52 protein-coding genes, 1 pseudogene and 1 riboswitch (2 of these 54 only partly in view) are annotated in these 56,562 nt (G+C 67.3%); of the genes and pseudogenes, 18 read left to right on the forward strand and 35 right to left on the reverse strand.

The annotated features are described in order from the left end of the window. Positions 1-871, reverse strand: the beginning of a protein-coding gene (locus BM070_RS06700) for a serine/threonine protein kinase (RefSeq protein ID WP_092938783.1). Its footprint begins 1,022 nt before the window's first position; only the first 871 of its 1,893 coding nucleotides appear in the window; the start codon lies at positions 869-871; the stop codon falls past the left edge of the window. A 154-nt stretch (positions 872-1,025) separates the two neighbouring features. Between BM070_RS06700 and BM070_RS06705 the strand changes: the two genes are divergently transcribed. Further along, positions 1,026-1,910: a 23S rRNA (adenine(2030)-N(6))-methyltransferase RlmJ gene (locus BM070_RS06705; protein ID WP_092938785.1), complete on the forward strand. Its 885-nt coding sequence runs from the start codon at positions 1,026-1,028 to the stop codon at positions 1,908-1,910. A gap of 45 nt (positions 1,911-1,955) precedes the next feature. Here BM070_RS06705 and BM070_RS25100 read toward each other — a convergent pair whose 3' ends face one another. The 7 genes from BM070_RS25100 to BM070_RS06745 form a co-directional block, all read right to left on the reverse strand. Next, positions 1,956-2,669: a septal ring lytic transglycosylase RlpA family protein gene (locus BM070_RS25100; RefSeq protein WP_245785122.1), complete on the reverse strand. Its 714-nt coding sequence runs from the start codon at positions 2,667-2,669 to the stop codon at positions 1,956-1,958. A 499-nt stretch (positions 2,670-3,168) separates the two neighbouring features. Next, positions 3,169-4,041, reverse strand: a complete 873-nt coding sequence (metF, locus tag BM070_RS06720; protein ID WP_092938789.1) for a methylenetetrahydrofolate reductase [NAD(P)H] — start codon at positions 4,039-4,041, stop codon at positions 3,169-3,171. Next, a complete protein-coding gene (locus BM070_RS06725) occupies positions 4,038-5,039 on the reverse strand; it encodes a TlyA family RNA methyltransferase (RefSeq protein WP_092938791.1) in 1,002 nt (333 codons plus the stop codon). Before BM070_RS06725 ends, metF begins: the two co-directional genes overlap by 4 nt. 135 nt (positions 5,040-5,174) lie before the next feature. Then, positions 5,175-6,602: an adenosylhomocysteinase gene (ahcY, locus tag BM070_RS06730; protein WP_092938793.1), complete on the reverse strand. Its 1,428-nt coding sequence runs from the start codon at positions 6,600-6,602 to the stop codon at positions 5,175-5,177. An 82-nt stretch (positions 6,603-6,684) separates the two neighbouring features. Beyond that, positions 6,685-6,757, reverse strand: a riboswitch (S-adenosyl-L-homocysteine riboswitch). 40 nt (positions 6,758-6,797) lie between these two features. Next, positions 6,798-7,427 (reverse strand): response regulator, encoded by a 630-nt coding sequence (locus BM070_RS06735; protein WP_092938795.1) that lies wholly within the window; start codon positions 7,425-7,427, stop codon positions 6,798-6,800. Further along, the gene (locus tag BM070_RS06740) at positions 7,424-8,797 is read right to left on the reverse strand and encodes a sensor histidine kinase (protein WP_092938797.1); all 1,374 of its coding nucleotides are present in this window, start codon (positions 8,795-8,797) and stop codon (positions 7,424-7,426) included. Before BM070_RS06740 ends, BM070_RS06735 begins: the two co-directional genes overlap by 4 nt. Continuing rightward, positions 8,794-9,807, reverse strand: coding sequence for an alpha/beta fold hydrolase (locus BM070_RS06745; RefSeq protein WP_092938799.1), 1,014 nt, complete (start codon positions 9,805-9,807; stop codon positions 8,794-8,796). The genes BM070_RS06740 and BM070_RS06745 overlap by 4 nt, the downstream gene beginning before the upstream one ends. Before the next feature lie 187 nt (positions 9,808-9,994). Here BM070_RS06745 and pqqA point away from each other — a divergent pair, with 187 nt between their 5' ends. From pqqA to BM070_RS06800, 11 genes are all read left to right on the forward strand, one after another. Next, positions 9,995-10,069 (forward strand): pyrroloquinoline quinone precursor peptide PqqA, encoded by a 75-nt coding sequence (pqqA, locus tag BM070_RS25325; protein WP_092938944.1) that lies wholly within the window; start codon positions 9,995-9,997, stop codon positions 10,067-10,069. Between the two features lie 84 nt (positions 10,070-10,153). Further along, positions 10,154-11,074 carry a pyrroloquinoline quinone biosynthesis protein PqqB gene (pqqB, locus tag BM070_RS06755; protein ID WP_092938801.1) on the forward strand — a complete coding sequence of 307 codons (921 nt, stop codon included), beginning with the start codon at positions 10,154-10,156 and terminating at the stop codon, positions 11,072-11,074. A gap of 29 nt (positions 11,075-11,103) precedes the next feature. Next, complete coding sequence (pqqC, locus tag BM070_RS06760; protein ID WP_092938803.1) at positions 11,104-11,844, forward strand: pyrroloquinoline-quinone synthase PqqC; 741 nt, start codon at positions 11,104-11,106, stop codon at positions 11,842-11,844. Continuing rightward, on the forward strand, positions 11,841-12,134 hold the full coding sequence (gene pqqD, locus BM070_RS06765) for a pyrroloquinoline quinone biosynthesis peptide chaperone PqqD (protein WP_092938805.1): 294 nt from the start codon (positions 11,841-11,843) through the stop codon (positions 12,132-12,134). The genes pqqC and pqqD overlap by 4 nt, the downstream gene beginning before the upstream one ends. After that, on the forward strand, positions 12,131-13,315 hold the full coding sequence (pqqE, locus tag BM070_RS06770; protein WP_245785123.1) for a pyrroloquinoline quinone biosynthesis protein PqqE: 1,185 nt from the start codon (positions 12,131-12,133) through the stop codon (positions 13,313-13,315). The genes pqqD and pqqE overlap by 4 nt, the downstream gene beginning before the upstream one ends. A gap of 73 nt (positions 13,316-13,388) precedes the next feature. After that, a complete protein-coding gene (locus tag BM070_RS06775) occupies positions 13,389-15,017 on the forward strand; it encodes a peptide chain release factor 3 (protein WP_092938807.1) in 1,629 nt (542 codons plus the stop codon). Between the two features lie 9 nt (positions 15,018-15,026). Beyond that, positions 15,027-16,850: a glycosyltransferase family protein gene (locus BM070_RS06780; RefSeq protein ID WP_092938809.1), complete on the forward strand. Its 1,824-nt coding sequence runs from the start codon at positions 15,027-15,029 to the stop codon at positions 16,848-16,850. Then, on the forward strand, positions 16,847-17,809 hold the full coding sequence (locus BM070_RS06785; RefSeq protein ID WP_092938810.1) for a glycosyltransferase family 2 protein: 963 nt from the start codon (positions 16,847-16,849) through the stop codon (positions 17,807-17,809). Before BM070_RS06780 ends, BM070_RS06785 begins: the two co-directional genes overlap by 4 nt. Next, a complete protein-coding gene (locus tag BM070_RS06790; protein ID WP_245785124.1) occupies positions 17,806-18,219 on the forward strand; it encodes a GtrA family protein in 414 nt (137 codons plus the stop codon). Before BM070_RS06785 ends, BM070_RS06790 begins: the two co-directional genes overlap by 4 nt. Before the next feature lie 25 nt (positions 18,220-18,244). After that, positions 18,245-19,060: an HAD-IIB family hydrolase gene (locus BM070_RS06795; RefSeq protein ID WP_175518438.1), complete on the forward strand. Its 816-nt coding sequence runs from the start codon at positions 18,245-18,247 to the stop codon at positions 19,058-19,060. A 46-nt stretch (positions 19,061-19,106) separates the two neighbouring features. Then, positions 19,107-19,388, forward strand: coding sequence for a hypothetical protein (locus tag BM070_RS06800; RefSeq protein WP_092938812.1), 282 nt, complete (start codon positions 19,107-19,109; stop codon positions 19,386-19,388). A 128-nt stretch (positions 19,389-19,516) separates the two neighbouring features. Here BM070_RS06800 and BM070_RS06805 read toward each other — a convergent pair whose 3' ends face one another. Continuing rightward, positions 19,517-20,485 carry a tripartite tricarboxylate transporter substrate binding protein gene (locus BM070_RS06805; protein ID WP_092938814.1) on the reverse strand — a complete coding sequence of 323 codons (969 nt, stop codon included), beginning with the start codon at positions 20,483-20,485 and terminating at the stop codon, positions 19,517-19,519. Between the two features lie 426 nt (positions 20,486-20,911). Between BM070_RS06805 and BM070_RS06810 the strand changes: the two genes are divergently transcribed. Next, positions 20,912-22,105 (forward strand): hypothetical protein, encoded by a 1,194-nt coding sequence (locus BM070_RS06810; protein ID WP_092938816.1) that lies wholly within the window; start codon positions 20,912-20,914, stop codon positions 22,103-22,105. Between the two features lie 101 nt (positions 22,106-22,206). Here the strand turns inward: BM070_RS06810 and BM070_RS06815 are convergent, their stop codons facing one another. From BM070_RS06815 to BM070_RS06840, 6 genes are all read right to left on the reverse strand, one after another. Then, positions 22,207-22,602 carry a hypothetical protein gene (locus tag BM070_RS06815; RefSeq protein ID WP_245785125.1) on the reverse strand — a complete coding sequence of 132 codons (396 nt, stop codon included), beginning with the start codon at positions 22,600-22,602 and terminating at the stop codon, positions 22,207-22,209. A 157-nt stretch (positions 22,603-22,759) separates the two neighbouring features. Further along, positions 22,760-23,497: an amino acid ABC transporter ATP-binding protein gene (locus BM070_RS06820; RefSeq protein ID WP_092938818.1), complete on the reverse strand. Its 738-nt coding sequence runs from the start codon at positions 23,495-23,497 to the stop codon at positions 22,760-22,762. A 93-nt stretch (positions 23,498-23,590) separates the two neighbouring features. After that, positions 23,591-24,259, reverse strand: a complete 669-nt coding sequence (locus BM070_RS06825; protein ID WP_175518440.1) for an amino acid ABC transporter permease — start codon at positions 24,257-24,259, stop codon at positions 23,591-23,593. Position 24,260: 1 nt separating this feature from the next. Then, positions 24,261-24,992 carry an amino acid ABC transporter permease gene (locus tag BM070_RS06830; RefSeq protein ID WP_092938820.1) on the reverse strand — a complete coding sequence of 244 codons (732 nt, stop codon included), beginning with the start codon at positions 24,990-24,992 and terminating at the stop codon, positions 24,261-24,263. 132 nt (positions 24,993-25,124) lie between these two features. After that, positions 25,125-26,027, reverse strand: coding sequence for an amino acid ABC transporter substrate-binding protein (locus BM070_RS06835; RefSeq protein WP_092938822.1), 903 nt, complete (start codon positions 26,025-26,027; stop codon positions 25,125-25,127). Between the two features lie 424 nt (positions 26,028-26,451). Next, positions 26,452-27,399, reverse strand: a complete 948-nt coding sequence (locus BM070_RS06840; protein ID WP_175518442.1) for a LysR family transcriptional regulator — start codon at positions 27,397-27,399, stop codon at positions 26,452-26,454. A gap of 289 nt (positions 27,400-27,688) precedes the next feature. On the opposite strand from BM070_RS06840, the gene BM070_RS06845 reads away from it, so the two are divergent. Genes BM070_RS06845 through BM070_RS06855 form a run of 3 tightly spaced genes read left to right on the forward strand, consistent with a single transcriptional unit; the run spans position 27,689 to position 30,657 of the window. After that, on the forward strand, positions 27,689-28,285 hold the full coding sequence (locus tag BM070_RS06845) for a TRAP transporter small permease (protein WP_092938826.1): 597 nt from the start codon (positions 27,689-27,691) through the stop codon (positions 28,283-28,285). Further along, complete coding sequence (locus tag BM070_RS06850) at positions 28,282-29,580, forward strand: TRAP transporter large permease (RefSeq protein WP_092938828.1); 1,299 nt, start codon at positions 28,282-28,284, stop codon at positions 29,578-29,580. Before BM070_RS06845 ends, BM070_RS06850 begins: the two co-directional genes overlap by 4 nt. Before the next feature lie 36 nt (positions 29,581-29,616). Continuing rightward, complete coding sequence (locus tag BM070_RS06855; protein ID WP_092938830.1) at positions 29,617-30,657, forward strand: DctP family TRAP transporter solute-binding subunit; 1,041 nt, start codon at positions 29,617-29,619, stop codon at positions 30,655-30,657. 59 nt (positions 30,658-30,716) lie between these two features. Here BM070_RS06855 and BM070_RS06860 read toward each other — a convergent pair whose 3' ends face one another. Both BM070_RS06860 and BM070_RS06865 read right to left on the reverse strand, forming a co-directional pair. After that, complete coding sequence (locus tag BM070_RS06860; RefSeq protein ID WP_092938832.1) at positions 30,717-31,037, reverse strand: nucleotide pyrophosphohydrolase; 321 nt, start codon at positions 31,035-31,037, stop codon at positions 30,717-30,719. Positions 31,038-31,129: 92 nt separating this feature from the next. Beyond that, positions 31,130-32,971, reverse strand: coding sequence for an ABCB family ABC transporter ATP-binding protein/permease (locus BM070_RS06865; RefSeq protein ID WP_092938834.1), 1,842 nt, complete (start codon positions 32,969-32,971; stop codon positions 31,130-31,132). A 41-nt stretch (positions 32,972-33,012) separates the two neighbouring features. On the opposite strand from BM070_RS06865, the gene BM070_RS06870 reads away from it, so the two are divergent. Beyond that, entirely contained in the window at positions 33,013-33,489 is a 477-nt protein-coding gene (locus BM070_RS06870) for an acyl-CoA thioesterase (protein WP_245785126.1), read from the forward strand. Between the two features lie 145 nt (positions 33,490-33,634). Here BM070_RS06870 and BM070_RS06875 read toward each other — a convergent pair whose 3' ends face one another. From BM070_RS06875 to BM070_RS06940, 14 genes are all read right to left on the reverse strand, one after another. Next, on the reverse strand, positions 33,635-34,219 hold the full coding sequence (locus BM070_RS06875; protein WP_092938836.1) for a bactofilin family protein: 585 nt from the start codon (positions 34,217-34,219) through the stop codon (positions 33,635-33,637). Between the two features lie 456 nt (positions 34,220-34,675). Next, positions 34,676-35,485 carry an enoyl-CoA hydratase gene (locus BM070_RS06880; protein ID WP_092938838.1) on the reverse strand — a complete coding sequence of 270 codons (810 nt, stop codon included), beginning with the start codon at positions 35,483-35,485 and terminating at the stop codon, positions 34,676-34,678. A gap of 46 nt (positions 35,486-35,531) precedes the next feature. Continuing rightward, a complete protein-coding gene (locus BM070_RS06885; RefSeq protein ID WP_092938840.1) occupies positions 35,532-36,362 on the reverse strand; it encodes an acyl-CoA thioesterase in 831 nt (276 codons plus the stop codon). A gap of 192 nt (positions 36,363-36,554) precedes the next feature. After that, a complete protein-coding gene (locus BM070_RS06890) occupies positions 36,555-37,754 on the reverse strand; it encodes an acetyl-CoA C-acyltransferase (protein ID WP_092938842.1) in 1,200 nt (399 codons plus the stop codon). A 77-nt stretch (positions 37,755-37,831) separates the two neighbouring features. Further along, the gene (locus BM070_RS06895) at positions 37,832-38,347 is read right to left on the reverse strand and encodes a DUF4442 domain-containing protein (RefSeq protein WP_092938844.1); all 516 of its coding nucleotides are present in this window, start codon (positions 38,345-38,347) and stop codon (positions 37,832-37,834) included. Between the two features lie 19 nt (positions 38,348-38,366). Then, positions 38,367-40,769, reverse strand: a complete 2,403-nt coding sequence (locus BM070_RS06900) for a 3-hydroxyacyl-CoA dehydrogenase/enoyl-CoA hydratase family protein (RefSeq protein WP_092938846.1) — start codon at positions 40,767-40,769, stop codon at positions 38,367-38,369. 21 nt (positions 40,770-40,790) lie between these two features. After that, on the reverse strand, positions 40,791-41,225 hold the full coding sequence (locus tag BM070_RS06905; RefSeq protein WP_092938848.1) for a DUF2147 domain-containing protein: 435 nt from the start codon (positions 41,223-41,225) through the stop codon (positions 40,791-40,793). Positions 41,226-41,274: 49 nt separating this feature from the next. After that, entirely contained in the window at positions 41,275-43,095 is a 1,821-nt protein-coding gene (locus BM070_RS06910) for an acyl-CoA dehydrogenase C-terminal domain-containing protein (RefSeq protein ID WP_092938850.1), read from the reverse strand. An 84-nt stretch (positions 43,096-43,179) separates the two neighbouring features. Continuing rightward, positions 43,180-43,854: a TetR/AcrR family transcriptional regulator gene (locus BM070_RS06915; RefSeq protein WP_092938852.1), complete on the reverse strand. Its 675-nt coding sequence runs from the start codon at positions 43,852-43,854 to the stop codon at positions 43,180-43,182. 105 nt (positions 43,855-43,959) lie between these two features. Then, on the reverse strand, positions 43,960-44,724 hold the full coding sequence (slmA, locus tag BM070_RS06920; RefSeq protein WP_092938854.1) for a nucleoid occlusion factor SlmA: 765 nt from the start codon (positions 44,722-44,724) through the stop codon (positions 43,960-43,962). A gap of 73 nt (positions 44,725-44,797) precedes the next feature. Next, on the reverse strand, positions 44,798-46,240 hold the full coding sequence (locus BM070_RS06925; protein WP_092938856.1) for a sensor histidine kinase: 1,443 nt from the start codon (positions 46,238-46,240) through the stop codon (positions 44,798-44,800). A 48-nt stretch (positions 46,241-46,288) separates the two neighbouring features. Further along, positions 46,289-47,056 carry a response regulator gene (locus BM070_RS06930; RefSeq protein WP_092938858.1) on the reverse strand — a complete coding sequence of 256 codons (768 nt, stop codon included), beginning with the start codon at positions 47,054-47,056 and terminating at the stop codon, positions 46,289-46,291. A 77-nt stretch (positions 47,057-47,133) separates the two neighbouring features. Next, positions 47,134-48,039 (reverse strand): acetylglutamate kinase, encoded by a 906-nt coding sequence (gene argB, locus BM070_RS06935; RefSeq protein WP_092938861.1) that lies wholly within the window; start codon positions 48,037-48,039, stop codon positions 47,134-47,136. A 51-nt stretch (positions 48,040-48,090) separates the two neighbouring features. Continuing rightward, positions 48,091-49,188 (reverse strand): glycosyltransferase family 4 protein, encoded by a 1,098-nt coding sequence (locus BM070_RS06940; protein ID WP_092938956.1) that lies wholly within the window; start codon positions 49,186-49,188, stop codon positions 48,091-48,093. Between the two features lie 113 nt (positions 49,189-49,301). On the opposite strand from BM070_RS06940, the gene BM070_RS06945 reads away from it, so the two are divergent. Next, positions 49,302-50,081, forward strand: a complete 780-nt coding sequence (locus tag BM070_RS06945) for a glycosyltransferase (protein WP_092938863.1) — start codon at positions 49,302-49,304, stop codon at positions 50,079-50,081. Positions 50,082-50,237: 156 nt separating this feature from the next. Here the strand turns inward: BM070_RS06945 and BM070_RS06950 are convergent. From BM070_RS06950 to BM070_RS06965, 4 genes and pseudogenes are all read right to left on the reverse strand, one after another. After that, positions 50,238-50,633 (reverse strand): annotated as a pseudogene (locus BM070_RS06950) (transposase); the annotation flags it as partial. A gap of 391 nt (positions 50,634-51,024) precedes the next feature. Further along, a complete protein-coding gene (locus BM070_RS06955) occupies positions 51,025-55,053 on the reverse strand; it encodes a glycosyltransferase (protein ID WP_092938865.1) in 4,029 nt (1,342 codons plus the stop codon). Continuing rightward, positions 55,046-56,431, reverse strand: coding sequence for an ABC transporter ATP-binding protein (locus BM070_RS06960; protein WP_092938867.1), 1,386 nt, complete (start codon positions 56,429-56,431; stop codon positions 55,046-55,048). The genes BM070_RS06955 and BM070_RS06960 overlap by 8 nt, the downstream gene beginning before the upstream one ends. After that, a protein-coding gene (locus tag BM070_RS06965) for an ABC transporter permease (protein WP_092938869.1) crosses the window boundary here: on the reverse strand, positions 56,421-56,562 show its end. The gene runs 677 nt beyond the window's last position; the window shows 142 of its 819 coding nt (coding positions 678-819); the start codon falls outside the window, past its right edge; its stop codon occupies positions 56,421-56,423. Before BM070_RS06965 ends, BM070_RS06960 begins: the two co-directional genes overlap by 11 nt.

Raw genomic sequence — 56,562 nt, forward strand, 5'->3', positions numbered from 1 at the left:
GCAAGGCCTGCGAGATGCCGCGTACGAAAGGCTCGGAGTACGCCAGCCCCCACTGCTGCTGCACCGTCTGCGCCACGCGCTCGAACGGCACCATGCGGTCGCGGATGGCCCGCAGCGTGGCCGGCATGGGCGTGTCGTTGCACAGGCACCCGTGGACCACCGCCGCGAGGGAATAGAGATCGCTCCAGGCGCCCTGCCGCAGGTCGCTGCCGGCCTCGGCGTATTGCTCGATGGGCGCGTAGTTCACCTTGAGCACGGCCGTGTGCTGGTGGTCGCCATCGCCGCCACCGCCGATGGCGTGGCGCGCGGCGCCCAGGTCCAGCAGCACCGGCGGGCCCACGTGCTGCAGGAAGATGTTGTCCGGAGAGATGTCGCGGTGCAGCATCTGCGCGCCGTGCAGCACCCGCAGCGCGCCCAGCACCGACCAGAGCACCTGCCGCAGCCAGGCCTCGGGCGGCGGCGTGCGCATGCGGGCGCGCGCCTGCTTGAGCGTCATGCCGGAATAGAGCGGCATCACCATGTAGGCGGTGCCGTGGGCTTCCCAGAAGCGGAACACCTTGACCAGCGAGGGATGGTCGAACTGCGCCAGGAGCCGCGCCTCGTTCACGAACGAGGCCAGCCCCGCCTGGTACGAAGCCTCGTCGCCGGAGGAGCGCGCCCGCAGCGACTGGCCCTCCGTGCGCCCCGCGAGCGCCACCGGCATGTATTCCTTGATGGCGACGAAGCGCTGCAGCGAATGGTCGTAAGCGCGATAGACCATGCCGAAGCCGCCCACGCCCAGCAGCGAAAGCACCTCGAACTCCCCCAGCCGCGCGCCCGGAGCCAGGGCATCGACATGGTGGACAGTGCCGGCGGCAGTGTGACTGGGCATGGTGGAGCGCGGAACGGTAGCGGGTGCGGTGCGGGTGGGGCGGGGCCTTGGAGGCGTGCGGCAGGCGCCGCAGCCCGCGCATCGTAGCGTGCGCGCAAGGCTCCGGCACGGGTGCCGCCCGGGCACGGCCCGCTGCGCTGGTTACCATTGGACGATGTTCAGTTATCGCCACGCCTTCCATGCAGGCAACCACGCCGATGTGCTCAAGCACACCGTGCTGATTGCCGCCCTGCAGCATTTGACCCAGAAAGACGCGGCGCTGACCGTGCTCGACACCCATGCGGGGGCCGGGCTCTACCGCCTGGATGGCGACTACGCCAGCACCAGCGGCGAGGCGGCCGACGGCATCCTGCGGCTGCTCGCGTCGCCGCAGCCGCTCACGCCCGCCCTGCAGGCCTATGTGGATGTGGTGCGCGCCTTCAACCAGGGCGCCGCCACGCGCACCTACCCCGGCTCGCCCTTCATCACCCAGCACCTGCTGCGCAGCCACGACAAGCTCAAGCTGTTCGAGCTGCACCCGACCGACCTGCGCTCGCTGGCCGGCAACGTGGCCCAGCTGGAAGCCGGCCGCCAGGTGGCCGTGCTGCATGAGGACGGCTTCGAGGGCGTCAAGAAATTCCTGCCCCCGCCGGCCCGCCGCGCGCTGCTGCTCTGCGATCCCAGCTATGAAATCAAGAGCGACTACGGCCGCGTGCTGGACATGGTGGCCGACTCGCTCAAGCGCTTCGCCACCGGCACCTACGCCGTCTGGTACCCGATCATTCCCCGCCCCGAGGCGCACGACCTGCCGCGCCGCCTCAAGACCATGGCGACCAAGGCCGGCAAGCCCTGGCTGCACGCCACGCTGACGGTGAAGAACAGCAAGCTGGTGGAAGCGGCCGACGGCGAGAAGCGCCGCCCGGGCCTGCCGGCCAGCGGCATGTTCCTCATCAACCCGCCGTTCACGCTCAAAGCCGCGCTGAAGGACGCCCTGCCGCAGATGGCCGAGCTGCTGCAGCAGGACAAGCACGCCGCGCACAGCCTGGAATCGGGCGGCTGACGCACCACCCTGCCGGGCCCTGCGGCCCGGCGGCCATCGGCGGGGCTATTGGCCGTCGTCCGAATCCTGCTGCTCGGGGCAGCCGTTCTGGTCATCGTCCGCCAGCGGCGTGATGGCCACCTGCTTGGTGCCCAGGCCCAGCATGCCCAGGCGCTTGGCGGCGGCCTGGCTCAGATCGATGATCCGCCCGGGGGTATGCGGCCCCCGGTCGTTGATGCGCACCTGCACCGTCTTGCCCGTGATCAGGCTGCGCACGCACACGCGGGTGCCGAACGGCAGCGTGGGATGGGCCGCCGTGAGGGCGTACATGTCGAAGCGCTCGCCGCTGGCCGTGCGCCGGCGATGGAAGCGCGAGCCGTACCAGGAGGCCATGCCCTGCTGGTCGGACTCCGCCTCGCTATCGGAAGGCTTGCGCAGGCCTTCCGATGTCTTGTCTTCATCCAGCGAATACAGGCCGCCCGGCCCCGGCACGCCGGTGGGCGCGACGGACGGCACCACGGTGGAGACCGGGGGCAGCTCGGCGGCCCGCTGCGCCCGGCCCGTCGTGCCTGGGGCCGATGCCGTGGGCGCCGGGGCGGCGGCAGGCGATGCGGCCTTGGGCGCAGCCGCAGGAGCGGCCGGTGCTGGCTTGGGCCGCTGCGTGGGAACGGGCGGAGATCCGGACGGCAGCGGAGGCGCTGGCGGAGCCGCGCAGGCGGCCATCAGGCCCACGCCGGCAGCCAGGGCCAGCCAGCGCGCAGCACGCCAGGCTGCCGGCACGAACCGCGAATCAGGGACTGACGCGTTGCCTGCCGCGCCGCTCATGCCGCGCGTGCCGGCACCCGGGCACGGCAGCGGGCGCTACCGGTCGTGGAGAGGGCAAGGGAAATTTTCATCGGCGCGATGTTAGCGAATGCCGGTGGACACCCGCCAGTCCACGCACAGACCCGGAAGTTCACCGGGATCTGCCGCAGGACTGCACGCCGCGGCAGGCCCCCGGTCAGGTGCTTAAAACGTGTTCCCGATCTCCCAGGGGTCGCGCAGCGGTGTGGGCGGGATGGGATGCAAGGCGCGGGGCGCAGTGGATAGCACGGCTATCCACAAGCGCCGCAACGCCGCAGACCGCCCGCCCACACCGCTGCCCTTCGGGTTGGAGCGAAATCGGGCGATTGGAGGCCCCGGCTGCTTGCATGGGCATGAGCCCATGCGGCGCATCCGAAGCATCCACTCATCCCGATTGCGCTCCAACGCGATCCCCTGCGAGATCGTGAACACGTTCTTACAGCCCGAGCCGCCGGCACAGCTCCAGCGTGGGGCCGCTCTGGTTCATGGTGTAGAAGTGCAGCGCGGGCGCGCCGCGCGCGCGCAGCTGCGCGCACAGCTCGCTCACCACGTCCAGCCCGAAGGCGCGGATGCTGGCCACGTCGTCGCCGAAGGCCTGCAGGCGCAGCCGGATCCAGCGCGGGATCTCGGCGCCGCAGGCGTCGGAAAAGCGCATCAGCTGGGTGGAGCCCATGATGGGCATGATGCCCGGCACCACCGGCACGTCCAGCCCCAGACGGCGCGTGTCGTCCACGAAGCGGAAGTACGCGTCGGCATTGAAGAAGTACTGCGTGATGGCCGAATCGGCACCGGCGCGCACCTTGGCGGCGTAGGCCTGCAGGTCCGCCTCGGGAGAGCGCGCCTGCGGGTGCGTTTCCGGGTAGGCCGCCACTTCGATGTGGAAGTCGCGCCCCGTCTCGGCGCGGATGAAGGCCACCAGATCGCTCGCGTAGTGGAATTCGCCGCCCGCGCCGTAGCCGCTGGGCAGGTCGCCGCGCAGCGCCACCAGGCGCTGGACGCCCATGGCCTTGAGCTGGGCGAGCTGGCCGCGCACCGACTCGCGCGTGGCGCCGATGCACGAGAAGTGCGAGGCCGCGCTGAAGCCTTCGGCCAGGATCTCGCGCACCGTGCCGAAGGTGCCTTCCTGCGTGGAGCCGCCTGCGCCGTAGGTCACCGAGCAGAACTCGGGCTGGCGCGCATAGAGCTGCTGGCGCACGGCGCGCAGCTTCTCGGCGCCTTCGGGCGTCTTGGGCGGAAAGAATTCGAAGCTGACCGGAAAGCGGCCTGCTGCGGCTGCGGCCCCGGCCGCTGGAGTGGTCGTCTCGCTCATGCGGCGCTCCGTGCGTGGATGAAGAATTCGCGGTTGCCGTCGCCGCCTTCGATGGCGCTGTCCAGCCAGGCGACGACCTGCAGGCCCAGGCCCGTGCAGCAGTCGCGGATGCGCTGCTCCACCAGCGGGTAGAGGGCCGCATCGCGCACGATGCCGCCCTTGCCCACCTGGCCGGGCTGCAGCTCGAACTGCGGCTTGACCAGCATCAGCAGCTCGCCGCCGGCCTTGAGCAGCGGCGCCACGGCCGGCAGGATCAGCGTGAGCGAGATGAACGAGACGTCGCCCGTCACCAGGTCGAAGACGGGCGTGACGTCCACCTGCTCGCGCCCGGCGCGGCGGCGGCGCACGGTGGGCAGCGCGCCTTCGGCACGCGCGCGGGCCTTGGCCTGGCGCTCGGCCTTGAAGGCTTCCACCTCGTGCTCCTTGGCGTCGTCGCTGTCGTCATATTCCTCATCGACGAGGCCGCCGTTGCGCATCCAGCTGTAGGGCGCCTCGGGCTGGGTCTCGTTGTCCTCCAGGTCCTGCTCGACGCGCTCGGAGAGCGCTTCCTCGCAGGCTTCCTGCAGCGATCCGGCGGTGAGCGAGCGGGCATTGACGCCCTCCACGCCCACCACGCGCGGGTCTTCGCGCAGCTGCTCGTGCAGCTGGCCGTGGCCCACGTCCACGCCGATCACCTGGGCCGCGCCGCGCTGCAGCAGGCAATCGGTGAAGCCGCCGGTGCTCTGGCCCACGTCCAGGCAGCGCCAGCCGGCGACGGCCAGGCCCGTGGCGTCCAGCGCGCCTTCGAGCTTGAGGCCGCCGCGCGAGATGTAGCGCGCCTCGGACTGGTCGAGCAGCTGCACTTCGGCGATCTCGGGGATGTCGTCGCCGTTCTTGGCGACGGTGTTCCAGGGCAGGCTGGCCGCCAGCCGCCACTGCACGCCCGCCGCGATCAGGCGCTGCGCCTGCGAGCGGGTCGTGGCATGGCCCTTGTCCACCAGGTACACGTCTGCACGCATGCACCCCTCCTTTTTCAAGACTCAGAAATGCTTCAGGCGCCCATTCCTCAAGCGCCTGAAGCTATGAATTCAATAGCACAGCACCACGCCCCTCACAGGGCGGGCGCTGCGCCGTGCCGCATGCCGATCCGGGGATCAGTAGCGGTAGCTGTCGGGCTTGTAGGGCCCTTCCTTCTTCACGCCGATGTAGGCGGCCTGGGTGTCGGTCAGCTCGGTGAGCTGGGCGCCGACCTTCTTCAGGTGCAGGCGCGCGACCTTCTCGTCCAGCACCTTGGGCAGCACGTACACCTTGCCGGCCTGGTAGGCGTCGGGCTTGGTGAACAGTTCGATCTGCGCGATGGTCTGGTTGGCGAAGGAGCTGGACATCACGAAGCTGGGGTGGCCCGTGGCGCAGCCCAGGTTGACCAGGCGGCCCTTGGCCAGCAGGGTGATGCGTTTGCCGTCCGGGAAGATCACGTGGTCCACCTGGGGCTTCACTTCTTCCCACTGGTACTTCTCGATCGAGGCGACGTCGATCTCGTTGTCGAAGTGGCCGATGTTGCAGACGATGGCCTCGTTCTTCATGGCGACCATGTGCTCGTGGCGGATCACGTCCTTGTTGCCGGTGGTGGTCACGAAGATGTCGGCCTTGTCGGCGGCGTATTCCATGGTCACGACCTTGAAGCCTTCCATGGCGGCCTGCAGGGCGTTGATGGGGTCGATCTCGGTGACCCACACCTGGGCGCGCAGGGCGGCCAGGGCCTGGGCGCAGCCCTTGCCCACGTCGCCGTAGCCGGCCACCACGGCGACCTTGCCGGCGATCATCACGTCGGTGGCGCGCTTGATGCCGTCCACCAGCGATTCACGGCAGCCGTAGAGGTTGTCGAACTTGGACTTGGTCACCGAGTCGTTCACGTTGATCGCGCGGAACAGCAGCGTGCCCTTGGCGGACATCTCGTTCAGGCGGTGCACGCCGGTGGTGGTCTCTTCGGTCACGCCGATGATCTCGGCCGACTTGCGGGTGTACCAGGTCGGGTCCTGGGCGATCTTGGCCTTGATGGCGGCGAAGAGGATGCGCTCTTCCTCGCTGGTCGGGTTGGCGACGACCGACAGGTCCTTCTCGGCGCGCTGGCCCAGGTGCATGAGCAGCGTGGCGTCGCCGCCGTCGTCAAGGATCATGTTGGGGCCCTCGCCGGCCGAGCCCTTGGGGCCGAAGTCGAAGATGCGGTGGGTGTAGTCCCAGTAGTCTTCCAGCGATTCGCCCTTGATGGCGAACACCGGCGTGCCGCCCGCGGCGATGGCGGCGGCGGCGTGGTCCTGCGTCGAGAAGATGTTGCACGAGGCCCAGCGCACGTCGGCGCCCAGTTCCTTCAGCGTCTCGATCAGCACGGCCGTCTGGATGGTCATGTGCAGCGAGCCGGTGATGCGCGCGCCCTTCAGGGGCTGCGCCGCCGCGAATTCCTCGCGGATGGCCATCAGGCCGGGCATCTCGGTTTCGGCGATCTTGATTTCCTTGCGGCCCCAATCGGCCAGGGAAATGTCTGCGATGGCCTGATCGGCCTGGGGCTTGAGAACTGCGCTCATGGTTTGGTTTTCTCCGTCAAGAAGGACAAACCACGCGTTCGAGGGGGAATGGAGGGAAAGGCGCACTCACCGCACTGGACAGCGTGGGCGAGCGTCGTTGCGAAGGGAAGGGTCCGAGCCTCGCGCCTGATGGCGCTGCAACGCTCCTCGGAAGCGCCGATTATATGGAAACGAGAGGTTTCAGGGGGCGCATCTTCAGGGCTGGATCAGCCCCCAGCGCAGGCCCACCAGCGTCAGTTCGGCCTGGTTGGCGGCGCCCAGCTTCTGCTTGACGTTGTAGAGATGGGTGCCCACGGTGCTGCTGGCCAGGCTCAGGTTCTCGGCGATCTGCGCCACGCTCTGGCCCCGGGCGAGCTGCAGGAAGACCTCGAACTCGCGCTCGCTCAGCACGTCGGACGGGCTGGCATCGCCCTCGATCTGGGCCAGCGCCAGGCGCTGGGCCAGCTGCGCATCGACATAGCGGCGCCCGGCCGCCACGGCGTGCACCGCGTCGATCAGCGCCTCGGGTGCGCTGCGCTTGCAGAGGTAGCCCAGCGCGCCGGCCTTGAAGAGCCGCTGCGGATAGGCCGTGGCCTCGTGCGCCGACAGCATCAGCACGCGCGCGGCGGCATCGTGCGCGAGCAGGCGGCGCAGCGCCTCCAGCCCGCCCATGCCGGGCATGGAGATGTCCATCACCACCACGTCGGGCCGCTGCTGCGGGTAGTCGCGGCAGGCCTGCTCGCCGCTGTCGGCCTCGGCCACCACCTCGATGTCGGCCGTGCCCAGCAGCATGCGAAAACCCATGCGCACCACGGCATGGTCGTCCACCAGCATCACCCGGATCATGTCATCTCCTGTTGCGTGGGCTCCAAGGGCCCCAGCGGCAGGCGCGCCTGCAGCACCGCCCCGCCCTCTTCCCGTGCGGCCAGCCGCAGCTCGCCGCCCAGGGCCTCGGCGCGCTCGCCGAGCCAGCGCAGGCCGAAATGCCCGGGCCGCTGCCAGTCGGCGGGCGGCCCCACGCCGTCATCCTGCACCTGGATGTGCAGAAAGCCATCTTCCCGCGCCTCCACCACCAGCCGCACCCGGCGGGCCTGGCTGTGGCGCAGGGCATTGGTCAGACCCTCCTGCGCGATGCGGTAGGCGGCCAGGGCCGGCACGGCGGGCAGGCCTTCGGGCAGGTGCGCGCGCTCGAAGTCGATGGCCACCGCCGGCTGGCTGGCGCGCACGCGCTCCACCAGGTCGTCCAGCGCATCGCCCAGGCCCAGCGAGTCCAGCGCCATGGGCGCCAGCCGCGGGATCATCCCGTGCATGTGGTCGTAGAGGCGGCCGGCCTCTTCGGTGATGACGCGCGCGGCCTGGGCCGCCTGCGCGTCGGTCTGCTCGCAGCGGCGCGCCACCGACATGGCCAGGCTGCGGATGGCCGTGACCGACTGGCCCAGTTCGTCGTGCAGCGCGCGCGCGATCTCGCGCCGCTCGGCCTCGATGTGGCCTTCGATCAGCCCGGCCAGCTCGCGCGAATCGGAGAGCCGCCGCTCGGCCTCGTAGGCGCGGCGGTGCATGGCCAGATGGTCCTTGAGCACGGCGGTCATGCGGTTGAAAGCGCCGCCGATGGCCGCCGCCTCCTGGCCGCGCAGCGGCGGCAGCACCACGCCGAAGTCGCCGCCTTCGAGCCGGTTCAGCCCCGCGACGATCTGCGAGAACGGCTGAAGCGCCCGCCCCATGGCCCAGAACACCAGGGCATTGACCAGCAGCAGCATGGCGGCGCCGCCGCCGGCCAGGGTGAGCAGGTCGTCCCAGCCGTCGAGCACGGCGCGCGAGGGCTCGGCCTCGATGGCCAGATAGCCGTGGGGCAGCGCGATCACCTGGCGCGAGATCTGCGGCACGACCAGGGCCGAGAACCAGGCCGGCGCCTCGCGTCCCTGCTTGTAGGTGAAGGGCGGGGAGCGGTAGAGCACCCGGCCCTCGCCATCGACCAGCGTGATGTCGTTGGCCCGCACCCGGCCCAGGCGCTGCAGGAAGCGCAGCAGGCTCTCAGGCCCCTCGGGCGCGTACACCCCGTCGATGCGCTGCAGCAGCTGCGTGGTGACGCGGTTGGCCGCCTGCACCTCTTCGCGCACCGCACTGCGCAGGCTGGCGATCTGCAAGCCGATCATGGCCGCTACCAGCAGGGCGATCACGCCGGCCACGATCAGGTTGATCTTCAGGCGCAGGCTCATGCGGGGGCTCCGGGTTCATCGCGCCCCAGGCCGTCGGGAAAGCGGCCGTGCGCGGCGAAGCCGGCCAGCGCCTGCCCCATGTGCGCCGCCATGGCGGGGTGGAACGGGTCGTGGCCGGCGCCCGGCACTGCGCACCAGCGGCTGCCCGGCAGGCCCTGCTGCACGGCGCGGGCCGCGGCGGGGCGGCAGACCTCGTCCTGGCTGCCGTGCAGGAACTGGATCGGCAGGCCGGCAAGGCCCGCGGCATCGCCCCAGCCGGCGGCGCCCTGCTGCGCGCCGATCCAGCAGCCGTGGGCCAGGTAGTGGGCCATCACGCGGTAGCGGTCCAGCGCCTGCTGCAGGGCATCGCCCGTGGGCTCGGGCGGCGGCGGCAGGCCGGCCAGGGCATGTTCCCAGGCCCGCCAGGCGAGCGTGGCGCGCAGCTGCAGCGCCACGTCGTCCCCCGCGAACAGATCGGTGAGCCAGGGCAGCAGCTGCGCGCGCCGATCGGCCGGCGCCGGCGCGGCGAAGCGCGCCCAGGCCTCGGGGTGGCGGGCCGCCGCGCCCTGGAAGAACCCGTGCAGTTCGGACGGCGACGGCACGAACAGGCCGCGCAGCAGCAGGCCGCTGAGCGCGCCGGGGTGGCGGCAGGCATAGGCCAGGGCCAGGGTGGCGCCCCAGGAGCCGCCCACCACCAGCCAACGGTCCACGCCCAGATGGCGGCGCAGGGCCTCGATGTCGGCGATCAGGTGGGCGGTGGTGTTGTGGCGGGTTTCGCCGCGCGGCGTGCTGCGGCCGCAACCGCGCTGGTCGAAGCCGATCACGCGGTAGCGGGCCGGATCGAAGAAGCGCCAGAGCGCGGGCGAATGGCCCGAACCCGGCCCGCCGTGCAGCACCAGGGCCGGCAGGCCGCCCGCATCGCCGGCCTGCGACCAGTGCAGCACATGGCCGTCGCCCACGGCCAGGGAACCGGCCGGGCCCGGGGGCGCCGCCAGGGAAGATGAGGCCAGTGGCGCGCCCGGGGAAGACATGGCGGCCGATGCTATCAGGCGGCGGCCGACACGTGATTCATGAAAATCATGAGGCCAATCTCCAGACCCGGCCCACATCGCCAGCGGCCACGCCGACTACGCTTGGGCCAGCAGCAGTCACCGCGCCCTGCGTTGCCTGCCGCTTCCGGGACACCCCGTCCCAGCATCCATCCACAAGGAGACTCACATGACCTGGACCACCCCGCAAGCCTGCGATTTCCGTTTCGGCTTTGAAATCACCATGTACGTGGCCGCTCGCTGAGCCCGCTGCACGCACACGAGGCAAAGCCCGCCTTGGCGGGCTTTGCCGTTTCAGGCCACGCCGTTTCCCTTTTTTCCGAAGTCCATGCTCATCCGTGTCCTTGGCTCCGCCGCCGGCGGCGGCTTTCCGCAGTGGAACTGCAACTGCCCCAACTGCGCGGGCCTGCGCGCCGGCACGCTGCGCGCGCTGCCGCGCACCCAGTCGTCCCTCTGCGTCACCGGCGAGGGCGGCCAGGACTGGGCGCTGATCAACGCATCGCCCGACATCCTGGAGCAGATCCGCGCCACGCCGGCCCTGCAGCCGAACCGCAGCCTGCGCGACACCGGCATCGCCGGCGTGCTGCTGATGGACGGCCAGGTCGATCACTCCACGGGCCTCTACATGCTGCGCGAGCGCGGCCGCCCGCTGCCGCTGTGGTGCGCCGACCCGGTCCATGAAGACCTGACCCGGGGCAACCCCATCCTCAAGGTGCTGGAGCATTTCTGCGGCGTGGACCGGCACGTGCTGCCCATCGACGGCAGCAGCTTCCACGTCGATGGCGTGGCCGGCGTGCGCTTTTCGGCCCTGCCGCTCGCCAGCAAGGCCGCGCCCTATTCGCCGCACCGCGAAGACCCCGTGCCGGGCGACAACATCGGCCTGACCATGACCTGCGAGCGCAGCGGCCGCAGCCTCTTCTACGCGCCGGGCCTGGGCGCGCACAGCCCCGAGGTAGACGCCGCCATGCGCAGCGCCGACTGCGTGATGGTGGACGGCACCTTCTGGACCGACGACGAGATGGTCGCCCTGGGCGTGAGCCAGAAGACCGCGCGCAGCATCGGCCACCTGCCGCAGTCGGGCGAAGGCGGCATGCTCGAATGGCTCTCCAGCCTGCCGGCCGGCACCCGCAAGGTGCTCATCCACATCAACAACACCAACCCCATCCTCGACGAAGACTCGCCCCAGCGCGCCAAGCTGACGCGCCACGGCATCGAGGTGGCCTACGACGGCATGGAGATCGCGCTCTGAGCGGCGCCCTCTCCCCACAGGACATTCCCATGGCACTGATCGACACCGCCCTCGCCCCCGCACGCCCCGCCGGCACCGAGCCCGCCTGGAGCCACGCCGAGTTCGAAGCCCAGCTGCTCGGCAAGGGCAAGGGCTATCACATCCACCACCCCTTCAACGTCATGCTCAACAGCGGCCGGGCCACGCCCGAGCAGGTGCGTGGCTGGGTGGCCAACCGTTTCTATTACCAGATCGCCATTCCGGTGAAGGACGCGGCCGTGATGTCCAACTGCCCCGACCGCGAAGTGCGGCGCGGCTGGGTGCAGCGCATCGTCGATCACGACGGCACCGACACCGACCCGGGCGGCATCGAGGCCTGGATCGCCCTGGGCATGGCCACCGGCCTGAGCCGCGAGGAGATCACCGACCTGCGCCACGTGCTGCCAGCGGTGCGCTTCGCGGTGGATGCCTACGTGAACTTCGCGCGCCGCGCGCCCTGGCAGGAGGCCGTGTGCTCCTCGCTCACCGAGCTGTTCGCGCCCGAGATCCACAAGCAGCGCCTGGCCGGCTGGCCCGAGTACTACCCCTGGATCGACAGCGCCGGCCTGCAGTATTTCCGCAACCGCGTGAGCCAGGCGCGGCGCGACGTGGAGCAGGGCCTGGCCCTGACGCTGGACCATTTCGACACCCGCGCGCTGCAAGAGAGAGCGCTCGACATCCTGCAATTCAAGCTCGACATCCTCTGGTCCATGAACGACGCCATGGCCGCACGCTACGGGGTGGCGGCATGAGCGCCGGCAGCCCCGCCGCCGACGGCGCCGCCCTGCGGGTGCCGCGCATCGCCACCGGCTTTCGCCTGCAGTGGGAGCCGGCGCAGAACGCCCACGTCCTGCTCTACCCCGAAGGCATGGTCAAGCTCAACCAGAGCGCAGGCGAGATCCTGCAGCGCTGCGACGGCCAGCGCGACGTGGCCGCCATCGTGGCCGAGCTGGAAGCCGCCTTCCAGACCACCGGGCTGGAAGGCGACGTGCGCGCCTTCCTCGCCATCGCCCTCCAGCAGCGCTGGGTGCAGGAGGCATGAACATGATGGCCGTGGCCGCGCAGCAGCCCCACCCGCCGGCCCCGCCCGGCCCGCCGCTCTGGCTGCTGGCCGAGGTCACCTACCGCTGCCCCCTGCACTGCGCCTTTTGCTACAACCCGGTGGACTACGCCCGCCACGGCGACGAACTGGGCACCGAAGACTGGCTGCGCGTGCTGCGCGAGGCCCGCGCCCTGGGCGCCGTGCAGTGCGGCTTCTCGGGCGGCGAACCGCTGCTGCGCGACGACCTGGAGCTGCTGGTGGCCGAGGCGCACCGCCTGGGCTACTACACCAACCTGCTCACCTCCGGCGTGGGCCTGACCGAGGCGCGCGCCGCCGCGCTCAAGGCCGCCGGGCTGGACCACGTGCAGCTCTCGTTCCAGGACTCCACGCGGGAGATGAACGACTTCCTCTCGCACACCAGGACCTTCGACCTCAAGCAACGCGTGGCCCGGCTCATCAAGGACCAGGGCTGGCCCATGGTGATGAACGTGGTGATCCATCGCCTCAACATCGACCACATCGGCCGCATCATCGAGATGGCCGAGGCCATGGGCGCCGAATACCTGGAGCTGGCCAACACCCAGTACTACTCCTGGGCGCTGGAAAACCGCGACCAGCTGCTGCCCACCCGCGAGCAGCTGCAGCGCGCCGAGGCCGTGGCGGACGACTGGCGGCGCCGGCTGGAAGGCCGCATGCGCCTTTTCTTCGTGGCGCCCGACTACCACGAGGGCCGGCCCAAGAAGTGCGTGAACGGCTGGGGCAACATGTTCATGACCGTCACCCCCGACGGCATCGCCCTGCCCTGCCACACGGCGCGCATGCTGCCGGGCCTGGAGTTTCCCGACCTGCGCAAGACCAGCGTGCAGCACGCCTGGCAGGAATCCGAAGGCTTCAACCGCTACCGCGGCACCGGCTGGATGAAGGAGCCCTGCGCCAGCTGCGACCAGAAGGAGATCGACCTGGGCGGCTGCCGCTGCCAGGCCTACATGCTCACCCGCGACGCCGAAGCCGCCGACCCCGTCTGCCCCAAGAGCCCGCACCACAGCGTGGTGCTGGAGGCCGTGCGCCGCGCCGAGGCCGGCGAGGCGCAGGCCCGGCCCCTGGTGTTCCGCGACCCCAAGGCCTCGCGCCGGTTCATCGCGGACGGCAACGCGCGCTCGCTGCCCGGCTGCGGCGGCTGAGCCCCCGCCCGCGCCCTGGCGGATGGCAACCTGCGACAATCCAAGGTTTGCTCGTTCCCCAGGGTCCCTTTCCGTGTCCTACGCCCCAGAAACCCGGCGCCGCCGCACCTTCGCCATCATCTCCCACCCCGACGCGGGCAAGACCACGCTGACGGAAAAGCTGCTGCTGTTCTCGGGCGCGATCCAGATCGCGGGCGCCGTCAAGGGCCGCAAGGCCAGCCGCCATGCCACCAGCGACTGGATGGAGATCGAAAAGCAGCGCGGCATCTCGGTGGCCTCCTCGGTCATGCAGATGCTCTACCGCGACCACGTCATCAACCTGCTGGACACGCCGGGCCACAAGGACTTCTCCGAAGACACCTACCGCGTGCTCACGGCCGTCGATTCGGCCCTGATGGTGATCGACGCCGCCAACGGCGTGGAGGCGCAGACGCGCCGCCTGATCGAGGTCTGCCGCCAGCGCGACACGCCCATCATCACCTTCGTCAACAAGATGGACCGCGAGGTGCGCGACCCGCTGGACATCATGGACGAGGTCGAGCGCGAACTGGGCATGCCCTGCTGCCCCATGACCTGGCCCGTGGGCCAGGGCAAGAGCTTCGGCGGCATCATCAACCTGCGCACGCAGGCCATGACCGTGTTCGAAAGCGGCAGCGAACGCCGCCCGCAGGACTTCGAGACCATTCCGCTCTCCGACGCCGCCACGCTGCGCGCGCGCTTCGGCGCCGAATTCGACGCCGCGCTGGAAAGCATGGAACTGGCCGTGGGCGCATCGCCCGCCTGGGACCATGAAGCCTTCCTGGCCGGCAAGCTCACGCCCGTCTTCTTCGGCTCCGGCGTGAACAACTTCGGGGTGATGGAAGTGCTGGACGCGCTGGTGGACATGGCGCCCTCGCCCGGCCCGCGCGTGAGCACGCTGCAGGTCAACAAGCAGCCCGTGGTCAAGACCGTGCAGCCCGAGGACGAGGGCTTCGCCGGCGTGGTGTTCAAGGTACAGGCCAACATGGACGCCAACCACCGCGACCGCATCGCCTTCGTGCGCGTGGCCAGCGGCAAGTACCAGCCCGGCATGAAGCTCAAGGTGCAGCGCACCGCCAAGGAACTGCGCCCCACCAGCGTGGTGACCTTCATGAGCCAGCGCCGCGAGGCGGTGGAAGAGGCCTACGCGGGCGACATCATCGGCTTCACCACCCACGGCGGCGTGCAGCTGGGCGACACCATCACCGACGGCGCCAGCCTGCAGTTCACCGGCCTGCCCTTCTTCGCCCCCGAGATGTTCATGACCGTGGTGCTGAAGAACCCGCTGCGCACCAAGCAGCTGCAGCAGGGCCTGGCCCAGCTGGGCGAGGAAGGCGCCATCCAGGTCTTCAAGCCCGACGCCGGCGGCAACATGCTGCTGGGCGCCGTGGGCCAGTTGCAGTTCGAAGTCGTGCAGCACCGCCTGAAGACCGAATACGACGCCGACGTGCGCCTGGAGAACTGCCAGTACACCGGCGCCCGCTGGATCACGGCCGACAGCGCCGCCGACCTGCGCGCCTTCACCGACGCCTACCCGCTGCGCCTGGCCCACGACGCGGCCGACACGCTGGCCTACCTCTGCACCAGCCCCTACGACGTGCGCCTGGCGCAGGAGCGCTTCCCCAAGATCCACTTCCACCCGCTGCGCGAGCACGCCGGGCTCTCGCTGGGCAGCGCGGGCTGACCGCCCGCCATGCAGAAGGCGTTCTTCGCGCTGGGCCAGTACGCCCAGCTGTTCATCTTCCTCGCAGCATGCTGGGGCTTCGGGCAAACGCTGCTGCGCTGGCACCGCGATGCGCCGCTGCCCACGCGCAACCCGCTCGCGGTCGCCCTGGGCATGGGCGTCTTCATCTGCGCGCTGCAGGCGCTGGCCGTGCTGCACCAGCTGCATGCGGCTACGGTGCTGGCCGTGACGGGCCTGGGCGCGCTGGCGGCGGGCTGGCACGGCTGGCGCAACCTGCAACGGCGCGCAGGGCTACCCGCGCAGGGCTCCGTCCGGCAGTGGTGGCAGGCCCGCACACCCGCTGAAAGGTACATCGCCGCGCTGTTCGTGCTGTGCAGCCTGCCCGCGCTGGTGACGCCGCTCAGCCCGCCCCGCGCCTGGGACGAACTGATGTACCACCTGCCGCATGCCCGCGAATGGGCGCTCAGCGGCTCGCTGCAGGTGAACGAGTGGCTGCGCTACCCCTGGTTCCCCTACAACTTCGACCTGCTCTTCGCCGCGGCGCTCACGCTGGGCAACGACGTGCTGCCACACCTGCTGCACGCATCGGCCGGCTGGGTCTGCGCCTGGCTGATCTACCGGCTGGGCGTGCAGCACCTGCAGGACCGAGCCACGGCGGCCCTAGCGGCGCTGGCCTGGCTGCTGCTGGGCCGCGGCCTGTTCGGCACGGCCTATGTCGATCTGGGCACGGCCCTCTTCGTGCTGGCCGCCTGCACGGCGCTGCAGGAGTGGCATGCGAGCGGCTCGGAAACGGCCCGAACGGCGGCTCGGTGGCCGGACCGCCGCTGGGCCTTCGCCAGCGCCTTCCTGATCGGCGTGGCGGTCGGCATCAAGTACCAGATGCTGGCGCTGCTGCCGCTCTTCGCGGTGCTGCTGGCCTGGCGCGACCGCCGGCCCGCCACCTGGCTGGGCACTCTGGCCTGCCTCTGCCTGCCGTGCCTCTACTGGTATGCGCGCAACGCGCTGCTGACGGGCGACCCGTTCAACCCGGTGGGGGGCCGCATCTTCGGCTTCACCGACTGGAACCTCGACGACTACCGCGGGCAGTTCGAAGACCTGCGCCGCAACGCCGGCTGGCCGCACTGGGCGCTCTGGCCCGCCGCCGCCGTGCCGTTCGTGCCAGCCCTGCGGCGCCAGCGGGCGCTGCGGCACGGCGCCATCGTGGGTACCTACATGCTGCTGATCTGGGCGGCCAGCTCACGCTATCCGCGCTATCTGATGTTCGCCTTCCCGCTGCTGGCCCTGCTGTCGGCCGCGAGCGTCATGCACGGGCTGCGCCACCTGGGTGCATGGTGGAAGTCGCGCCGGCCCGCCGGCACCCGCTGGCCGGGCTGGGTGGCGCTGGCGCTGCTGGCCGGCGTCGGCCTGTCGAGCGCCGGCATGGCCCGCAAGCACTGGAAGAACGTCGCTGCCACGCCCGCGCAGCGCGAGGCCGTGCTGCAGGAGCACATTCCGGGCTACGGCGTGCTCACCTACCTTCGCGACCACCCGCAGGCCAGGATCTACCAGCTGGGGCTGGAGGAATCCCTCTACTACGCGCCACGCCCCATCTGGGGCGACATCTTCGGCCCCTGGCGCTACCGGGACTACCAGTCCCTCTCGCCGCAGGCCCTGCACCGCAAACTCGCCGAACAGGGTTTCACCGCACTCATCATCCGCACCGACCGGCAACTGCCCGTACTCGCGCAGGGCGACTTCGCGCAATATTTCGAACTGCTGCATGCCGACGGCACCATCCGGCTCTACCGCCTGAAGGCGGACCCAGCCGCCGCCCCCTCGCCTTCCACACCATGACGCCCACCGACACGCACCTGCCGCCGGTCCGCATCGCCGCGATGCTGCCTTGCTACAACGAGGCCCTGGCCATCCGCCAGGTCATCGAGGAATTCAAGACCTGCCTGCCCGAAGCGCGCATCTACGTCTTCGACAACAACTCCACCGACGACACGGTGGCCATCGCCCGCGCCTGCGGCGCCGAAGTCATCGCCGTGCGCTCGCAGGGCAAGGGCAACGTGGTGCGGCGCATGTTCGCCGACATCGATGCCGACGTGTACGTGATGGTGGACGGCGACGCCACCTACGACCTGCGCGACCTGCGCCAGCACATCGGCCAGCTGCTGGCCGAGCGGCTGGACATGGTGGTGGGCTGCCGGCGCGACGACGGCAGCAATCCGCAGACCTACCGCCCCGGCCACCGGCTGGGCAACCGGCTGCTCACGGGCTCGGTGCATGGCATCTTCGGCCAGGGATATACCGACATGCTCTCGGGCTACCGCGTGTTCTCGCGCCGCTACGCCAAGTCGTTCCCGGCCATGGCGCGGGGCTTCGAGACCGAGACCGAGCTCACCGTCCATGCCCTGGTGCTGCGCATGCCCTATGCCGAGGTGGACATCCACTACCGCGCGCGGCCCGAGGGCTCGGTCAGCAAGCTCTCCACCCTGCGCGACGGCTGGCGCATCCTGGGCACCATCGCCAAGCTCTTCGCCAGCGAGAAGCCGCTCATGTTCTTCAGCCTGATCGCCGCCGTGCTGGCGGCCGCGTCGCTGGGGCTGGCGATTCCGCTGCTGACGACCTACCTGCACACGGGCCTGGTGCCGCGCCTGCCCACCGGCGTGGCCGCCACGGGCATCATGCTCTGCGCCGCGCTGTCGCTGGTCTGCGGCATCGTCATGCACTCGGTCACGCTGGGGCGGCGCGAGGCCAAGCTGCTGGCCTATCTGGCCGTTCCCGTCTGGCAGGGCCCCGCCGCGTGAAGACCGGCTCCACCACCCTGCGCCAGCTGCTGCTGTTCGCCATCGCCGGCGTCGTCGGCCTGGTGGTGGATACGGCCGTGCTCTATGCCCTCGCGCCCTGGCTGGGCTGGTATGCGGCGCGGGTGGTGTCGTTCCTCGCGGCGGCGACCACCACCTGGTGGATCAACCGCCGCCATGCCTTCCGCTCGCAGGCGGCCGAGTCCGGCGCGCAGGGCGTGCCCTGGTGGCGTGAATATGCGAAGTACCTCGCCTCGATGACGGTGGGCGGGCTGGTCAACTACGCGGCCTATTCGCTGGTGCTGCAGTGGCTGCACGGGCCGCTGGCACCCATGCTGGGCGTGGCGGCGGGCAGCGTGGCCGGGCTGGCGTTCAACTTCGCGGCGGCGCGCTATCTGGTGTTCCGCCGCTAGCCCTCGCTGATTGATGGCCCATCCCATGACCGCTGCCGAACACTCCAGCGACACACTGCGCCCGCTGGCCGAATGGAGCCCGCCGCAGCATCCTGCCGGCGTGCTGACCGACATCGACGACACGCTGACGACCGAAGGCGCCATCACCCCCGATGCGCTGGAGGCCCTGGCCGCGCTAAAGGCGGCCGGCCTGGTGGTGATTCCCGTGACGGGCCGGCCGGCCGGCTGGAGCGAAACCTTCGCCGCGACCTGGCCCGTCGATGCGGTGGTGGCCGAGAACGGCGCGCTGGCCTTCGTGCCCGGCGGGCCGGGGGCGCCGCTGGTCAAGCTCCACCAGCAGGACGCGGCGACGCGCGCCGCGAATTTCGCGCGCATGCAGGCGGTGCTGGAGCGGATCGAGCGCGAGGTGCCCGGCGCCGTGCGCGCCACCGATTCGCCTGGCCGCGAGTGCGACATCGCCATCGACCACAGCGAATTCACCCACCTGCCGCCCGAGCGCATCGCGCAATGCGTGGCGCTGATGCGCGCGGCCGGCATGAACGCCACGGTCAGCAGCATCCACATCAACGGCTGGTACGGCAGCCACGACAAGCTGGAGGGCGCGCGCTGGATCGTCCGCACCCTGCTGCAGCGCGATCTGGATGCCGAGATCGACCGCTGGATCTATGTGGGCGACTCGACCAACGACCAGCGGATGTTCCAGCACCTGCCGCACAGCATCGGCGTGGCGAACATCGCGCGCTTCGTGCCGCAGCTGCAATTCCGGCCCCGCTACGTCACGCGCAGCGAGCGCGGAGCGGGCTTTGCCGAGGTGGCGAAACGGCTGCTGGCTACACGTTGATGCGAAGCCATGCGGCAGACTCCCCAAAGCTGCGCTAGAGTGCCGTATGGACCCGATCAACACTCTCAGACAATGGCAGGCTTTCGACCGCTCCCGCCCCTCCCTGCCCGGCGAAAACCTTCTCGTGGCCGGCCTCGGCCTGGCCCTGATTGCCGTCTCCCTGCGCTCTGAACGGCGCGGCACGGCCGCCGTGCAGGCTGCCACCGGCGGCGCCCTGCTGCTGCGCGCCGCGCGTGGCTGCACCTACCTGACGCAGCTGCCCGAGCCGCGCCCCGCGCCGGCCTGGGACGCGCACCTGGAAGACGCCCGGGCCCTCGGCCTGGACTGAGGCGCCCGGGCCTTTCGCCCATCGCATTCGCCACTGCGCCGGATCGATCGCACAGCGCTCCGGCGCGCACAAGGCACCGGCCTCGAATGGGCCCGGTGCGGCCATGCGTGGCCGCAGCGACCGCTATGTCACGGGGCCTTGGCCAGCCCCAGCTTGGCCACCAGCGCCTTCTCGCGCGCGAAGGTGGTTTCGGCGAACTTCTGGTAGGTGGCCGTTCCCATGTAGATCGGCACCATGTCGTAGCGAGCGAGCGCGGCCCGGTAGCTTTCCTGCTCCATCGCCTGCTTGAACGCATCGTGCAGGCGCCTCACCACCTCGGGCGGCGTGCCGCGCGGCGCGCCCAGGCCGAAGGGCGAGTTCTGCACCAGGTCGATGCCCAGTTCCTTGAGCGTGGGCGCATCGGGGAACTTGGCCAGCCGCTCGGCGCCCCAGGTGTTGAGCACGCGCAGCTTGCCGGCTTCCACCTGCGGCGCGAAGCCGGTGGAATCGGCCGCAGCCATCAGCTGGCCGCCCAGCGTGGCCTGCATCAGGTCGGCGCTGCCCTTGTAGGGCACGTGCAGCAGTTCGATGCCGAGCTGCTGCGCGATCAGCTCCATGGTCAGGTGCGGGCTGGTCAGCGTGCCGGTGGAGCCGTAGCTGAGCTTGCCGGGGTTGGCCTTGGCATAGGCCACGAAATCGGCCCAGTTCTTGAACGGCGAGTTGGCCGGCACGACCACGCCGAAGGCGTAGCCGGTGAGGTTCAGCACGTAGCTGATGTCCTTGACCGGGTCCCAGTTGATCCTGGTGGTGTAGGGCAGCCGGAACACGCCCAGCGGGATCTGCGCGACGGTGTAGCCGTCGGGCGCGGAAGTCTGCAGCGCCTGGGCCGGCAGCGTGCCGCCCGCGCCGGGCTTGTTGTCGATGATGACGGGCTGGCCCAGCAGCTTGCCGGCTTCGTCGGCCAGGATGCGCATGGTGATGTCGGTGGGCCCGCCGGCCGGGAAGGCCACCAGCAGCTTGATGGGCTTGGACGGAAAGGCCGGCGCCTGGGCCCGGGCGAGAAGCGCGGGGGCGGCCAGGCTGGCGGCGGCGAGTTGCACGAGATGGCGACGCTGCATGGAGAAGAATCCTTGGGTGAGTGGCTGACGATGGCAGTGCCCGCATTGCAGCCGATGCAGGCCGCAGGCCCTACGCCGGAAACCCGCACCGGCTGTCGCCCAAGCGTCATCGCATCGCGGCGAAACCTGGAGCCTCATCGCGGCCCAGCGTGCTCCAGTCCTGCGCATGCAGCTATGCTTTAGATAGCAGACCACCGATCTCTTCAGGGGCCCACCGCAGCACGCCCCGGCGCAGGCGCGCTTTCCTACACCGTGCGCCGCAGGGCACCGACATGGGCCACGCCAGGGGCCGCATACCTTCCCATCCGCTGCCCGCTGCACGCCTTCACAGTCCAGCCGGCGCCCCACCCGCCTTTTCCGCACGCCGGCCATCCGGCGGCCCTCAGCCCCTCGCCCTCCCCCGTCCGTTTCCGGAAAGGAAGCTCCATGACGCATCACCGTGTCGCGCCCACCGCCCTGGGGCTGCTGCTCGTGCTCGTCGGGCTGGTGATCGGCACGGGCGGTGTCTGGCTGATGGCGCTGGGCGGGTCGTGGTACTACCTGCCCGCCAGCCTGCTGCTGGTGCTCACGGGCTTGCTGCTGCTGCAGGGCAATCCGGCGGCGCTGCCCACCCATGCGCTGCTGCTGGGCCTCACGCTCGCATGGTCGCTGTGGGAGTCGGGCCTGAACGCCTGGGCGCTGGCCGCCCGGGGCGACGTGCTCTGGGTGCTGGGTCTGGTCATGGCCACGCCCTGGTTCCTGCGCGGCCTGGAAGGGCCCGTGCCCCGCGCCGCCCGGCGCGGCCTGGCAGTAGCGCTGGCCGTGTTTGCGGCCGTGGGCCTGGCCGCGCTGCTGCAACCCGCCACGGCAGAGCTTGCCATCTTCGGCCTGACGCCAGCGTCAGCCGCCAGCACACGCACCGCCGAGCCCCGCCCCATCGATCTGGCCCAGCCGCTGAGTGCGCCGCTGCCGCCCGTGGCGGCTTGCCCGGGCGCGCTGCGGGTGTCCGCCGTGGGCGAAGGTCAGGCTGCGGCATTCACCGCCGTCCATGGGCTGGACTGCGCCATCGTGCCAGTGGAGGCAGCGGGCAGTAGCAGCCTCGCCGGGCTGTCACCCCCAAAACCCGTCACGGGCGCCGACATGTGGGGGCTGACCCTGATCGATCACCTGGCCTGCCGCATCGCCTTCGAACGCATGCGCTTCGACAGCCGCTTCATCCGCCCCATGGCGCCAGGGCAGCCAGGCGGGCGCCAGCTGGTCCTGCACGGCCCGTCGGCCTTGATGTACACGGCGCAGGTCGCGCCCACGCGCTCCGCGATGCGCGCAGCGGAGGCGGCCGATGCGCTGGCGCGTCTGGCACTCGCGCATCCGACCGAAGGCGTAGCCACCGCACAGCTCGCTCCGGTGCCGAACGGGCCGAACGGGTCGGGCTTGCTGCAGCTTGCCGACGGCGGGCAGGCCATGCGGCTCCAGCCTTTCGTGTCGCCCATCGGGCTGCCCTGCCAAGCACCCCCATGGCGCCTGCAGGCCGCAGCGGAGCCGGCGGAATCCGAAGCCGTCACCGCGCCAGCAGCGCCGGCCCCGCTGCGCTCCGGCTCGCCGATGGCGGCGGCGCAGGTCTCGGACCTTGCGGCCCTGTGAGCCGGTACAGGAATGGGAGCACCGCAGGCTGAGCACAAAAAAGGCCTGCAGCGCAATCGGGACCTGGGCTGATAGCTATCGATTCAATAGCATACCGGGAATTACCCGGCCTCAGGCGGCTCCACCCGCAGCGGCTGTGCATCGCAGCCCTGCCCTGCCGCGATCCACCGCCGCGCCACGGCGCGCACACCGCGCAGCCACCACGCGCTGCGCCAGCCCGTGACGCCGGCCGTATCGGTCAGCAACCCGCAGCGATAGCGCCGGCCCGCCTCGTCCCAGCGCAGGGCGCTGCAGGGGCCGCTGCGGCGCCGCGACACCAGCATGCCCACCGGGCAGGGCTCCGCGAGGCAGCACAGGCCGCAGCCGTTGCAGGGCTCGCCCCAGGCCGGCTGGGGCGGCGCATCGCTGTGCCACTGCACCACCTGCCATTCGGCAGGCAGCCCCGGGCCGCGCGGTGCGGCGGGCGATGGGCTTGCTGCGGGTCGGCGATCAGGCATGGCTGCGGGGTGATGGGCTCGTGCGATGGGAGAGACGGCGCCCGCCATTCTGGCCGCCCAAAAGCAAAGGCGCCCGAAGGCGCCTTTGCTTTTTTCGTGGGAGCACCGGCGTGGCGGCTTTTGCCGCCGCCGGCCCGTGCCCGGCACTTCAGCCCGATCAGTGCTGCAGGATCTTGTTGAGGAAGTCCTTGGTGCGCGGCTGGCGGGCATCGGGGTTGCCGAAGAATTCTTCCTTCGTGCAGTCTTCCAGAATCTTGCCGCCCACGTCCATGAAGATCACGCGGTGGCCGACCTTGCGGGCGAAGCCCATTTCGTGGGTCACGCACATCATGGTCATGCCTTCGTTGGCCAGCGCGACCATCACGTCCAGCACTTCGCCCACCATTTCGGGGTCCAGCGCCGACGTGGGTTCGTCGAACAGCATCACGATGGGGTCCATCGACAGCGCACGGGCGATGGCCACGCGCTGCTGCTGGCCGCCCGAGAGCTGGCCGGGGAACTTGTCCTTGTGCGCCAGCAGGCCCACGCGGTCGAGCATCTTCAGGCCGCGCGTCTTGGCTTCGTCGGCGCTGCGGCCCAGCACCTTGATCTGGGCGATGGTCAGGTTGTCGGTGACCGACAGGTGCGGGAACAGCTCGAAGTGCTGGAACACCATGCCGACCTGGCTGCGCAGCTTGGGCAGGTTGGTCTTGGGGTCGTGCACGGGCACGCCGTTGACCCAGATCTCGCCCTTTTGCACCGGCTCCAGCGCGTTCACGGTCTTGATCAGCGTGGACTTGCCGGAACCCGAAGGGCCGCAGACCACGACCACTTCACCCTTCTTGATGGTGGTGGAGCAGTCGTTGAGCACCTGGAAGCTGCCATACCACTTGGAAACGTTCTTGAGTTCAATCATTTGCTTTATTCCTCACTCACTGACTCGCCGAGGGAGTCGTTCGTCGTTCATTCGTCGAAGCCGGTGGATCCGTTGTTTCTTGCCGCCCGGCGCTCATCGGATGATGGCGATCTTGCGGTGCAGGCGCTTGACGACCCACGACAGCGCAAAGCACATCACGAAATAGACGACGGCCGCCAGCAGGTAGGCCTCGATGGGCCGGCCGTAGTTCTTGCCGGCCGTCTCGAAGCCCTTGAGCATGTCGTAGGCGCCGATGGCATAGACGAGCGAGGTGTCCTGGAACAGGATGATGGTCTGCGTGAGCAGCACCGGCAGCATGTTGCGGAAGGCCTGCGGCAGGATCACGAGCTTCATGTTCTGCCCGTAGGTCATGCCCAGCGCCTGGCCCGCGAAGACCTGGCCGCGCGAGATGGACTGGATGCCCGCGCGCATGATCTCGCTGAAGTAGGCCGCCTCGAACGCGATGAAGGTGATCACCGCCGACATCTCGGCGCCGATGGGCCGCCCGACGATGAAGGGCACCAGCAGGAAGAACCAGAGGATCACCATCACCAGCGGAATGCTGCGCATGCCGTTGACGTAGATGGTGGCCGGCACGTCCAGCCACTTCTTGCCCGACAGGCGCATCAGCGCCAGCACGGTGCCGAACAGGATGCCGCCCAGCGTGGCCACCACGGTGAGCATGATGCTGAAGTAGAAGCCCTTCAGCACGAACTTGCTGATGATGTCCCAGCTGTAGAAGGAGAAGTCGAGATTCATCATGTCAGTGGCCTCCACCCGCGCCGCTGGAGACGATGAAGCCCGGCACCCGCGAGCGCTTCTCGATGAAGGCCATGATGCGGTTGATGGCGAATGCGGAGATGACGTAGAGGCCCGTCACCGCCAGGTAGATCTCGATGCCGCGCGAGGTTTCTTCCTGCGCCTGCATGGCGAACATGGTCAGTTCGGTCACCGACACGGCGAACGCCACGGACGAGTTCTTGAAGATGTTCATCGTCTCGCTGGTCAGCGGCGGAATGATGATGCGGAACGCCATCGGCAGCAGCACGTAGCGGTAGTACTGCACCGTGGTGAAGCCCATGGCCATGCCGGCGTAGCGCTGGCCGCGCGGCAGCGCCTGGATGCCGGCGCGCACCTGCTCGGCGATACGCGCGGAGGTGAAGAAGCCCAGCGCCAGCACCACCAGGATGAAGCTGGAAAAACCCTTGAGCACCGGGAAGATCGCCGGCAGCACGTGGTACCAGAGGAAGATCTGCACCAGCAGCGGGATGTTGCGGAACAGTTCCACCCACGCATTGCCGAGGCCGACCAGGAATTTGTTGTCCGGCAACGTGCGGATAGTGCCGATGATGGAGCCGGCGACCAGGGCGATCACCAATGCCAGCAGCGAGACGGACACCGTCCAGCCCCAGGCCGAGAGCATCCACTGCAGGTAGGTCGGGTACTCGCCGCCCGGGTCCTGCAGGAACACCTGCCAATCCCAATTCGATCCCATGGGAAATCCTTCTTTTCTAATCGTTTGTCTTATCAGGCATCGCGGTGGCCTGCAGGTCGCCCTGCAGCGGTCGGCTTACAAAAAACGCCCACTCATGTGGGCGTTTTCCGGGGAGAGCCGCACCTGGGTGCTTCAGTCCTTCAGCTTGTAGTCTTCCATCGGCTTGTCGTTCGGGTGCGCCCATGCGTCCTTGGTGGCTTCGCTGGCGGGCAGGCCGATCTTCACGTTGTTCGGCGGGATGGGCTGCATGAACCACTTGTCGTAGAGCTTGGCGATCTCGCCGGACTTCATCATCGCCTTCAGGCTGTCGTCCACCACCTTCTTGAAGGCGGGGTCGTCCTTGCGGATCATGATGCCGATGGGCTCCACGCTCAGCACTTCGCCGACGATCTTGTAGTCGGCAGGTGCCTTGGACTTGGCGATGTTGGCGGCCAGGATGGAGCCGTCCATGATGAAGGCGTCAGCGCGGCCCGATTCGAGCAGCAGGAAGCTGTCGGAGTGGTCCTTGCCGAACACTTCCTTGAAGGTCAGGCCATCGGCGCGCTTGTTCTTGCGCAGCGTTTGCACCGAGGTCGTGCCGGTCGTCGTGGCGATGGTCTTGCCGTTCAGGTCCTTGATGCCGGTGATGCCGGAGTTGGCCTTGGTGGCGATGCGCACTTCTTCCACGTAGGTGGTCACGGCGAAGGCCACGTCCTTCTGGCGGGCCTGGTTGTTGGTGGTGGAGCCGCACTCGATGTCCACGGTGCCGTTCTGCACCAGCGGAATGCGGTTCTGCGAGGTCACGGGCTGGTACTTGGTTTCCAGCTTGGCCAGGCCCAGGTGCTTCTGGATGTCGGAGATCACGCGGGCGCACACGTCATAGTGGAAGCCCGTGTATTTGCCATCGCCCAGCGTGAAGGAGAGGCCGGAGGATTCACGCACGCCTTCGGTGATCGTGCCGGAAGCCTTGATCTTGGCCAGGGTGTCATTGGCCTGTGCGAACGCGCTGCCCGCTGCGAGAGCGGTAATGGCCAGGGCCAACAGATGTTTCTTCATGCATATCTCCTTAACTTGCGATACAAAAAACTGAGGCTTTCATTCTAGGGGTCGGACTGGCGCGGTCATACCGCATAAACCACCCCCCGGAACAGGGATGCCCGGCCATCATGCAGCCGGCACCACCACGGCCTGTTCGGTCGGGTCATTCCGGGAAAGCGCGGTGAACGCCCGAAGACGCCATGCCAACCCGTATAGACCCAATCCAAGCAAGCTCTGCGCCAGATACTGTGGTGCCTCATGCGCAGCACAGCGAAAAATGCCGTTCTGCCCGTGCGCCGCAGACTGTAATTGCGCCGCAGGCCCGGTGACCAATGCCAATTGGGCGCCACTTTATGCCTGGAACGCATAACTCGGGTTAACCCTTGCATAACCCTGCCTATGCCGCAGGCGCCTCCGCCCCCCGTTCGGCGTGCGGCGAGGCTCAGGCGGAGGGGCGCACCGTTTCGGTGCTCTGCTGCTGCAGGTAGCTCCACAGCGCCTCGGCCATGCCCTTGGCCCCATCCTTGGCCGACGGCTTTTCGCGGTAGGCGCGCACCTCCATCACCAGTTGCAGGTCTTCGACGCCAGGCGGCGCGGCGCTGACCAGGCGGCGCGAGCGCAGCTCCTTCTTCACGGCGCTGTGCGGCAGGAAGGCCACGCCGTGGCCCTCCAGCGCCATGGCCTTGAGGCCCTCGGCCATGTCGGTTTCATAGACGCGGTCGAGGTGGATGGCCGTGCCGGACTGCTTGAGGATCAGCTCTGTCACCCGCCCCAGGTAGGCGCCGGGCGCATAGCCCAGGTAGGGCAGCGGCTGGCCGGGGCGGCCGGGCAGTGCGAAAAGCGGCTGGCCGTCCGGCCCGGCCTTGGCGTAGGGCGAGAGCACCTCCTGCCCCAGGGTGACCATCTCGTAGCGGTTGGCATCGAGCTGCAGCGGCTGCGAGGGGTGGTGGTAGGCGATGAGCAGATCGCAGCCGCCTTCGACGAGGCGCATCACGGCGTCGTGGACGTTGAGCGCGATCAGCCGGCTCTTGAGCGGGCCGAACTTCTCGCGCAGGCTGGACACCCAGGCCGGAAAGAAGGTGAAGGCCAGCGTGTGCGGCACGGCGAACTCCACCATGTCCTGCCCCGCGCTGGTGTGGGCGCGCAGCATGGCGCGGGTGTTCTGCAGCGCCTGCAGCATCTCCAGCGCCTGGTCGTAGAGCGTCTTGCCCGCCGGGGTGAGCCGGGTGGGATAGGAGCTGCGGTCCACCAGATCGGTGCCCGCCCAGGCTTCGAGCGCCTGGATGCGGCGCGAAAAAGCCGGCTGCGTCACATGCCGCAATTGCGCCGAACGGCTGAAACTGCGTGTTTCCGCCAGGCTGACGAAGTCCTCGAGCCACTTGGTTTCCATGGCGCGCATTATGGGCACGGCAGGGCGCCGCCCCAGGCGGCGCGCACCCCGCGCCGGCTTTGCTGCGCTGCGGGAACACCCCACGACGGCGCGCGCACCTTTGGTTGCAAAATGGCTCGGGGCGCCACCGCGCCCCAGGGGCTTTCCCCGCCAGGCCTGCGGCGCACGATGCCGTCAGGCGCCCTGCAGCCGCAGCACCCTTGCGCACCTGCATGGGCGATGTCCGCCCTTGCTGCCGTTCCGCCGATTCCCTGAAGCGCTTCCCTTTTCCCGCCCTCCTTCCCGACCCATGTCCGCCCATCCTTCGCCCGGCTCCGCGCCGGACGCACCCGCTCGCGGCCCCGGCAGCGACGCCAACGACCCGCCCCGCTCCCTCTGCATCGAAGACTGGCTCACCGTGATCGTGATGGCGCTGCTCGCGCTCATCACCTTCGCCAACGTGCTGGTGCGCTACTTCACCAATTCCTCGTTCGCGTGGACGGAGGAGATCTCCGTCTTCCTGATGATCGTGCTGGCGCTGGTGGCCGGCTCCGCCGCCGTGGCGCGCGACCGGCACATCCGCATCGAATGGTTCGCAGAGCGCGGCTCGCCCGCGCGGCGCCGCTTCCTCGCGCAGTTCGGCGCGGCCCTGGTGGCGGTGCTGTTCGGCGTGATCGCCGTGCTCAGCGTGCGCGTGGTCTATGACGACTTCCGCTTCGAGGAGACCTCGCCCGGCATCGGCGTGCCGCAGTGGTGGTATTCGGTCTGGCTGCCGATCCTGTCGCTGCTCATCACCTGGCGCGCCATCGGCCTCTACATCCGCCGGGGCCGCCAGCCCGATGCGTTCTTCACCGATGCCGAAGCGGCCCCGGGCACGCCGGGCCTGCCGCAGGAGCGCCAGCCATGATCGCCACCCTGCTCTTCGTCGCCTTCCTGGCGCTGATGTTCGTGGGCGTGCCCATCGGCGCGGCCCTGGGCCTGGCGGGCGCCGCCGCCATCGCGCTGGCCAACCAGGACGCGCAGTGGTTCGGCCTGCTGGCCGTGCCGCAGAACTTCTATGCCGGCCTGGGCAAGTACCCGCTGCTGGCCATTCCCATGTTCGTGCTGGTGGGCTCGATCTTCGACCGCTCGGGCGTGGCGCTGCGCCTGGTCAACTTCGCCGTCGCCATCGTGGGCCGGGGCCCCGGCATGCTGCCGCTGGTGGCGATCGCCGTGGCCATGTTCCTGGGCGGCATCTCGGGCTCGGGGCCGGCCAACGCGGCGGCCGTGGGCGGCGTGATGATCGCGGCCATGAGCCGCGCGGGCTACCCGGGCAGCTTCTCGGCCAGCGTGGTGGGCGCGGCGGCGGCCACCGACATCCTGATCCCGCCCTCGGTCGCCTTCATCATCTATTCGGTGCTGGTGCCGGGCGCCTCGGTGCCGGCGCTGTTCGCGGCCGGCATGATCCCTGGCGTGCTGGCCGGCATCGCGCTGATCGTTCCCGCCGTGTGGCTGGCGCGCAAGCACAAGATGGGAGCGCTCGAAGCCTCCATGCCGCGCCCCGCATTCTGGAAGAGCCTGCACGAAGCCTCCTGGGGCCTGGCCGCGCCGGTGCTGATCCTGGGCGGCATGCGCGCGGGCTGGTTCACGCCCACCGAGGCGGCCGTGGTGGCGGTGTTCTACGGCCTGTTCGTGGGCATGTGCATCCACCGCACCATCACCTGGCGCGACCTGTTCCCCATCCTGCGCGAGGCGGGCGAGCTCTCGGCCGTGATCCTGCTGGTGGTATCGCTGGCGGGCATCTTCGCGTTCTCGCTGTCCACGCTGGGCGTGATCGACCCGGTGGCCAACGCCATCGTGCATTCGGGCCTGGGCGAATACGGCGTACTGGCGCTGCTGATCCTGCTGCTGATCACCGTGGGCATGTTCCTGGACGGCATCTCGATCTTCCTGATCTTCGTGCCGCTGCTGCTGCCCATCATGAACCACTACCACTGGGACCCGGTGTGGTTCGGCGTGATCCTCACGCTCAAGGTGGCACTGGGCCAGTTCACGCCGCCGCTGGCCGTGAACCTGATGGTGTCGTGCCGCATCGCCGGCGTGCGCATGGAATCCACCGTGCGCTGGGTGGGCCCCATGCTGCTGGCCATGGGCCTGGTGATGCTGCTGGTCATCGCCTTCCCGCAACTGGCCCTGTGGCTGCCCGCCCGGCTGGGCTACTGACCGAATACCGATTCATACGACAAGGAGACTGAAACCATGAAACTGCGCACCTTCCTCGCCTCCGCCGTGGCGGCCGCCGCCGCCCTCGCCTTCAGCGCCGCGCCCGCGCTGGCGCAGGGCAACTACAAGAGCGAATACCGCATGTCGCTGGTGCTGGGCACGGCCTTTCCCTGGGGCAAGGGCGGCGAGATCTGGGCGGGCAAGGTCCGCGAGCGCACGCAGGGCCGCATCAACATCAAGCTCTACCCGGGCGTGTCGCTGATCCAGGGCGACCAGACGCGCGAATTCAGCGCGCTGCGCCAGGGCGTGATCGACATGGCCATCGGCTCGACCATCAACTGGTCGCCGCAGGTCAAGCAGCTCAACCTGTTCTCGCTGCCCTTCTTCTTCCCCGATTACGCTGCCGTCGATGCCGTGACCCAGGGCGAGGCCGGCAAGACGATCTTCCAGACGCTGGACAAGGCCGGCGTGGTGCCGCTGGCCTGGGGCGAGAACGGCTACCGCGAGATCTCCAATTCCAAGCGCCCCATCAAGACCCCAGCGGACCTGAAGGGCATGAAGATCCGCGTGGTCGGCTCGCCCCTGTTCCTCGACACCTTCACAGCCCTGGGCGCCAACCCCACGCAGATGAGCTGGGCCGACGCCCAGCCCGCCATGGCCAGCGGCGCGGTCGATGGGCAGGAGAACCCGCTGTCGGTCTATATGGCGGCCAAGCTCTACACCGTGGCGCAGAAGTACGTCACGCTGTGGAACTACATGAACGACCCGCTGATCTTCGTGGTCAACAAGGACATCTGGAACAGCTGGACCCCGGCCGACCGCGAGATCGTGAAGCAGGCCGCCATCGACGCGGGCAAGGAGCAGATCGCCATCGCCCGCAAGGGCCTGGTGGAGGCCGACAAGCCCCTGCTCAAGGAGATCGCCAGCCACGGCGTGACGGTGACGCAGCTCAGCCCCGAAGAGCGCCAGGCCTTCGTGCAGGCCACGCGGCCGGTGGTGGACAAGTGGAAGGGCGCCATCGGCGCCGACCTGGTGGGCGCGGCCGAGAAGGCCATCGCCGCACGCAAGAAGCCCTGAACCTCAGCCGGCTTGCGCCACCCGAGCCCCGCCCCGGCGGGGCTTTTTTCATGGCCGCTTCAGCGCAGCGCGGGCGGGTGCTTGACCGCGTTCATCGCCAGCTTGCGGGCCACGGCGGCTTCCAGGTCCACGCCGGTGTGGTCGGCCAGCTGCAGCAGGTAGAGCAGCACGTCGGCCATTTCCTCGCCCACGCGCTCGCGCCCCTCGCGCTGCTGCGTGAGCGACTGCGACTCTTCGGGCGTGAGCCACTGGAACAGCTCCAGCAGCTCGGCCGATTCCACCATCAGCGCCATCGCCAGGTTCTTGGGCGTGTGGAACGGCTGCCAGTCCCGGGCCGCGGCGAAGTCGCGCAGCTGGCGCTGCAGGGCGGGTACATCCATCGTCGGTCTTCCATTCGATCGATCAATCAATCAATCAATCAATTAATCAATCACTATCAATTCAATAGCAAACTGCCCAGGTGGGTCGCGCGCTAGCCGGCGATTTCGCCATGGCTCTGCTGCAGCGCCCACATGCTGGCGTAGCGCCCGCCGCGGGCCAGCAGCTCGGCATGGGTGCCGCGCTCCACGATCTGGCCGGCGTCCATCACCAGGATCTCGTGGGCATCGACCACGGTGGAGAGGCGGTGGGCGATGAGCAGCGTGGTCTTGCCTTCGGCGGCGCTTTTCAGCTCGGCCTGGATGGCACGTTCGTTGGCCGAATCCAGCGCGCTGGTGGCCTCGTCGAAGATGAGGATGGGCGGGTCCTTGAGCAGCGTGCGGGCGATGGCCACGCGCTGCTTCTCGCCGCCCGAGAGCTTGAGCCCGCGCTCGCCCACCGGCGTGGCGTAGCCCTGCGGCGTGGCGGCGATGAAGCCGTGGATGCGCGCGGCCTGCGCGGCGGCCTGCACCTCCTGCTGCGTGGCGCCGGGCCGGCCGTAGGCGATGTTGTAGGCGATGGTGTCGTTGAACAGCACGGTGTCCTGCGGCACGATGCCGATGGCGCGGCGCACGCTGTGCTGCGTCACGGCACGCAGGTCCTGCCCGCCGATGGTGATGGCGCCGGCCTGGATGTCGTAGAAGCGGTAGAGCAGCCGCGCCAGGGTCGATTTGCCCGAGCCCGAGGGGCCCACCACCGCCACCGTCCGGCCGGCCGGGATCTCGAAGCTCACGCCGCGCAGGATGGGCCGCGCCGGGTCGTAGGCGAACCGGACGCCTTCGAAACGCACGGCGGGCGGGCCCGCCAGCTGCAGCGGTGCGGCGCCGGGGGCGTCGGCAACCTCGCGCTCGCGGTCCATCAGCGTGAACATCTTGTCCAGATCGGTCAGGCTCTGCTTGATCTCGCGGTAGATCACGCCCAGGAAGTTGAGCGGGATGTAGAGCTGGATCATGAAGGCGTTGACCATGACCAGGTCGCCCACCGTCATGCGCCCGTCGGCCACGCCCTGGGCCGCGCGCCAGAGCATGGCGACCAGCCCGGTGGCGATGATGAGCTGCTGGCCGGTGTTGAGCAGCGACAGCGAGTTCTGGCTCTTGAGGCGCGCGCGGCGCAGGCGCTGCAGGCTCTCGTCGTAGCGCTGCGCCTCGAAGGCTTCGTTGTTGAAGTACTTCACCGTCTCGTAGTTCAGCAGCGAATCGATGGCCTTGGAATGCGCGGCCGAGTCGAATTCGTTGGCCTGCCGGCGGAAGTGCGTGCGCCATTCGGTCACGCTCACGGTGAAGGCGATGTAGCAGGCCAGCGCCGCCAGCGTGATCCAGGCGAAGCCCGCATCGAAGCGCACGGCCAGCACGGTGAGCACCATGAACACTTCCACCAGCGTGGCGCCGATGTTGAACAGCGTGAACGAGATCAGCGACTGGATGCTGCTCATGCCGCGCTCGATGTCGCGCGTCATGCCGCCGGTCTGCCGCTCCAGGTGGAAGCGCAGCGAGAGCGCGTGCAGATGCTCGAAGGTCTGCAGCGCGATGGCGCGCGCCGCGCCCTGCGTGGCCTTGGCGAAGACCAGCTCGCGCAGTTCGGTGAACACCGAGGTGGAGAGCCGCAGCAGCCCATAGGCCACGATCAGCGCCATGGGCACGGCCACCACGGCGGCGGGGCTGCCGGGCGGGATCGTCATCGCATCGACCAGGTGCTTGAGCAGCAGCGGCACGCCCACGTTGGCGCTCTTGGCGATGAAGACGAAGGCCAGCGCGGCGGCCACGCGCCACTTGTAATCCCAGAGATAGGGCAGCAGCCGGGCGATGGTGCCCCAGTCGGAGCGTGGCGAAGCGGAGAGGGACGCCGGGGCCGAGGCGGCCGGGCGGAGGTGGGCTGCAGATTCGCCGTGGGGGCGCATGAGGGACAATTCCGGTTGTTGTTTTTACCGAGATTGTGCCCATGACCGAATCCCCCAGCCCCGCGCGTGCCGCAGCGCGTGCGCCTGCCATGCTGACCACCCTGCCCGCAGACAAGGAACTGGTGCTCAAGGTCATCCCCATGCCCGGCGACTGCAACGCCAACGGCGACATCTTCGGCGGCTGGGTGATGGCGCAGGTGGATCTCGCCGGATCGGTGCTTCCCGCGCGCTACGTGCAGGGCCGCATGGCCACGGTGGCGGTGAACGAATTCGTCTTCAAGCAGCCGGTGCGGGTGGGCGACATCCTCTCGTTCTACGCGAGCGTGCAGCGCATCGGCCGCACATCGGTGACGGTGGAAGTCGAGGTCTATGCCGAACGCTTCGCCACCCAGGGCAAGTACCTGAAGGTCACCGAGGCGCGCCTGACCTATGTGGCCATCGACGCCTCCGGCCGGCCCCGGCCGATCCCGCCGCGTGCGGAAGACGACGCGGCGGACGGAACGCTGACCACGGAGTGAGTCAGCGCACGAGGGATTGCTGGATTAATTGATGAATTAATTGATTGGCTGGTTGATGGAGTGAAACGGAAACCGGGCAGCGAGAGCGCGCCCGGTGGAAAGCCATCGAGCTGCGGCGCCCGGGCGGGCCCGCCGCAGCTGCCGCTCAGGCCGCAGCGAGGGCCGGCGTTTCGTTGCGTGGCGCGGTATAGGCCGGCGCGCTGCTTGCGCTGCTGCTGCGGCTGGCGCTCATGCCCGCCTCGATCTCGCCCGAGAGCTGGCCGCCTTCTTCGATCACCACCTTGCCGTAGCGGATCTTGCCCGTGACCTTGCCGGTGCTGTAGATCACCAGCTTCTGGCGCACGGTGAGGGTGCCGTCGAACTCGCCATGGATCTCGGCGATGTCGATCTCGGCCGATCCGCGGAACGCGCCCTGCTCGGCGATGTGGATCACGCGCGAATCCATCGTGGCTTCGACCGTGCCCTCGACCACCAGCGTGTCGCAGTCGGTGATCTCCACGCCCTTGAGCTTGATGTTCGGGCCCACGGTGAGCTTGCTGCCGGCGCCCTCGGTGACGGCCGATGCCGCCGTCGCGGCGGGGCTGGCCGTAAGGGGCTTGCCGGCGGCACTGGCGCCGGCGGCGGGATTCAGGGTGCCCGGGGTGGTCGCGCCCCCCAGCACGGAGTTGGATTGGCGGGGCTGGAATGCGTCGGGTTCACGCTTGCCAAAGAACGGGTTTTGCACGGCCATCAGATCTCCTTGAAAAGAGAGGCCATGCTAGGAGGGCTGCTGCGGGAAATATCCCCGCATCCGGCAATAACGGTAACGAAACCCCTCGTTCGTTGCATGCGCTTGCAGGGTTTGCAGCGGCACACAGCGGGCATCCCGGATGGTGGAGCGCAGCGCTCCCCGGCACCTCGGCCCAAGGCCGAGAGCCGAAGGCCGGTTTCAGCAGGCGCTGAAATCAGGGCGCCGTTTTTAACGAAAACCTCTGCGCCGCTGCGCGGCACGCTACCTGGCGGTAGCCCCTGATTTCAGCAGGCGCTGAAATCAGGGCGCCGTTTTTGACGAAAACCTCTGGGCCGCTACGCGGCACGCTACCTGACGGTAGCCCCTGATTTCAGCAGGCGCTGAAATCAGGGCGCCGTTTTTGACGAAAACCTCTGCGCCGCTACGCGGCACGCTACCTCGCGGTAGCCCCTGATTTCAGCAGGCGCTGAAATCAGGACGCCGTTTTTCCATGAACGCGGTGAAGGCTTCGCGGGCGGCGGGCTGGGTGAGCATGCGGCCGAAGCTCTCGCCTTCATGGGCGATGCGCTCGAGCACGGCGGCCTGGCCGGCGCCCTTCATGAGGCGCTTGGTCTCGATCAGCGAGCTGAGCGGCTTGGCGGCGAGCTTGCGGGCCTGGGTCTGGGCGACCATGTTGCACTCGGTGGGCGGCACCACGCGGTTGACCAGGCCCACTTCCAGCGCGGCCTCGGCCATGAAGGGCTCGCCCAGCAGCAGCGCCTCGGCCGCGCGGTGGTAGCCGAACATGCGCGGCACCAGCAGGCTGGAGGCCGCCTCGGGGCACAGGCCGAGGTTCACGAAGGGCATGGAGAACGCGGCGTTGTCGCCCGCATAGACCAGGTCGCAATGGAACAGCATGGTGGTGCCGATGCCCACGGCCGGGCCGCAGACGGCGGCGACCACGGGCTTGGGGAAGGTGGCGATGCCGCGCAGGAAGCGGAACACGGGCGAATCCTGCGCCGAAGGCTTTTGCTCCAGGAAGTCGCCGATGTCGTTGCCCGCGCTGAAGATGGCCACGTCGCCCTGCAGCACGACCACGCGCACGGCCGGGTCCTGCGCAGCGGCGTCGAGGGCGTCGGCCAGGGTCGCGTACATGGCGCGGGTGATGGAGTTCTTCTTGTCCAGCCGGTTGAAGGTGATGGTGGTGATGCCGGCTTCGGTGTGGATCAGGATGTCCTGCGAGGCGCCTTCGGCCTGCGGGGATGCGGTGGCGGTGGAATCGGTCATGCGGAGGTCCTTTCTTGCGTGCTGCGGCTGGGTGGGGGGCGCCGCATCATTCCTTGTAATAGACGATCTGGTGGCTGGTCGCCAGCAACGTGCCGCCATGGTTCCACAACTGCGCGGTCTGGTCGAAGAAACCGTTGCGGAATTCCTGCGCGCGGGCCTGGCCCAGCACGTGGCCGGCGCCGCTGGCCTGCAGCTGCGCGCTGCCGGCATGGAAATACACCGTGAGCGAGACGGTGCCGGCCGGCACGCGCAGCGCGCGGCGCAGCCAGACGCGCGGGTAGAACACGTCGGCCAGCGCCGCGAGCGCGCAGAAGTCGAGCGGCCGCGCGGGCGCGTCGCGCATCCAGAGCTGCGTGAGCGTGCCTTCGCCCCGGCTGCCGTCCCAGCGCTGCGGCATATTGCCCGCCACGGGGCGCAGATCGTAGCGGTCCAGCCAGGCGGTGCCCAGGCCCGGGCCCAGGGGCTCCAGCGTGTCCGGCGCAGGGGCGGCGGGCATGGGGGTGTCGCTGTCGCTCCAGGTGTCGCGGCGCGCGGCCGTGACGGCCGTGGCGGTGGTGGCCGTCACGGGCTCGCCGTCGGGCCCGGGCTGGGTGATGGAGAGGGTCCAGTGCTGGGTGGAGCGGTTGGTGCGCACCGGCACGGCCTGCACGGTGAACGGGCCCTCGGCCACCGCGCCGGCATAGTTCACCGTGAGCGACAGCGGCTCGCCGAGACGGTCGGGGTGCTGCATGATGGCCTGCAGCAGCGTGGCGGCCGTGATGCCGCCGAACGGCCCCACCATGTTCCAGTAGGCCGGCGTGGTGCGGCCGGCGTAGCGGTGGGCACCGGCTGGCTCCAGCGCGATGGCGTCGTCGAAGGGGTGCAGAGCATCGGTCATGGTGGATGAGTGTGCCGTGGTTGAAAGCGGTGCGCCGTCGTGCCCGCGACTGTGTGCTCTGCGAAGGGTTCAGCCGGACTTCGCCAGCAGACGCCGGGAACGGGCTTCGCCCGCCCGCTGGCGCCGTCCCCCTTCCCGCGCGCCAGCGCAAGAGAGGGGGAGAAAGCGGCACAGCCGCTCAGGGGGATGGACTCACACCCGCTCGAAGATGCCGGCGGCGCCCTGCCCCATGCCCACGCACATGGTGACCATGCCGTACTTGAGGTTCTTGCGGCGCAGTGCATGCACCACCGTGGCGGCGCGGATGGCGCCCGTGGCGCCCAGCGGGTGGCCCAGGGCGATGGCGCCGCCCATGGGGTTGACCTTGGCCGGGTCCAGGCCCAGTTGGCGGATGACGGCCAGGGACTGCGCGGCGAAGGCTTCGTTCAGCTCGAACCAGTCGATGTCGCCATGCTGCAGGCCGGCGTAGCGCAAAGCGGCCGGGATCGCCTCGATGGGGCCGATGCCCATGATGCTGGGCGGCACGCCCTTGCTGGCGAAGCTGACGAAGCGCGCCAGCGGCGTGAGGCCGAAGCGCTTGACGGCCGATTCGCTGGCCAGGATGAGCGCGCCCGCGCCGTCGCTGGTCTGCGAGCTGTTGCCGGCCGTGACCGAGCCGCGCGCGGCGAACACGGTCTTGAGCTTGGCCAGGCCTTCCAGGCTGGTGTCGGGGCGGGCGCCCTCGTCCAGCGTCACGGTGCGGGTCTTGGCGATGGTCTCGCCGGTGGCGAGGTCGGCCGTGCGGTCGGTCACCTCGATCGGCGTGATCTCGTCGGTGAATTCGCCGGCCTGCTGCGCGGCCAGCGCCTTCTGGTGCGACTGCAGCGCGAAGGCGTCCTGGTCCTCGCGGCTCACCTTCCACTGCTGGGCGACCTTCTCGGCCGTGAGGCCCATGCCGTAGGCGATGCCCACGTCGCCGTCCTTGGCGAAGATGCTGGGCGAGAGCGAGGGCGTGTTGCCCATCATGGGCACCATGCTCATGCTTTCGACGCCGGCGGCGATCATCACCTCGGCCTCGCCCACGCGGATGCGGTCGGCCGCCATCTGCACGGCCGAAAGGCCCGAGGCGCAGAAGCGGTTGACGGTGATGCCGCCCACGCTGGTGGGCAGGCCGGCCAGCACGGCGCCGATGCGCGCCACGTTCAGGCCCTGCGCGCCTTCGGGGATGGCGCAGCCGCAGATGATGTCCTCGATGGAGGCCGGGTCCAGCCCCGGCACCTGGGCCAGCGCGGCCTTCAGGGTCGTGGCCAGCAGGTCGTCGGGGCGGGTGTTGCGGAAATAGCCGCGGTGCGACTTGCCGATGGGCGTGCGCGTGGCGGCGACGATGTAGGCGTCCTGCAGTTGTTTTGCCATGGAGAAGGCTCCTTCAAGCGATCCGTCGATCGGTCAGTCTGTCAATCTTGTGGGTGGGTTCGGTGGCTCGCCGGCGCTCACCTTGCGGGGCGGCTGGAGGGCACCCAGGCCCACGTGAATTCGCACTCCACCGGCTCCACGCCGGCCTCGTCCGTCACGGTGACCTGCACCTGCATCTCGCCCCTGTCGCTCGCCTGCATGGCTGCGCGCTGCGCGTCGCTCAGCACCGCCACGGCGCGCAGGGCGCCGGTAGCGCGCTTACGGAAGGCCATCTTCATGTCCTTGGCCAGCGGCAGGCAGTCGTCGCGCACGTTCAGCCCCACGGCCATGCCCGTGGCCGTCTCGGCCAGCAGGTTCATGGCCGAGGCATGGATGCCGCCGATGTGGTTGCGCACGCGGGGCTCGTTGCCGAGGCGCACTTCCACCCGGCTGGGCGACATCTCCACGAACTCCACGCGCGCCGTGCGGGTGAACGGCACGGCGCGGCGCAGCACGAGGTTGCGCACCCAGGGGCGCAGCAGCCGGGGGAATTCGTCCACCTGCTGCAGTTGCAGCTGCATGCGGTTGGGGGCGATGTCGGTGGTGGTCGTCATGGCGGCGAGCGGCGGGGCTTCAGTTGCGCACCGGCTTGCCGGTGCTCAGCATGCCCAGGATGCGTTCCTGCGTCTTGGGGTGCTGGATGAGGGCGCAGAAGGCCTTGCGCTCCAGCGCCATCAGGTATTCCTCGCTCACCAGCGTGCCGGCATCCACGTCGCCGCCGCAGACGATCTCGGCGATCAGGGTGGCGATGTGCTGGTCGTGGTCGCTGATGAAGCCGCCGTCGCGCATGTTGACCAGCGAGCCGCGGATGGTGGCAATGCCGCTGCGCCCGGCCACCGGGAAGAGGCGCTTGTTCGGCGCGCGCCAGCCGCTGGCGGCCATGGCCTTCGCCTCGTTGAGCGCGACGAACAGCACCTCGTCCTTGTGCGGCACGACGATGTCGCTTTCCAGCAGGTAGCCGAGCTTCTTCGATTCCAGCGCGCTCGTGCCCACCTTGGCCATGGCGGCGGCGGTGAAGCCTTCGGTCAGGAAGGGCAGCAGGTCCTTGCCGGTGGAAGCGGCGGCGTTCTCGGCCGCGCGGCGGGCGATGTAGGTCAGGCCGCCGGCACCGGGCACCAGGCCCACGCCGACTTCGACCAGGCCGATGTAGCTTTCCATGTGGGCCACGCGGCGTGCCGAATACACGGCCAGCTCGCAGCCACCGCCCAGCGCCATGCCGTGGATGGCCGAGATGACCGGCACCTGGGCATAGCGCAGGCGCAGCATCAGGTTCTGCAGTTCCTGCTCCACGCTTTCGATGGCGGAGATGCCGGCCACGACGAAGGCGGGCATGGTGGCCTGCAGGTCGGCACCCACGCTGAAGGGCGCGTCGCCGGACCAGATCACCAGGCCGTCGTATTCGCGCTCGGCGGTGTCGATGGCTTCGACCAGGCCCTCCATCACGTCGGGACTGATCGCGTGCATCTTGCTTCGGATGCTGGCGATGAGCACCTTGCCGTCCAGCGTCCAGGTGCGCAGCGCATCGGATTCGGCGACCGTGGTGCCGGCCGTGCGCCAGTCGGGCAGGCTGGTTTCGCCCAGCAGGCGTTCGGGGAAGTGCTGGCGCTCATAGACGGGCAGCTGGCGGCGCGGAACGAACTTCTGCTTCGACGCGCTCCACGAGCCTTCGGCGGTGTGCACGCCGCCGGCCTCGGCCACCGGGCCCTTGAAGACCCACTCGGGCAGCGGCGCCTTGCTGAGCGCCTTGCCTGCGTCGATATCCTCCTGGATCATCTTCGCCACGTCGAGCCAGCCGGCTTCCTGCCAGAGCTCGAACGGGCCCTGCTTCATGCCGAAGCCCCAGCGCATGGCCTGGTCCACGTCGCGCGCGTTGTCGGCGATGGTGGCCAGGTGCACGGCGGCGTAGTGGAAGCTGTTGCGCAGGATGGCCCACAGGAAGCGCCCCTGCGCGCCCTCGGCATTGCGCAGCAGCTTCAGGCGTTCGGCGGCGGGCTTCTTGAGCATGCGGCCATAGACCTCGTCGGCCTTCTGGCCGCCGGGCACGTAGTCGCCTTCGGCGAGGTCGAAGCGCAGGATGTCGCGGCCCACCTTCTTGTAGAAGCCGGCCTTGGACTTCTGGCCCAGGTGCTTCATCTCGATCAGCTTGTTCAGCACTTCGGGCGTGCCGAAGCTGCCGTAGAACGGATCGGTCTCTTCCGTCAGGTTGTCCTGCAGCGTCTTGATGACGTGGGCCATGGTGTCCAGGCCCACCACGTCGGCGGTGCGGAAGGTGCCGCTGGACGCGCGGCCCAGCTTCTTGCCGGTGAGATCGTCCACCACGTCGTAGGTGAGGCCGAAGTTCTCCACCTCCTTCATCGTGGCCAGCATGCCGGCGATGCCGACGCGGTTGGCGATGAAGTTGGGCGTGTCGTGCGCGCGCACCACGCCCTTGCCCAGGCCGCTCGTGACGAAGGCTTCGAGCTGGTCGAGCACGGCGGGCTGGGTGGTGGGCGTGTCGATCAGCTCCACCAGCGTCATGTAGCGCGGCGGGTTGAAGAAGTGGATGCCGCAAAAGCGCGGCTTGATGGCGTCGGGCAGCGCCTCGGAGAGCTTGGTGATCGACAGGCCCGAGGTGTTGGAGGCCACGATGGCCTGCGGCGCGACGAAGGGCGCGATCTTCTTGTAGAGGTCGAGCTTCCAGTCCATGCGCTCGGCGATGGCCTCGATGATGAGGTCGCATTCGCGCAGCTGGTCCAGGTGCTCTTCGTAGTTGGCCTGGCCGATCAGCGCGGCGTCTTCGGCCACGCCCAGCGGCGCGGGCTTGAGCTTCTTGAGCCCTTCGATGGCCTTGGTGACGATGCCGTTCTTCGGACCCTCCTTGGCTGGCAGGTCGAACAGCACCACGGGCACCTTCACATTGGCGAGGTGGGCGGCGATCTGCGCGCCCATCACGCCTGCGCCGAGCACGGCGACTTTCTTCACTTGGAATCGGGACATGGTGGTTTCTTGTCGAATGGGTTACTGCACGCGCTGCCAGACCTGCGTGCGCCAGAAGGGCCCCAGATAGCCGCGCACTTCCAGCTTGGCGCCGCCCTCGATGGGCGTGAAGCTGGCGCGGTATTCCTTGCCGTTCTCGGGGTCGAGGATCTTGCCGCCCTCCCACACGTCCTTGGCGTCGGCCTTCCTGCCGCCGCGGATGATCTCCAGGCCGGCGATGGGCTGGCCCTTGCGGTCATCGGTGCATTCCACGCAGGTGGCGTCGGGGGCGGTGTCTTTCTTGAGCGACTTCTCGATGCGCCCGGTCAGCGCGCCGGCGGCTTCGCCGATGCGGATCTGGGCCTTGGCCTCGCCGGTCTTGTCGTCGATGCTGCGCCAGGTGCCCACGGGCGTCACCTGGGCCCAGACGGGGGCGGCGGTTGCTACACAAAAGATAGCTGCTAGCGCTTTATTCATAAGGGCTCCTTGGCAAAAACGTTGATAAACGGCGGGGCGGGCGCCCGGATCAGGCCAGCGCGGCGTCGGTGTCCATCAGCGGCTTGGCGCCGGCACGCGCGGTGCGCATCAGCGTGGCCGTCTCGGGGAACAGCTTGGCGAAGTAGAAGCGCGCCGTCTGCAGCTTGGCCTGGTAGAACGGGTCGGTCGGCTTGCCTTCCTTTTCCGCGGCCGCGATCTCGCGCAGCGCCACCTGGGCCATGCGGGCGAACAGGTAGCCGAACACCAAGTGGCCGGCCACGCGCAGGTAATCGACGGCGGCGGCGCCCACTTCGTCGGGGTTCTGGAAGCCCTTGAAGCCGATCTCGGTGGTGAACTTGGTCATCTGGTCGCCCAGGTAGGCCACGGGGTTGATGAACTCGGCCATCTTCTCGTTCACGCCCTCTTCCTCCACCAGCCTGGCGACCAGCTTGCCCAGCTTCTTGAGCGTGGCGCCGTTGTTGCCCAGCACCTTGCGGCCCAGCAGGTCCAGCGACTGGATGGTGTTGGTGCCTTCATAGATCATGTTGATGCGGTTGTCCCGCACGAACTGCTCCATGCCCCATTCCTTGATGAAGCCGTGGCCGCCGAAGACCTGCATGCAGGCGTTGGTGGAGATGTGGCCGTTGTCGGTGATGAAGGCCTTGACGATGGGGGTCAGCAGCGCGACCAGCTCGTCCGAGTCCTTGCGCACCTTCTCGTCCGGGTGGCTGTGGGCCTTGTCCAGCAGCAGCGTGCAGTAGATCTGCAGCGCGCGGGCGCCTTCGGCATAGGCCTTGGCCGTGAGCAGCATCTTGCGCACGTCGGGGTGGACGATGATCGGATCGGCGTCCTTGTCCTTGGCCTTGGTGCCCGAGAGGCTGCGCATCTGGATGCGGTCCTTGGCGTAGGCCAGCGCGTTCTGGAAGGCCACTTCGGTCAGCCCCAGAGACTGGTTGCCCACGCCCAGGCGGGCCGCGTTCATCATCACGAACATGGCCTGCAGGCCCTTGTGCGGCTGGCCCACCAGGGTGCCGATGGCGCCGTCGATGGCGATCTGGGCGGTGGCGTTGCCGTGGATGCCCATCTTGTGCTCCAGGCCGGCGCAGAAGATCGGGTTGCGCTCGCCCAGCGAACCATCGGCGTTGACGTGGTACTTGGGCACCACGAACAGGCTGATGCCCTTGCTGCCCTTGGGCGCGTCGGGCAGGCGGGCCAGCACCAGGTGGACGATGTTCTCGGTGAAGTCGTGCTCGCCGGCGCTGATGAAGATCTTGTTGCCGGTGATCCGGTAGGTGCCTTCGGGTGCGCCGGCCACGGGCTCGGCCTTGGTGCGCAGCATGCCCAGATCGGTGCCGCAGTGGGGTTCGGTCAGGCACATGGTGCCGGTCCACTCGCCGCTCACCAGCTTGGGCAGATAGGTCTTTTTCTGCTCGTCGGTGCCGTGCGCCAGCAGCGCTTCATAGGCGCCGTGCGAGAGGCCCGGGTACATGGTCCAGGCCTGGTTGGCGCTGTTGAGCATTTCGTAGAGGCACTGGTTGACCACGAAGGGCAGGCCCTGGCCGCCGTATTCGGGGTCGCACGACAGCGCCGCCCAGCCGCCTTCGACGTACTGCGCGTAGGCTTCCTTGAAACCCTTGGGCGTGGTCACTTCGTGCGTCTGCTTGTCCAGCGTGCAGCCCTCTTCGTCGCCCGAGATGTTGAGCGGGAAGGCCACGCCGGCGGCGAACTTGCCGGCCTCTTCCAGCACGGCGTTGATGGTGTCTTCATCGACCTCGGCATGCTTGGGCATGGCCTTGAACTCGTCGGAGACGCGGAAGACCTCGTGCATCACGAATTGCATGTCGCGCAGGGGAGGCGTGTAGCTGGGCATGTGGGCTCCTCAAAAGGCTGGAAGGGGAAACGAACGGTGTCGAAGCGACCGATGGGTGGAACACGGAAGGCAGTGCGGGCGGGTTCAACCGCCGCCGCTACTGCCGGAATCAGGCTCGCCGTAGCGCGCCAGGATGTTGTCGAAGCCGGCATTGGCCCGGTCGATGGAGCCGGGCGTCTGCAGGAAGCGCGCTTCGTAGTGCAGCGCCAGGATCAGGCCGTGGATCTCGAACAGCATCTGATCGGGGCTCACGTCGGCGCGCAGCTGGCCCAGTTCCTTGGCCTGCTCGATGGCGCGCTTCATGGCCGCCAGCCAGGTCAGCACGGAACTCGCGAGCGCGTCGCGCACCGGGCCGGCGCGGTCGTCGAACTCCACCGCGCCGCTGATGTAGATGCAGCCGGAATCGATCTCGATGGAGGTGCGCTGCATCCAGTGGTCGAACATGGCGCGCAGCCGCGCCACGCCGCGCGGGGCGTTCATCGCAGGGTAGAAAACCTCCTGCTCGAAGCGCACGTGGTATTCGCGGATCACGGAGATCTGCAGTTCCTCGCGCGAGCCGAAATGGGCGAAGACGCCGGACTTGCTCATGCCCGTGACGTCGGCCAGCGCGCCGATGGACAAGCCTTCGAGCCCGATGTGGGTGGCCAGGCCCAGCGCCGCCTCGACGATGACGGCCTTGGTCTGCTGCCCCTTCTGGAGCGCACGGCCTTCCCGCGCCGCGGCGCGGACGGGTTTGTGGGGAGCGGACGTGTCAGTCATGGAAAATAAAACGAACGATCGTGCTATTTTGCATGAAAAACCCGGATCGGCGATAGCCCTTGAGGGCCCATGGGGAGATGCGCGGGAAAACCCCTAGCCGCCGCGTCAGCGGGCGGAAGCGGCGTGGAGAGGCCCCAGCCACAGCTGCAGCGTGGCCTCCAGCTGCTCCACGGGCGAGCGGCGGAAATCCGTGCGGGCATAGCGCTGCAGCCGCCCACGCAGCAGGTCGCAGAGCGCGGCGGCGCGCACCTGCGCCTCCGCCGTGGGCGTGGCTGAGCCGGCGGCGTCCGCCGCCGGGCGCAGGCATTGCCGCAGCGACGATTCGATGCGGTCGAAAAACTGGTTCATGCGCTGCAGCAGGCGGTCGTTTTCCAGCACCAGCGCATCGCCCACCATCACCCGCACCATGCCGGGGTTGCGCGCGCCGAACTGCAGCACCAGGGCGCAGATGCGGGCCGCGCACTGCGCGCCCTCCTCGCCCGGTGCGGCCTCGCCGCTGCCCGCGCCGGCCGGCACCGGCACCTGCAGGCCCTGGGTGATCTGCTGCACGCGCGTGAAGATGCTTTCCTCGATGAAGTCGATCAGCCCCTCGAACATCTGGGCCTTGCTGGCGAAGTGGCGGTAGAGGGCCGCCTCGCTCACATCCAGGCGGGCGGCCAGCGCAGCGGTGGTGATGCGCTCCGCGCCGGGCTGCTCCAGCATGCCGGCCAGGGCCTGCAGGATCTGCAGGCGGCGCTCACCCGGCTTGGGGCGGCGGCGGGCCCCTGCAGGAGCCGCCGCGGGCGATGCGGCCTCATCCACGCCCGCGGGCGCAGCGGACTCGGTGGCTGCGCCGTCGAAGGCAGCGGAATCGTTGGGGATATCGGGCATGGCCTGCGGGTGTGTGCGAATCATTCTCGCACAGCGTTTTGACAGGGCTTTCCGCCAGCCCAGGCGGCTGCGCTCAAGCGGCGAAATGCACGGAAACCAGCAGCCCCCGGCCGTGCGCGCCCTGGCCCAGTGCCAGCTCGGCCTGATGGGCGCGCGCGATTTCGTCGGCGATCGGCAGACCCAGGCCTGTGCCCTCCCCGGCCGAGCCCGGCAGGCGGTAGAAGCGCTGCATGACCCGCGCCCGCTCGGCACCGGGAACGCCCGGGCCGTCGTCTTCCACCTGCAGGAAGGCGCGGCCGGCCTCCATGCCGCAGCGCAGGGTGACGGTGCCGCCGCAGGGCGTGTATTGGATGGCGTTGTCCACCAAGTTGGAGAGCAGCTCGCGCAGCAGCCAGCCGTGCCCCTGGGTGCGGGCCGGCGCGGCCTCCAGCCCCAGGTCCAGCCCCTTGGCGGTGGCCGCGTCGAGAAAGTCCTCCAGCAGGCTTTCGCACAGCGCTTTCAGATCGACGGACTGGGGCGCCAGCGCATCGAGGCTGCGCGCATCGGCCCGCGACAGGGCCAGCAGCTGGTGCGCCAGCTTGGACGTGCGCCGCGTGGCCTGGAGCAGTTTCTCGATCTCCTCCGCTCCCAAAACAATAGCACCTTGCGCAAGCGGGACAAGCGCAGAGGCCATATTCGGCATCAAACCAGACGGTTGCGCGCCGGCAGCGCCCGCCGCACCGCCCCGAGCCGCCAGCGCCCAGGCCTCGACCTGCGCCTGCAGGCCCGCCAGCGGCGTGCGCAGCTGGTGGGCGGCATCCGCCACGAAGCGGCGCTGGCTCTCGGCCTGCGCATTGACCAGCGCGAACAGGCGGTTGAGCGAATCGACCAGCGGGCGCACTTCGGCCGGCGACGCGGCCTCGTCGATGGGGCTCAGGTCACGCGGCGAACGGCGCTCGACGGCCTCGGCCAGCTCCACCAGCGGCTTGACGGCGCGCCGCACGGCCCAGTGGATGGCGAGCGCCGCAGCCGCGATCAGCGCCAGGTTGGGCAGCAGCACCCGCAGCAGCATCTGGCGGCCCCACTGCTGGCGCGGGTCGGAGCCGTCGGCCAGCGCCACCACCAGCTCGCCGGCGCCCGTGTGACTGCGCTGCACCGCCACCCGGTAGAGCGCGCGGTCGTGCTCGACGCTGTGGAACTCGGGCACCTGCGTGGTGGGCACGGCATTGCCCAGCCAGTCGTCGCCCAGCAGCACGCGCCCTTTCAGGTCCAGCACGCTGAAGCCGGAGGCGCCGCTGTTCTGGCGCAGGAACTCCTCCACGGGCGGCGCCAGCAGCAGCATGGGCTCGCCCTCCTCCGTGATGGCGGGCGACAGGATCGAGTCGGCCAGCGCCGGCAGCAGCCGCATCAGCCGCTGGTCGTGGCGGCCGGCCGCTTCGTCGGCGGAGCGGTAGTCCAGCCAGGCACCCGCCAGCGCCAGCAGGCACAGCGGCGCCAGCAGAAGCAGCAGCAGGCGGTTGCGCAGGTCGGAGGTCACGGGGGTTCAGGCAGTGAAAGCGCAGGGCGGCGCGGCGCCATGCCCCGATCAGCCCGGCGGCGACGCAGGCCGCAGTTCGAGCCGGTAGCCGAAGCCGCGAATGGAGCGCAGCGCCACGCCGTGCGGCTCCAGCTTGCCGCGCAGGCGCGAGACATAGACCTCGACGGCGTTGGGCGTGATCTCCTTGTCCCAGCCGGTCAGGGCCTGCAGCAGCTTGTCCTTGCTGGCCGGCTTGGGCGCATGGATCATCAGGTATTCGAGCACCGTCCACTCGCGGGGCCCCAGCTCCAGCGCGTGGACTCCCGGCCCCGGCCCACCATGCTGCATGCCGGGCCATGGCGGCGCAGCGCCTGGGCCAGCCACTCCGTCTGCCGCGCGAATGCTGGCCGTGCGGTGGGCCGCATCCAGCTCCAGCGGGCCGAAGCTCAGCACCGACGTGGTGGCGGCCTGCGAGCGGCGCAGCAAGGCGCGCAACCGGGCCAGCAGCTCGGGCAATTCATAGGGTTTGACCAGGTAGTCGTCAGCCCCCAGGTCCAACCCCTGGACCCGGTCGTGCAGCGCATCGCGCGCCGTCAGGATCAGCACCGGCATGGAGGGGTGCGCCATCTCGGGCCGGCGCAGCCGCCGCGTGAGCTCCAGCCCGTCCATGCCCGGCAGGCCGATGTCGATCACCGCCGCATCGAAGGACTCGGCCAGCAGCACCTCTTCGGCGCGCTCGCCGCTGCCCACCCAGTCCACGGCATAGCCGGCGTCCGTCAGGCCCAGCTTGATGCCGCTGGCCAGCATGACGTCGTCCTCGACCAGCAGGAGGCGCATGTCAGCGGCCGGCCCTGCGGGTCACAGCCGCGGCGGCGGCCTGGAAAGCGAATGGCACGCTGCGCGGCTTCGTTCGATCAGTGGCTGCGGATCATCGTGCCGTAGGCCTGCTCGGTCAGGATCTCGAGCAGCATGGCATGCGGCACGCGGCCGTCGATGATGTGGACGGCATTCACGCCCGCCTTGGCCGCATCCAGCGCGCCGGCGATCTTGGGCAGCATGCCACCGGAGATGGTGCCGTCGGCAAAAAGCGCATCGATCTCGCGCGAGGTCAGGTCGGTCAGCAGCTCGCCCGCCTTGTTCAGCACGCCGGGAATGTTGGTGAGCAGCACCAGCTTCTCGGCCTGCAGCACCGTCGCCAGCTTGCTGGCCACCACGTCGGCGTTGATGTTGTAGCTCTCGTTGTCCTCGCCGAAGCCGATCGGGCTGATGACCGGGATGAAGGCGTCGTCCTGCAGCGCCTTGACCACGCTCGGGTCGATGGAAACGATGTCGCCCACCTGGCCGATGTCGTGCTCGATGCTCGGGTCCTTGTTGTCCACCATGCGCAGCTTCTGCGCACGGATCATCCCGCCGTCGCGCCCCGTCAGGCCCACGGCCTTGCCGCCGGCCTGGTTGATGAGGCCCACGATGTCCTGCTGCACCTCGCCGGCCAGCACCCATTCGACGACCTCCATGGTCTCGGCATCGGTCACGCGCATGCCCTGGATGAACTCGCCCTTCTTGCCCAAGCGGTTCAGCGCCGTCTCGATCTGCGGCCCGCCGCCGTGCACCACCACCGGGTTCATGCCCACCAGCTTGAGCAGCACCACGTCCTCGGCAAAGTCCGCCTGCAGCGCCGGATCGGTCATGGCGTTGCCGCCGTACTTGATCACCATGGTCTTGCCATGGAACTTGCGGATGTAGGGCAGCGCCTGGGCCAGGATTTCGGCCTTGGTGCGGGGCGCGATGGAAGACAAGTCGAGTTCCGTGGAGTTGGACATGGCGTTGAACGTTCCTGAGACAAAACTGGCGCGATTGTAGGTGCGCAGTCGTTACATCCTGAGCCAGCGCGGCACCTTGAAGCGGATGATCATCAGATACGCCCCCACATAGGCCGCAGCGAACACCAGGCAGCAGATCACCAGCACCGTGGTGTTGCGCCAGAACAGCATCGCCGGCACCACCGACGCGCCGGCGAACATCCAGAGATAGGGCGAGGTGCGGTTGTTGCGGGAGAGCAATTCACGCGCCTCGTCATCCTGCAGCGCCACCCGGACGATCCGCCGAAAGATCAGCTGGTGCAGATGCAGCGCATCCGCCATGCCGGGCGACTGGCCGCGCACCAGCTTGCGATAGATGGAAAAGAAGGTTTCCCCGACGGGGTAGATCAGCAGCAATACCGGAAACCAGGGCGACACGGCCGGATGGCGCTGCACCAGCATGATGCAGCCCACCGCGATGACGAGCCCCCAGACATAGGCCCCGCCATCTCCGGCGAACACCTTGCCCCTGGGGTAGTTCCACAGCAGAAAGCCGGCCGTCGCGCCAGCCAGGCACACCAGGGCGGCGGCCAATTGCCGATCCCCCAACTGCAACGCGACGTGGACCAGCGCCAGACTGATGATGAGTGCCACCACCCCAGCCAGCCCGTTGTAGCCGTCGATCAGGTTGAAGGCATGCGGCAAGCCCGCAATCGCGATGACGGCGAAGGCCGCGGCAGCCCAGGGGCTGACCTGCAGCCAGGCATCCACCGGCCCCAGGCCCAGGCGATTCGTCTGAAGCCCCAGCAAACCGCACAGCAACATGGCCGACAGCGCCGTCAAACCCAACCGGACTTTGGCCGGCACTTTTTGCGTCACATCCTCGACCAACCCGGCCCCCACCGCCGGTACCATGCACAGCAAACCGGCCAGGGAAGACCAGAACGGCAGATTCACGTTCAAATGCTGCCCCATAGGCGACGCCGCGAACAGCACCGCACAACCCAGTCCGATGAAGATGCCCAGGCCGCCGATGCGAGGCACATGACCGCTATGGAAGCGCTGCGGCATGTCCTGCCGGTAACGGCGCGCATGGCGACGAGCTACACGCGTAATAAAAAAAGTCGTGAGCGCCGCACACAAGAAGCTCAGAACGATAAGGGCAATCATGCAGTCGTGAGTGAAAAGCAGTTGCAAGCTGCTCTTTGATAGAAATAAAGCATCGGTCTTTCGACTTGCCCCGAAAGCTTGCCGACTGGCAAGACAGCCACACAAATTAGATCATGACCAACACACAGCCAGACCTTAAAAGCGTTACCGTCTCCATCGTGAGTCACGGCCAACAGGCGCTGATCCGTCCATTGCTGGAACAGTTGGACCGCCACAGCCACCAGTGGGTGGCGGAAGTCGTACTCACCCTCAACATCCCCGAAACAGATCTCCTGACCGAAGCCGAAGAGGCATCCTGGCGCTTTCCGATCAGGCGCCTCGTGAACAGCACACCCCACGGATTCGGGGCTAATCACAACCAGGGATTCCAGCACTGCCGTACGCCCTGGTTCTTGGTACTGAACCCCGACATCCGTTTCGACTGCGATGTACTGGCACCCTTGCTGACCCAGGCCACGCCGGACGCGGGACTACTCACACCTCGCGTCCGAGAGCCAGGCAAGCTCGAACCCGAGCAGCACCGCGCGCTCCTCACTCCGCTGGAAATCCTCACGCGCAACCACCAGCGCTACCGACGCCCTCCCCGACCGGCCTGGGTGCCGGGCCTATTCATGCTTTTTCGCAGCGAGGCGTACCGGCATATTGCCGGCTTCGACGAGAAGAGGTTCTTCATGTATGGGGAAGACTTCGACATCTGTGCTCGCTTACGCCTGACAGGCTGGAAGATCCAGGTGGGCGAAGACCTGCAGATCCGGCATGAAGCGCAGAGGGCTAGCCGCCGCCGCGGCCGCGGCCGGCATCTTTACTGGCATTTGAGCAGCTTGGTGAAAGTATGGCTGTCGAGCGCTTTCTGGCGCTTGCGCCGACTAGAGGCCTCCGACAGGAGTAACTAAGGAAGGTCTGCAAAACCCCTTCCCAGCGCCCCGTGGCCGGATGACTCGGAGTGATTTTTCGCGATGTGCGAGATCAGCCTGATTTCCCGCGCGAAAGGCCCATCCAGCAGGCAGATTTGGCCCGTACAGCGGCCCCTGGGTGCGTTTCAGGCGCACTCATGCCTGCAGCGCCAGCAACTGCCGGCGTGCCATCCACACATTGCCCAGCGCAAACATCACCTGCAGCCGCGCCGTGTTCTTGGCCAGGCCCCGGTAGCGCACTTTGGCGTGATCGAACTGCTGCTTGATCACCCGGAACGGGTGCTCCACCTTCGCCCGGATGCTGGCCTTGATCTGCTCGACCCGCTCGATGGCCTGGGCCAGTGGTCGGCTCCTGTCCAGCGCGACTCGTTTGCCCGGGCGCATGGCAATGTGCCATCTCACCTTCAGGCCCCGGGCTTCGGGCCGCCTGTCCACTCCCTGGTAGCCCGCGTCTCCAAAGGCTTCCTGCTCCTGCTCCTGCCCGTGCAGCAGTCGTGCAGCCTGAGTGACATCGTTGACGTTGGAGGGCGTCCACCCAGGGCTTGGTGGACGCCGCGCGCATGCGGCTGGATCAGTGCCACCAGCGCCGCCCACGGCACCACCCGGTTCATCTCTTCAAGGAAGATCTCCTTGCGGGTCTTCTTGGGCAGGGGATCGAACCCCAGCATCTGCTGCCGCTCTTGCGTCATGCTCGCCATCTTGCCTGCGGCTCACTGCACGCGCCAGTCAGCGGCGGGGGTTTGCAGACCTTCCCTAACGGCCAAAGTAAGCGGCCCGCCTGTGGCGGGTCAGCTTGACTGCCGGGTTAGCTGCCGGCGCCATAAGCGCCTTCGCACTCGTCGTGATTCACGCATGATCCTTTGCTCTTCCCGCATTTCTGGCAAGCCCCATTCCCAATGGCTGATGGTTACAGGAGGCAATCCTAGACATGGATATCCGCCGTAAAGACATTCCTGACGGCAGCCTGGGAAAAACGTGCCAGCACAAAATCCCGCCCATCTACGGAGACCCGGTCCCAATAGTCATCATCAACCATGATTCTCAAGATTGCATCTGCAATTGCCTGTGACTCATCATGCACAGGAACAACAACATCCAATCCATCAAGGCCCTGGACACCGACTGAAGTAGTCACTATCGGAACCCCTTGGTTCAAGGCTTCTAGCACCTTACCTTTCACCCCAGCGCCGAAACGTAACGGAACGACGGCCACGCCTGCACGCTTGTAAAGCGCGTCCAGTGCCGCATCACTCAAATAACCAGTCACCCGTACGGAATCACTCGCCAAGGCTTTCACCTCGTCTGTGGGATTCGAGCCTGCAAGGGTGAGGAAAGCCCCAGGCTGGCGATGCTTGACTTTTGGAAATATCTCCTGCACCAACCATTTGGCTGCATCCACATTGGGCGGATGACCAAAACCTGCAACAAATAGGAGATCCGTCCGCTGACGCAACTCTCGCCCGGGCATGACGTCGGACTCGTTGAAGTAATAAAGAGGGACTGTGCGAGCCACAACAGCCGGGACCGCAGCCTTTACAGCATCGGTCTCTGAAGCAGATGGGTAATAAACCACATCCACCCGCCGCCAAATAGACTCCTCCAGGGCACGAAAATCTTCGGCCTCGCGAAGAAGCTGCGGCTCCTTGGTTTTTTCATACTCCCCAAGCAAACGGGCGTAATGTAAATCATGCCCATAATAAAGCACCTTGGCAGAGGTATTCTGCCGAACAGCATCCAAGTGGTCTTCCGTAATATGCGGACGGCTCAGCAGGACATAGTCCAGGCTGGATCCATGCTCCTGCATCAATTCCGCAAAGTGCCCAACATAATCCCCACCATAGAAGACCTCTATTCCTGCCTGCTGCAGCAGTGGGGAGTAATATGGGTCATGCCATAGGTTAGCAGGCCAAAATTTCACATTCAGCCCCATCGCCACAAATTCTTGCAAAAAACACCACGTACTCCGCGAGCCTGCATCACGATCCGGCTGAGGAACATAGTGATCAACGACCAGTATCGTCTTTTTCTTCACAGATCGATCGCGCGCGAGAAACGGATTAATCGCGTTATCCAAATGATTGCGTTCTAGCTCATCTTTCCAGCGTTCATAGAATTTCTTCTGGTTGGTCACCTGATGCGCCTTGACTCCAGAGGCAGTATCCGTCCCATGCGAAATCCCCTCATAGTGAATCACCACGGAGTCCGGCTGATAAAGAACACTCTTTCCGGCAGAACGCACCCGGAAGGCAAGATCAGTATCTTCGTAGTAGGCCGGCAAATAATGCTCATCAAACCCACCTAGATGATCCCACAACTGCTTCGGAATTAGCAGAGACGCGCCAGAACAATAGTCAGCTTCCTTGACGTAGTTATATATGCTACGAGTGGGATCATCCAGCCGACCATAATTCCACGCAGAGCCATCACGCCACAGAATACCGCCAGCCTCCTGCAGACGTCCATCCGGATACACCAGCTTCGAACCTACCATTCCACAATCGGGGAATTTCTCGAACAGCGACAACATGCTATCCAACCAACCGGCGGTCACTTCAGTGTCATTATTCAGCAGATAGACGTACCGCCCATGTGCAAGCTGCACCGCAGCATTGCATGAGCGGAGAAAACCCATATTGGCTGCATGATTGACGAAGCGTAAACCGGGGATGGCCTGAAGGCGCTGAATCTCGGCATCACCCGAGGCATCTTCTGCCACCATGACTTCCACCGATGCAACCGGCAAGTTCCGAGCAATCGACTGCAGGCACATGAGAGTGTGATGCAAGTTCCCGTATGTTGGAATAATGATGCTGATTTCAGGGGCGTTCACAACAGGAAAACTCAGCGAAGCCAGTACATCAGCAACATCATCAACAGCAATGGGTCCAGTACCCACCGGAACTGCAGGAGACTGACCGCTCTGGCGCCGCCACACCTCGTAGTGAACCATGCCTTTGAATAATGGACCAGCCACGCGATAAGCGGTAGTGACCAAGCGATCCTTTATCGACCTAGACAAAGGCAGGGCTCTATAGGCTCGCTTGCCCCAGCGGATAGCATGAGGGGACAACATGGATGCCAGCGTCCCCCACTCGCCGCGCAGCACCCGGCCCGACATCCGCAAAGGCATGGTGAGAGTCCAGGAGTGCGACTTCCTGATGGCATTGATCTGTTGGCTCAAATCAGTATTGGCAAGCCTTAGCCTGTCCAGTTCAGAGCGATCTTGGCTCTGCACAGCCGTCAAGGCACAGACCTGCTGCTCCAGTAAGGCAATTCGTCTGGTACGTTCGAGCTGCTGAGCAGAGTCCAGGTGCGGCTGCACGATGGGCGGCACCGAAACAGTAGCGGCCGCAGCCCCCCCGTCAGTCCATCGGGCTTCCAATTCAGCGCACCGTGCGTTCAATTGCAGCGCCCACGCTGTACGCTCGTCGAATTCTGATTGCAGTTGAACAAGTCGTTCGTCAACTGCCGCGAGGCGCTCGACCTGTTTGGCCAACTCTAAATTACGCCGACTCAACAGGTCATGCTGGGCACGAAATTGTGCATGCGTAGTTAACAGTGACTGCAACTTAGCATGCATCTCGTCGGCATATTGGGCTCGCTCCGCCAGTTCTCCTTGCAACCCTTTCAGCAACGCATCGCGCCCCTGCAACTCAGCGCGGAGTGCCTGAATTCGGGGATCAGCGTCGAACTGCTTTTCCTGACACGCCTTTTGCTCTGCCAGCTGAACTTCCAGCTCCTGGCTTAGCCGAGAATTCTGCTCATCGAGTTGGGCAATACGGGCCTTGAGCGCCAGAACCTCTTCTTGCAGTCGTAGCTCTGAATCGACACGCGCCTGATATTTTTCAAGCTCCAGACGAAGAGAAAGATTGCGCTGCCCTAACTGATCCTGTTGAAGGCGTAACTCTGCGTGGGCCTCTTGCAAACCCTGCAGTTCGACATGCAATATGTCAGCCTGACGGGATCGATCCGCCACTTTTTTTTCCAGCTCTGCATTTTCCCGGAGACGGAGAGCCAATTCATCCTTCAGCTTTGGAGATTCCGAATTTCCGGAAGCGCGCTCTATCTCGGCCACCAGCCGGGCACGTTCCGCATCCAACTGCAGCGCCCACGCAGTCCGGTCTTCGAATTCAGCTCTCAACTGTGCATGTCGCTTGTCGAGGTCACGATGTTCGAGGTCAAGCGTAGAGGCCCAGCGCAAGGACTTCTGGGCCTCAGCATAGAGATCGATGTCTTCATCTACAAAAAACGAAGGATCCGTCTTCGGCAAATGGCCATCGTCCGCCGCACAAACGGCAACAAAATACATGATGCCAGTGGACGGAGGGGTCTGCTTCACAAGATGGTCACCTTTAAGACCAATCGCCTCATAGTAAGCATCTTGCTGCCCCATTGGCGCAACGACAGATCCCGTCAGCAACCGCTGCCCCAAATAAGTGACAGCGGAGAACTGCTCGCGCAGCAGCGCATCGAATTCCTCGAAGTAAAGCTCCTTGACGTGAAACTCATTGACATAGTTTCGATCGTCGGAGTAGACCTTCTTATTGGGGGAGGATATGATCAGCAAGCCGTCAGGTCTCAGCACACGCCGAATATCCGCCAGCATCTCACTTTGCTGCGGCAAATGCTCGACTGTCTCGAAAGAAACGACTACATCCACGCTATGCGCCTGGAGAGGGATAGCCGTTGCACTCCCCTGAAGAAACTGCAAATTACCCTTGGCGGCATACTTTTCGCGAGCATGCAAGACCGCCTCGTGCGCTATGTCAACACCCATAACCGAATCGGCATGTGCGGCCAGCAAAGCAGAGCCATACCCTTCACCACAGGCTATATCCAGAACTCTCTTACCCTGGCAAAAGCGGGTAACCCAAGCATATCGGTGCATATGCTCATAGCGAATTTCACCACTCTCCGTAGGCACAAAGCGCTCACCCGTAAAATTAATCATGCGCAACCTTCCTGACCGATATCTCCAGCATGGGCAGACCTACCAAGCCATGCTTCATCGTGGTATCCGTGGCACGTACTTCCAAGGCATCGTGCAACCAATGCTGTTGGGTATGGTTGTCTTGCGTTCCTGATGCGATCGCAAGATCCATCGAATAGAGGCCCGATGGAAGAATCGGCATCCGAAAGCGAAAGCAGGCCGTCATCGTTTCACCGACCTCGGCGCTGATCGGCGCATCCATCGTGGTGATAAAGCTGTTGTCACCAAACAGACGCTGACCCATCCGATCTTTAAAATAAAATCCGAAGATCAGATTGGAGAGTGGCTGAAGCACCTCAGCCTTTACAGAAAGCCGAACGATTTCGCCGCCATGGCTCATGTGCAAAGGGCTGCCATCCTCAGCCAGAAAGCTGGAATCGACGATTCGCGCACCACCAGCGCCGAATTCCGCAGCAGCACGGTCAGGGTCAAACTCAAAAAATTCGAATTTCGTCAGCGCCCCATGCTCAGCCAATTTCGGCAAGCGCGCATCCTTGATGTCATCAGACTCGCTTTTCAACGCAGCAGAAGTACGGCGCCCCGATCGCAGCGCAACGGCAGTTCCTTCGCCCTCTCGGTCAAGGGCGTGCTGCGCTGCAAGATAGGTTTCGACAACCTCTTTCGCCGGACCATCCATGCGTAGTCCACCATGATCCAACCATACAGCTCTTGAACACAATCCGATGACAGCGCTGGTGTCATGACTCACGAAGAGAAGCGTTCCCGTCTTCTGGAAATCGCGTAGGTAACGCATGCATTTCTGCGTAAAGCGCACATCTCCCACGGATAGCGCTTCGTCGATAATAAGTACATCTGCATCGACATGCGCAGCAATAGCGAATGCAAGCCGCACATACATGCCGCTTGAATATGTTTTTACAGGCTGCTCGATGAAATCCTCAAGCTCAGCGAACTTGACGATACTCTCGAACCTCTTGGCTAACTCATCCTGGCTTATGCCGTAGAGTAGGCCGCTAAGGAAGATATTCTCCCGCCCAGAGAACTCTGTATTGAAGCCGGCCCCCAATTCGAGCAATGCGGCGATCCGTCCCGAAATGTGGACACTCCCAGTTGTAGGAGAGAGCGTCTGGCATACCAGCTGCAATAGAGTGGACTTACCCGAACCGTTCTGACCAACAATCGCTACGGTTTCACCGCGCCCCACCTGGAAGCTCACGCCATTGAGTGCCCAGAACTCCTGGAAATAATTTTTCCTTGCCAGCCCCAGAATTCTCCGGATAGGTGACATCAATGACTGGCGCAGGCGATCACGGGGCTGCTTGTAGATCTCGTAACGCTTACTGAGATCCTGGACTTTGATAATCGCATCAGAGGACATCCGCAAATCCCCCGCGCATTCGCTGAAACCACATTAAACCCAACCAAGCCACCACATAGGCGACGAAACAATAGAGCGCCCAGCCCATCCAATCGACAGGCGAACCCCAGATCGCCACGTTACGAACCTGC

The sequence above is a fragment of the Paracidovorax wautersii genome, from assembly GCF_900113035.1.
Classification (GTDB): domain Bacteria; phylum Pseudomonadota; class Gammaproteobacteria; order Burkholderiales; family Burkholderiaceae_C; genus Paracidovorax; species Paracidovorax wautersii.

Coding starts and splice junctions, on each gene's coding strand:
- pqqB (WP_092938801.1), top strand. CDS start 10,154: ATGCTCATCCGTGTCCTTGGCTCCGCCGCCGGCGGCGGCTTTCCGCAG.
- BM070_RS06800 (WP_092938812.1), top strand. CDS start 19,107: ATGGACCCGATCAACACTCTCAGACAATGGCAGGCTTTCGACCGCTCC.
- BM070_RS06850 (WP_092938828.1), top strand. CDS start 28,282: ATGATCGCCACCCTGCTCTTCGTCGCCTTCCTGGCGCTGATGTTCGTG.
- BM070_RS06820 (WP_092938818.1), bottom strand. CDS start 23,497: ATGATTGAACTCAAGAACGTTTCCAAGTGGTATGGCAGCTTCCAGGTG.
- BM070_RS06835 (WP_092938822.1), bottom strand. CDS start 26,027: ATGAAGAAACATCTGTTGGCCCTGGCCATTACCGCTCTCGCAGCGGGC.
- BM070_RS06805 (WP_092938814.1), bottom strand. CDS start 20,485: ATGCAGCGTCGCCATCTCGTGCAACTCGCCGCCGCCAGCCTGGCCGCC.
- BM070_RS06745 (WP_092938799.1), bottom strand. CDS start 9,807: ATGTCTTCCCCGGGCGCGCCACTGGCCTCATCTTCCCTGGCGGCGCCC.
- BM070_RS06905 (WP_092938848.1), bottom strand. CDS start 41,225: ATGAATAAAGCGCTAGCAGCTATCTTTTGTGTAGCAACCGCCGCCCCC.
- BM070_RS06815 (WP_245785125.1), bottom strand. CDS start 22,602: ATGCCTGATCGCCGACCCGCAGCAAGCCCATCGCCCGCCGCACCGCGC.
- BM070_RS06945 (WP_092938863.1), top strand. CDS start 49,302: ATGACCAACACACAGCCAGACCTTAAAAGCGTTACCGTCTCCATCGTG.
- BM070_RS06940 (WP_092938956.1), bottom strand. CDS start 49,188: ATGATTGCCCTTATCGTTCTGAGCTTCTTGTGTGCGGCGCTCACGACT.
- pqqC (WP_092938803.1), top strand. CDS start 11,104: ATGGCACTGATCGACACCGCCCTCGCCCCCGCACGCCCCGCCGGCACC.
- BM070_RS06860 (WP_092938832.1), bottom strand. CDS start 31,037: ATGGATGTACCCGCCCTGCAGCGCCAGCTGCGCGACTTCGCCGCGGCC.
- BM070_RS06840 (WP_175518442.1), bottom strand. CDS start 27,399: ATGGAAACCAAGTGGCTCGAGGACTTCGTCAGCCTGGCGGAAACACGC.
- BM070_RS06955 (WP_092938865.1), bottom strand. CDS start 55,053: ATGATTAATTTTACGGGTGAGCGCTTTGTGCCTACGGAGAGTGGTGAA.
- BM070_RS06915 (WP_092938852.1), bottom strand. CDS start 43,854: ATGACTGACACGTCCGCTCCCCACAAACCCGTCCGCGCCGCGGCGCGG.
- BM070_RS06890 (WP_092938842.1), bottom strand. CDS start 37,754: ATGGCAAAACAACTGCAGGACGCCTACATCGTCGCCGCCACGCGCACG.
- pqqE (WP_245785123.1), top strand. CDS start 12,131: ATGAACATGATGGCCGTGGCCGCGCAGCAGCCCCACCCGCCGGCCCCG.
- BM070_RS06845 (WP_092938826.1), top strand. CDS start 27,689: ATGTCCGCCCATCCTTCGCCCGGCTCCGCGCCGGACGCACCCGCTCGC.
- ahcY (WP_092938793.1), bottom strand. CDS start 6,602: ATGAGCGCAGTTCTCAAGCCCCAGGCCGATCAGGCCATCGCAGACATT.
- BM070_RS06930 (WP_092938858.1), bottom strand. CDS start 47,056: ATGCGCCTCCTGCTGGTCGAGGACGACGTCATGCTGGCCAGCGGCATC.
- BM070_RS06830 (WP_092938820.1), bottom strand. CDS start 24,992: ATGGGATCGAATTGGGATTGGCAGGTGTTCCTGCAGGACCCGGGCGGC.
- BM070_RS06960 (WP_092938867.1), bottom strand. CDS start 56,431: ATGTCCTCTGATGCGATTATCAAAGTCCAGGATCTCAGTAAGCGTTAC.
- metF (WP_092938789.1), bottom strand. CDS start 4,041: ATGAGCGAGACGACCACTCCAGCGGCCGGGGCCGCAGCCGCAGCAGGC.
- BM070_RS06705 (WP_092938785.1), top strand. CDS start 1,026: ATGTTCAGTTATCGCCACGCCTTCCATGCAGGCAACCACGCCGATGTG.
- BM070_RS06865 (WP_092938834.1), bottom strand. CDS start 32,971: ATGCGCCCCCACGGCGAATCTGCAGCCCACCTCCGCCCGGCCGCCTCG.
- BM070_RS06885 (WP_092938840.1), bottom strand. CDS start 36,362: ATGACCGATGCTCTGCACCCCTTCGACGACGCCATCGCGCTGGAGCCA.
- BM070_RS06825 (WP_175518440.1), bottom strand. CDS start 24,259: ATGATGAATCTCGACTTCTCCTTCTACAGCTGGGACATCATCAGCAAG.
- BM070_RS06910 (WP_092938850.1), bottom strand. CDS start 43,095: ATGCCCAGCTACACGCCTCCCCTGCGCGACATGCAATTCGTGATGCAC.
- BM070_RS06855 (WP_092938830.1), top strand. CDS start 29,617: ATGAAACTGCGCACCTTCCTCGCCTCCGCCGTGGCGGCCGCCGCCGCC.
- argB (WP_092938861.1), bottom strand. CDS start 48,039: ATGTCCAACTCCACGGAACTCGACTTGTCTTCCATCGCGCCCCGCACC.
- BM070_RS06795 (WP_175518438.1), top strand. CDS start 18,245: ATGACCGCTGCCGAACACTCCAGCGACACACTGCGCCCGCTGGCCGAA.
- pqqD (WP_092938805.1), top strand. CDS start 11,841: ATGAGCGCCGGCAGCCCCGCCGCCGACGGCGCCGCCCTGCGGGTGCCG.
- BM070_RS06895 (WP_092938844.1), bottom strand. CDS start 38,347: ATGACGACCACCACCGACATCGCCCCCAACCGCATGCAGCTGCAACTG.
- BM070_RS06785 (WP_092938810.1), top strand. CDS start 16,847: ATGACGCCCACCGACACGCACCTGCCGCCGGTCCGCATCGCCGCGATG.
- BM070_RS06740 (WP_092938797.1), bottom strand. CDS start 8,797: ATGAGCCTGCGCCTGAAGATCAACCTGATCGTGGCCGGCGTGATCGCC.
- BM070_RS06870 (WP_245785126.1), top strand. CDS start 33,013: ATGACCGAATCCCCCAGCCCCGCGCGTGCCGCAGCGCGTGCGCCTGCC.
- BM070_RS06780 (WP_092938809.1), top strand. CDS start 15,027: ATGCAGAAGGCGTTCTTCGCGCTGGGCCAGTACGCCCAGCTGTTCATC.
- BM070_RS06900 (WP_092938846.1), bottom strand. CDS start 40,769: ATGTCCCGATTCCAAGTGAAGAAAGTCGCCGTGCTCGGCGCAGGCGTG.
- BM070_RS06810 (WP_092938816.1), top strand. CDS start 20,912: ATGACGCATCACCGTGTCGCGCCCACCGCCCTGGGGCTGCTGCTCGTG.
- BM070_RS06875 (WP_092938836.1), bottom strand. CDS start 34,219: ATGGCCGTGCAAAACCCGTTCTTTGGCAAGCGTGAACCCGACGCATTC.
- slmA (WP_092938854.1), bottom strand. CDS start 44,724: ATGCCCGATATCCCCAACGATTCCGCTGCCTTCGACGGCGCAGCCACC.
- BM070_RS06880 (WP_092938838.1), bottom strand. CDS start 35,485: ATGACCGATTCCACCGCCACCGCATCCCCGCAGGCCGAAGGCGCCTCG.
- BM070_RS06735 (WP_092938795.1), bottom strand. CDS start 7,427: ATGATCCGGGTGATGCTGGTGGACGACCATGCCGTGGTGCGCATGGGT.
- BM070_RS06725 (WP_092938791.1), bottom strand. CDS start 5,039: ATGCGTGCAGACGTGTACCTGGTGGACAAGGGCCATGCCACGACCCGC.